This window comes from Microbacterium sp. WCS2018Hpa-23 (assembly GCF_031843845.1).
In the GTDB taxonomy this organism is placed as follows: domain Bacteria; phylum Actinomycetota; class Actinomycetes; order Actinomycetales; family Microbacteriaceae; genus Microbacterium.
This window is the reverse complement of record NZ_JAVTIZ010000010.1, coordinates 111,830-168,823: the sequence shown is the minus strand read 5'-3', so window position 1 is coordinate 168,823 and position 56,994 is coordinate 111,830. Positions and strand designations below refer to the sequence as shown.

Here is a 56,994-nt window from a genome sequence, read left to right as displayed (position 1 = left end):
GTCGACGAGCATCACGAGCAGGGCACCGGCCGCGAAGCCGCTCGCGCCGGCACGGAAGTCGTCACCCGTCGCACTCGCGAGCCCGAACCCTGCGACCGTCGCCAGTGCGCAGATCACCGAGATGCCCGCCCAGAGCAGCAGCACACGCGACCTCGCCATGCCGCCCTTCAGCAGGTCGGCAGCAGAGCCGATCGACTCGGGAAGGTTCGAGACGACGATCGCCACGACCAGGGCGATGCTCACCGGCTCACCGGAGGCGAGCCCGATGCCGAGCACCAGCTGCTCGGGGATGCCGTCGAGCAGCGCGCCGAGCGCGAGCGGCACACCTGCCCCCGAGCCCTGGTCCTTCGACTTCGCGGCCCGCGCGTCGAGGATCCGGTCGGCGATGAAGTACGCCAAGGCGCCACCCACGACGCCGACGATGAGCGGGATGGGGCCTGCGAGATCCAGCCCCTCCTCCCACAGCTCGAAGGCGATCGATGCCATCAGCGCTCCGGCGCCGAAGCCGAGCACGATGCCGAGCCAGCGGGGCGGCCAGGTGCGCAGCAGCGCGAGCGCCGCACCGATGATCAGAGGCGACGCCGCGACGATGCCCCACAGAATCGCTCCGCCCATGTGACGCCTCCTTCAGGGACACTCTGCCACCGCCCGGGCGGAAACTGCAGAGGCGCCGCGCCCGATCGGAGCGGTGAGGGGTTCAGTCGACCGGGACGCGATGGATGCCGAGGTCGGTGCGCCCGGGCAGCAGATCCGCCCGGAGCGCGCGGGTGCCGTGATACTCGCCGTCGCGGAGACGGCGATACGGGCTGCTCGGCGATTCGTCGCTGATCCCGGCGAGTCGTTCGACGAGCCGCGCGCTCTCCTGGTCGACACCCGCCGGCGCCAGGCCGTCTGCGTCATGGACGACGTGCAGGTCGAGCGGCTCTATGCCGGTGTACCAGAGGGTGCCGTGGGTGAGCGGGAACAGCAGCGAGTCCAGGTCTCCGCTCACGCCCCGTTCTCCGATCGACCGGTCGTCCTCGCCTGCCGTGACGATCACGAGGGCTCGCCGCCCGGAGAGCGGACCCTCGCCGTAGCGCAGGGGCAGACCGGTCTCGGGGTCGGAGGGACCGTACGCGAATCCGTTGGTGAGAACACGATCGAGCCACCCCTTGAGGATCGCCGGCGGCCCGTACCACCACAGCGGGAACTGGAGCACGACGAGGTCGGCGACCCCGAGCTTGCGCTGTTCCTCGGTCACATCCGACGGCAGCTGCCCCGCGGCATAGGCCTCGCCCATGAGGTCGACGACGCTGCCCTCCCTGCCGAGCGGCTCGCCCAGATCCCGGGCGGCGAGAACGGGGTCGAACCCCTGACCGTACAGATCGGTGATCTCCACGTCGTGGTCGCGCGACAGAGCCTCGACTCCGTCGTGGAACAGCCGGGCGTTGAACGAGTTCTCCTGGGGGTGGGCGTAGATCCAGTGGACGGTCGGGCGTGATGCGGACAACGGAGGGCCTTTCTTCAGCGGGGGTCGAGGATCGGAGGCTTCGGTGCGCGCCTCCAGAGCGGCAGCAGCGCCGCCGCGACGACCAGGCCGGTCGCGACGACGAGCGAGACGACGAAACCGCGGGACCCGACGATCGAGGCGATCGTGCCGAGCACGGCGATCCCGAGGCCGCCACCGAGAGCGAAGCCGACCTCCTGGATCGCCCCGACCTGGCCCGCGTCGTCTTCGGTCGTCACGTCGAAGAGCGTCGTCGCGGCGAGGGTGGCCGCGATGCCGAACCCGACACCGACCAGCACGAGCGGGATCGCGACGACGTCGACCCCGGTCGCCAGCCAGGCGAGTCCTGCGCCTTGGATCACGAGGGCGACCACGGTGAGCGTGGGCGAGGTGAGCCACCGGAGGAACACCGGGGCGAGAACACCGCCGAGCGCGATGGCGACCGCCTGCGGAAGGATCGCGATGCCGGCTTCGGCCGCGCTGAATCCCCGGGCATCCTGCAGGTGCAGACTCACCAGCAGCACGGATGCCGTCGATACACCGCTGCTCGCCACGATGCGCACGATGGCGGGGCTGAACCCCGGCACTCCGAAGAGCCGCATGTCGATGAGGGGTTCGCTCAGAGTCCGCTGACGGCGGATGAAGAACACCAGCGTCGCGACCGCGACGACGCCGGCGACGCCCGCGGCGAGGGGAGCTGCGAGCACCTCATGCAGGGCGAAGACGAGAGCCCCGAGGGCGACGATCGACGACAGGATGCTGAGGACGTCCCACGACGGGGGCCGCGAGCTGCGGGAATCGGGAACGAGCCAGAGCGCGAGCACTCCCGCGACGACCGCGAGTGGCACGCTGCCCAGCAGCAGCCAGCGCCACCCCGGACCTTCGGTGATGATGCCGCCGAGCACCGGACCCAGAGCGCTGCCGGCTCCGAAGGTCGCGGTCCACAGTCCGTAGGCCAGCACGCGCTGCCGTGCGTGATAGTGCGCACCGATCGTGGCGACGACGCCGGCCACGACGAACGCCTCGGCGACGCCGAGGAGTGCGCGCACGACGATCAGCAGCATCCCGTCCTGGGCGAATCCGCCGACGACGTTGAGCACGGCGAAGCCGGCGAGGCCGAGCAGCACGATTCGCTTGCGCCCGAACGCGTCGCCGACGCGGGCGGCGACGATCAGCGTCGCGGCCAGCGAGAGCGCATACACATCGACGAGCCAGAGCGCGCCGCTGTCGCTGAGGACCAGGTCGCCGCGGATCGCCGGCAGTGCGGTCGACATGCTGCTGATGGCGAGCGCGCCGATCAGGATGCCGAGGAGCAGGGGAATCATGGCGAGCCACGGATGCCGAGCCGGGCGGGTTCGCGCGGCTGCCACAGGGATGGGGAAGGTCACTGCCTCAGTCTCGCGCTGTGGGTACACTTCAGACAAGTACGGTCATTCATGGTACATAGTGACCGTTTGGATACTATGACGCAGCGGAAGGCAGACCGATGAGAGAGAAGACGGAGCGCATCGTCCGGGAGTGGGGAGACTCGTGCGACGCCGAGGTCTCGATCGCGGTGCTCGGTGGGGCCTGGAAGCCCAGCATCCTCAGCCTTCTCGGCGAACACGAAGTGCTGCGGTTCGGCGAACTCAGCAGGCTGCTCGACGAACCCACCGCCCGCGTGCTGACCCGCCAGCTGCGCGAGCTGGAGGACGACGGGCTGCTCATCCGCACGGTCTATCGTCAGGTCCCACCCAAGGTCGAGTACCGGCTGAGCGACCTCGGCAGCGGATCCATGCCCCTCGTCGAAGCGCTGACCGACTGGGGCGGTCGCTACGCTGCGCACCAGCGGCGCGAACTCGAGCGACTCGCTGCCGAGCCCGAGGGTCTCGACGAGCTCGAAGCCGCCGACGCACGCTGAGTCGCATCCCCGTCCGAAACAGCCGACACGCCGCCGATAGACTGGGAACCATGTCCAAGGTCCTCCAGTCACTTCCCGTCGGCGAGCGCGTCGGCATCGCCTTCTCCGGAGGACTCGACACCTCCGTCGCCGTCGCGTGGATGCGCGACAAGGGTGCCGTCCCCTACACGTACACCGGCGATCTCGGGCAGTACGACGAAGACGACATCGAGTCGATCCCCGGCCGCGCGCTCGAGTACGGCGCCGAGGCCTCGCGCCTGATCGACTGCAAGACCGCACTGGTCGAGGAAGGTCTCGTCGCCCTCTCGTGCGGCGCCTTCCACATCCGCTCGGGCGGCAAGACGTACTTCAACACCACTCCTCTCGGCCGCGCCGTCACGGGCACGCTGCTCGTGCGCGCCATGAAGGAAGACGGCGTCGACATCTGGGGCGACGGCTCGACCTACAAGGGCAACGACATCGAGCGGTTCTACCGCTACGGCCTGCTCGCCAACCCGCGCCTGCGCGTGTACAAGCCGTGGCTCGACGCCGACTTCGTCACCGAGCTCGGCGGCCGCAAGGAGATGAGCGAGTGGCTCCAGGCGCACGACTTCCCGTACCGCGACTCGGTGGAGAAGGCGTACTCCACTGACGCCAACATCTGGGGCGCGACGCACGAGGCTAAGACCCTCGAGCGCCTCGACGTCTCGCTCGAGACCGTCGACCCGATCATGGGCGTGAAGTTCTGGGACCCTTCGGTCGCGATCGAGACCGAAGACGTCACGGTCACGTTCGAGGCAGGGCGCCCCGTCGCCATCAACGGCGTCGAGTACACCGACCCGGTGGCCCTGGTGCAGGAGGCGAACACGATCGGCGGACGCCACGGCCTCGGCATGAGCGACCAGATCGAGAACCGCATCATCGAGGCCAAGTCGCGCGGCATCTACGAGGCCCCGGCCATGTCGCTGCTGTTCATCGCGTACGAGCGCCTGGTCAACGGCATCCTGAACGAAGACACCCTCGCCACGTACCACGAGCAGGGTCGCCGCCTCGGCCGCCTGATGTACGAAGGCCGCTGGCTCGAGCCGCAGTCGCTGATGCTGCGCGAGTCCATCCAGCGCTGGGTCGGCCTCACGATCTCGGGCTCGGTCACGATCCGCCTGCGTCGCGGCGACGACTGGACGATCCTCGACACCACGTCGCCGAACCTGTCGTACGGCCCCGAGAAGCTCTCGATGGAGCGCGTCGGCGACGCCGCCTTCGGGCCGGTCGACCGCATCGGACAGCTGACCATGCGCAACCTCGACATCGCCGACTCGCGCTCGCGCCTCGAGCAGTACGCGGGTCTCGGCCTCATCGGCGGCGCCACGGGTGAGCTCGTCGGCCGCGTCACCGCCGGCGAGTCCGGTGAGATCACGGGCGCCGTGGAGGGCTCGGTCTCCGAGGCCGACGAGAACCTCGCCGACGCCGTCGACACGGCCTCCGAGGGTGCGGCCTTCGACTCCGGGCTCGACTGACACATCGGTTTCAGCGAGGGGGCGGGTGCTGCGGCATCCGCCCCCCTCTCTCTGTGTCCGGCGGTCAGGGGATCGACACCTCGTGACGCGAAGCGACACTACCTGGCCGCGACGAACGTCTCGACGCGGCCCGAACGCACGTGGAAGACACCCCTAAGAAGCTCCCCGAAGAGTTTGACGACGTGTATGACACAGCGCCACATTCCGGGATTCTCAATGTTGGGCGGCAGTGAGGCCGACCTCGAAGCCTCCCGCCGGACTCCACCGGCTCGGGATCTCAGCGGATCAGTACAAAGCGCTCATGACGCCTCCGTCGGAGGGTGCCAGTCGGCGCAACTGCGAGGAGGCGAGCGCTACGCGGGCCCTCGACCTCAGGCGCCGAGATCGCAGGCGCCCCACGGGCTCAAGTGATGACGGAGGCGGTGGGATACCGTGAGAGCCAAACGACCGGTCAGCAGCCGAACAGCCATCGGCTATTGAGATGTTCATCGGATTAGGGGCTGAGATGCCATCCAACGACAGAACAGAGAACACACGGGCCACGCACCCAAGGCGTCCTGGCACTATCTCAGTCATCGCTCACATGCGGGCTCGCCCAGATTCGATGAGACGCTATAGGCGATGAACCTCGGTGAATTTGGTTGGAAGGACGGATATGCGTAACGAGCCGACTCGGATGTCCGCGGGAGGTTCGGCCGTGTGGGCAGTCTTCGGGCTCTTAGTCTTGGTGGCCGTCGTTGGCGTGGTTGCCGCATGGCTTCTTCCTCCAGTGCTGGTGCAAGAAGCCGCAGATGGGGGCAAGCTACCTACTGCTGTTCGTGTAGCGGAAGTGTCATCTGCCCGGCAGTCCATCCTGTTCGCGGCTGGCGGCTCGATCGCCCTCATCACTCTCGGCTTCACGTGGCGGCGCGACCAGACCGCGAGGCAGGTGGCTGAAGTCCAGCGCGACAGCCAGTTCACCGAGCGTTACACCAGCGCCGTTGATCAACTCGGCCGAGGCGACTCCCTCGCAGTAAGGCTGGGTGGCATCGGAGCGTTGGAACGACTAGCTCGCGAGTCGCCTATCGATCGCGCGTACATCACCCAGCTTCTCTCTCGGTGGATACGCGCTCAGACAGCCATCGATAACGGCTATGTGATCGACGATCGGCCGCATGAGCGACTCGACCTGCGGGCTGCCGTCGAAGCGTACATCTCGCTCGCACGGCATTCCCCTCGGGCTGCTGACGCGCTCCAAGGTGCGGACCTCCGGGGAGTGGACTTCCGCGGACTTGATCTTTCGGGAATCGATCTGAGCGACGCCGATCTCCGAAGCGCACAGTTCCTTGACGCGAATCTCACTGGTGCCAATCTGCAGCGCGCTCGAATGGACGACTCCACCTTCGGTGGGACCGCTGTACTCAACGAGGCGGACCTACGACGGGCCTCGCTGAGGAGGGCCGCGATGTCAGGCGCCAGCTTTCTCGGCGCGGATCTCGCGAATGCCGACTTCACCGATGCCGACCTGAGTGCAACCCTTCTCGGCGGAGCAACCTCTATCCGGGGGACGGTGTTCAGGCGCACAAAGCTCGGCGATGGATCACTTCCGCAACCAGACAAAACTACGGTCTTCGACGGTGCTTTCCTCGAGGGGACCATTTTCACGGGGGACCTCACCGACGTCGACTTATCCGCTGCTCGGATCGACCTGGCGGACTTTTCTCGGACGAAGAACACGCACCTAGCAAAGCTCCCTACCGAGCTGGGCCCTCTCTACGCTCGAAACTGGCCGCAAGAATGGCAACCGGAGGGCTACTGGCCTGACGCGTAGCCGCCACTCTAAGCGCTCGCGCTTCTCGACCTTCCTTTGCGCGAGCGTGTGCTCTAGCGGCGACAGAGAAATCGGACGAGCCTTCAAAGATCGTGCGCTCGATCTGCCACCACAATCGCGGCAGCCGCGTTGTCGTCCTTCAATTGGACGCTCAGCCGGGCGGCGATTTTAACGCCTCGCTCCTCAATGGTTGACCCGTAACCATCGGAGACTAGTGCGCTCATGTTTTTTGACGGGTGGGCAGTTGCCGGGGCTTCCCGCGTCTAGGTCCGAGGCGGATGCTCTTCAACCTGATCGACGTACAAGTACTGGCCTGCAGTTCCGTTCGACGTGGGACGAAGATAGACGATGCGCGGATTCGTGACGTAGACCCGATCGTAGAACTGTGCCCATTGCTCGTAGCCGATGACGGGTCCGGGCTCCTCGTTCCACCAGGCGCCCGCCAGAAGAATCTCCCTCACTTCAATCTCGCGGCTCGGGGGGAGGACCGTACTGCCAACCAGGTCAGCCTTTGACAGGTCAAGCCAGTCACTGAAATGCGCCTTCGAGAGGTCGGCCGCAAGCCTTGCGCCCTTGAATGAAGTGCGGCTGAGCTGCGCATTCTCGAAAGAAGTGCCCGCAACCGCAGATTGGTCAAACGCGGCATCCTCAAGGTGCGCGCCGTCGAAGCGCGATCCAGCAATATGCGCTTGAACGAACTTCGCCCTCTTCGCGCTTAGCTGCTCCGCTTGGACATTCCGTAGCGTCGCATCGACGAGGGTGGCGTCATCGAGAACGGCACCACGGAGGTTCGCATCGTCAAGGCGCGCATGTTCGAGGTCTCCACCGGTGAGATCACAGCCATGCAGGTCCGCGCCGACGAGGCGTGCACCCCGGAATGATGCATTGGGAATCTGAAGATCAAACAGCCTCGCGCCGGTAAGGTCGAGGTCCTCGAACCCCATCGTCGCCAGCATAATAAGTGCCGAGCGCTCGGGTTCGCTTCGATCGCCGCCAACCGCCGCGCAGGTTCTGACGAATGCGGCGATTACTTGAGCGACGACTGGTACCTCGCGGGGTGAATCCTGTGCCAGGCGCTGCAGCGCATAGATGCCCCCGTTTTGCACTGCGGGACTTTCGTGGCCGAGGTGGGTCATCGCGGTCGAGAACCGATCGGTGACGTTTTCATCGACGTCGAGCGAGCTCCGGGCGTGCTCGAAGGTGAGGCGGAGAACAGTCGCCACAACGCCGGCGACAGCAATGACTCCTCCGAGGGCCAGGAGGACTGATTGCCTCGCAGAAGTGAGCGCCATAGCTCGAACCGACATCGGCACCTTCGGGCCGAGATCCCTGCTAACGATCAGCTCCGGAACGAAGTACCAGATGATCGCACCCGCGAGGACAAACGCGACGCCACTGATGATCGCCACGCGGCGTATGCGCCTCCCCATGGTCGGAGATTACCATCGGCGCTTCGCATCCCACACCAGTGCTGGAACGCTTGAATCGCTAGCCGGTTCGGTGGAGAGAAGGCGATCACACTCGACTGACAGATCGACAATTAGCGGACTTGCCCGCGTACCAGTCGCGAAGCTCCTGATCGTCGAGCTTCGTGATCAGGTCAATGACCTGACCCCAGGGCAATTGGTCAACGGCTCGTTGACCAATTGGATCCGGCATCGTCCAGGCGGCGCGTGCTCCTGTGAGTCCGCCGAGTTATCTTGCACACATCTGTGCATATTAAGTACGATGGATGCATGACCACCCGTGCTCCCCGCCGCGACTCCGTCGAGAACCGCGCCGGCATCCTCGACGCGGCCCGCGCGACCCTCGCCACTGACCCCCGAGCCTCGATCGATGTCATCGCTCGCAACGCCGGCCTCTCGCGCCGCACCCTCTACGGCCACTTCGACGACCGCGAGGCGCTGATCCGCGAGCTGATCTCCGTCGGTGCGCAGCGCTTCAATGCGATCGCCGAATCCGTGACCGACAGCGACGCTCGCCTCGCCCTCGCCCGTCTCGCCGCCAGGCTCTGGCAGGAGGCCTCGCACGTGCAGGTCGCCGCCGCGCTCGCGCTCGACGAGGCGCATGTCGAGCACACCGCAGCGGCCCTCGCCCCGCTGCGCCGCACTGTGGCCGCCCTCACCGAGCGCGGCCAGAGCGACGGCAGCTTCCGCACCGACCTGACCGCCTCCACGCTCGCGAGGCTCATCGAAGAGGTGGCCCGCACGGTCGTGTCGCGCACGGATGCCGCGAGCAGCGCCGCAGACAACATCGCCGTCCGTACGCTCCTCAGCATCGCCGGGCTGTCATGGCGCGAAGCCGACGATCTGCTGAGCGCCCACCCCGACATCGTCTCCACACAAGAGGTCAGCGCATGAGAGTCACCCTGCACGAGGTGAGCAAGGGTCGCGGCGGTCAGGCTCTGCCGACGACGAGCCTCGAGTTCCACACCGGCGCCGTGCGCTTCGCTCTCGCCGAGACCGAGCAGCGCCCGAGCGTGCTCGGCCTGATCGCCAGCGGACGGATGAAGCCCGAGACCGGTCGCGTCACCGTCGACGGCACGACGAACAACCGGATGCTGCGCCGCACGGTCGCGCTCGTCGACGCCCCCGACGTCAGCGACCCGCACGCCGACATCACGCTCGCCGGTGTCGTCGGCGAAGAGCTCATGTTCGCCGGGGTCGGGGCGACGCCGCTGCACGCCCGCCGTTGGCTCACCCAGCTCGGCTTCGGCGAACTCGCCGGAGTGCCGATCGGCACCGTCGATCCGGCGGCCCGCGTGCGCATCATGTGCGAGCTCGCCGTGCTGCGCGAGGGCACCGAAGGGATCGTGCTCGTCTCCCCCGACCGCCATGGCGGCAGCCCCGACGGCTGGTGGCGCATCGCTTCGGAGTTCGCCGACCGCGGCTACGCCATGCTCGTGATCATCGGCGGATCCGCCGCGGTCGCCCTCGAGCGCATGAACGAGCTCGAGGCCATCAACGCCTCAGGCCCCGTGCAGCCTCTCGTGCTCGACGCGCCCGATCCCGATGCCGATGCCCCGGCATCTGACGCCGACTCCCCGGTATCCGAGCCGGAGAACCCGGATGAGCCGGTCGACGCACCGCGCGCCGACGCCGAACACGCCGACGATCCGTCCGATGCTCTGGGTTTTCCCGCGTCGGAGCCCCGGTCGTTGAGCGAGGACGGCGAAGCCGACCGAGACGAAACGCCAGGCACAGACACAGACACGCCAGGCACAGACACAGACAGACCAGACACAGACACGCCAGACACCGACGCACCCGCAGACACGACCGAGAACGGAGCCGAGCGATGAAGGTTCCCTCCATGATCGCCGCCGAGCTGCGGCGCCTCAGCGCGAGCAAGATGGGCATCATCGCCCTGATCGCGCTCGTGTGCGTGCCGATCCTCTACGGCGGTCTCTACCTCTGGGCGAACCAGGACCCGTATGCCAAGTTCCCCGACGTCCCGGTCGCCCTGGTGGTCGATGACGAAGGTGCGGCCACCCCCTCCACGGGAACGGATGCTCCGACCGGCGAGACCGTCAACTACGGCGAGGACGTCGCCGAGAACCTGATCGAGGGCAACGCCTTCGACTGGCAGCGCATGTCGGCCGATGAGGCGGCGGATGCTCTCCGCGAGGGCACCGTCGATTTCACCGTCACGATCCCCACCGACTTCTCCGAGGCGCTGACCTCCGCCTCGGGCGACGACCCGCATCAGGCGCGCATCGAGCTCGAGACCAACGACGCCAACAACTACCTGGCGTCGTCGATGGGCACGCAGGCTGTCGAGAAGATCCGCAGCTCCGTGGCCGAGATGGTCGGCAGCGAGGCGGCCGAGCGGCTGCTCACCGGGCTCAGCGACGTGCGCGACAACCTCGTCACCGCCGTCGACGGCGCGAACCAGCTCACCGACGGCGCGAACACCGCGGCGACCGGCAGCGCCACACTCGCCGACGGAACGTCGCAGCTCGCCGCCGGCACGTCCCAGCTCGCGGGCGGCACGTCGGAGCTGGCCGGCGGTGCGGCTCAGCTGGCCGATGGCGCGGCGACTCTGGCGTCGGGGGCTCAGCAGGTCAGTGACGGCAACCGGCAGCTGGCCGATGTCGCCGACCGCGCGGGGTCGGCTGTGCAGCAGGCGACGGATGCTCTACCCCAGGCACGCCAGGACATCGCGGCGGTGCTCACCGATCAGGGCCTGACGCAGGAGCAGATCGATCGGGTGCTCACGACCCTCGATCCGCTCGGGACACGACTGCAGGAGGGCAACTCGACCGTACAGAACGCGGTCGACAAGGTCGACCAGCTCGCCGCCGGAGCCGAGTCGGTGGCATCCGGCGCCTCGCAGCTCGCCAGCGGCACGCAGACGCTCGCCAGCGGCGCGCAGACCGTCGCCAGCGGGGCTCAGACCGTGGCCACAGGCGCGGCAGCGGCGAACGACGGCGCGACCCAGCTGCGCGACGGACTCAGCACCCTCGCTTCGGGCACGGCCGAGCTGCGCGACGGGCTGGCCGACGGGGTCGAGCAGATTCCCGTGTCGACCCCCGAACTGCGCACCCAGCAGGCCGACACCATCGCCGACCCGGTGAAGGTGTCGAGTGACAAGGTCGCATCCGCCGAGGACTACGGCGCAGGACTCGCCCCCTTCTTCGCGGCGCTCTCGGCCTGGATCGGCATCTACGCGCTGTTCCTCATCGTCAAGCCGATCTCACGTCGAGCGGTCACCGCCCTGCACTCCCCGATCCGCGTCACGCTCGCGGGCTGGCTGACCCCGGCCATGCTGGGCGCGGTGCAGATGCTCGGTCTCATGGGGATCCTCGCGATCACCCTCGGCTTCACGTTCGACAATCCCATCGGCACGCTCGGGGTGATGATCTTCGCGTCGGCGACGTTCGCCGCGATCATCCTGGCGCTCAACGTCTGGCTCGGTTCGGTCGGGCAGTTCCTGGGGCTCGTGCTCATGGTGCTGCAGCTCGTCACCGCGGGCGGAACCTTCCCGTGGCAGACCCTGCCCGCACCCCTCGCCGCTCTGCACCATGTGCTGCCGCTCGGCTACGTGGTCGACGCGATGAGGCAGCTCATGTACGGGGGCAACCTGGGTCGAGCCGGCTGGGACATGGTCGTGCTGGGCATCTGGCTGGTCGGCGCGCTGCTGCTGGCGGCCATCGGCGTGACGCGGATGACGCACCGACGCACACTGCGCGATTTGCAGCCCAGCCTCATCGGCTGAGCGCGGCCGCACGAGAACAGGCCCCGGAATCCGAGGGTTGTGGGTAGTATTCCCAGAGTGCGTCCTTGGGACGCGCTCTGGGACTCTCTGGGACTGAGTCCCACCCTGCCTTCCCGAAAGAGTTCTCGAAGATGACAACTGATTCGCTGGAGATCGTCGACCCTGCGCGCCCTTCACTGGGTGCGCGCATCGGCCGCATCACCTTCCTCGTCGTGGCCGCGATCATCGTGATCGCCGTCGCCGCCGCCTTCTTCGTCACCTGGACGATCCAACGCTCCTTCCCCCAGACCGACGGCGCCCTGCCTCTCGACGGCCTGGAGGCCGAGGTCACCGTGCAGCGCGACGATCGCGGCATCCCCACCATCACCGCCGACTCGACGCACGATCTCTTCTACGCCGAGGGCTTCGTGCATGCGCAGGACCGCTTCTTCGAGATGGACTTCCGCCGCCACGTCACGGCAGGTCGAGTCGCCGAGATGTTCGGGGAGTCGCAGGCGGGGACGGATGCGTTCCTGCGCACCCTCGGCTGGCGCACGGTCGCCGAGGCCGAGGTCGAAGCCATGGATGACGTGACCCTCGGCTACTACGAGGCCTACGCCGATGGGGTCAACGCCTACCTCTCATCGCGGTCCGGTGCCGAGCTGTCGCTCGAGTATGCCGTTCTGGGCATACAGAATCCCGAGTACGCGCCTGAGCCCTGGGAGCCCGCGGATTCCGTCGCCTGGCTGAAGGCGATGGCCTGGGACCTCCGCGGCAACGTCGAGGACGAGACCGAGCGGTCGCTGCTCGCGGCAGAGCTCGCCTCCGGTTCTGCGGATGCCGCAGAGACACAGGCCACGCTCGACGCGCTCTACCCCGCGTATCCGTTCGACGAGCACCCCGTGATCGTCCCCGAGATCTCCACCGTGCCGGCCCTCAGGACGGATGCGGAACCTGCCGCGTTCACCACCGAAGAGAGCGACGACGAGAACGACGGCGAGATGCAGCAGGCCACCACCACGATCGAGTGGCAGGAGGCGTCCGACGTGATCGAGGCGGCCAGCATCCTGGTCGGCGACGTCGGAGAGGGCATCGGCTCAAACTCGTGGGTGGTGTCGGGCGACCTCACCTCCACCGGCATGCCTCTGCTCGCGAACGACCCGCATCTCGGCGCCTCCCTGCCCTCGGTCTGGTACCAGGTGCAGCTGAAGTGCAGCGAGGTCACCGACGAGTGTCCGTTCGATGTCGGCGGCTTCTCGTTCTCGGGCCTCCCCGGCATCGTGATCGGCCACAACCAGCACGTCGCCTGGGGTTTCACGAATCTGACCACCGACGTCACCGACCTGTACATCGAGCGGATCGAGGGCGACCAGTACTGGCGCGACGGCACCCTCGTGCCGCTCGAGGAGAGCACCGAGACCATCAAGGTCGCCGGAGGCGATGACATCGAGCTGACCATCCGCTCGACCGTCCACGGACCGATCATCTCGGGACTGACCGACGACTTCACGGCCATCGGCGACGACCCCGAACCCGGTCTCGCGGCCGGCGGTGCGACGAGCCCGGCACCGGCCGGCGACGGCTCCGAGTACGCCGTCAGCCTGCGGTGGACGGCGCTCGACCCCGGCACCGCGGCGACGGCGATCTTCGCTCTGTCCACGGCGCAGGACTTCGAGGAGTTCCGTTACGCCGCTTCGCTGTTCGATGTGCCCGCCCAGAACCTCATCTATGCCGACACCGAGGGCAACATCGGGTACCAGACGCCCGGACGCCTGCCGATCCGGGGCGCAGGCGACGGGTGGATGCCGCAGCCCGGGTGGGACAGCAGCTACGACTGGACCGGGTTCATCCCCTTCGAGGAGCTGCCGGTGTCGTACAACCCCGCTTCGGGGTACATCGTGACCGCGAACAACGCGATCGTCACCGACGCCTACCCGTACTTCCTCTCGCGGGACTGGGACTACGGCTACCGGGCGGCACGCATCGCACATCTGATCGAACGACGGGCCGCAGCTGGGCCGCTCACCGCTGAGGACATGCGCGAGATCCAGATGGACAGCGAGATGTGGATCGGCAAGCGTCTGGCATCCGCGATGGGCGAGGTCGAGGTGAAGGGGGCGGGAACAGCGGATGCCGTCGACCTGCTGCGCTCGTGGGATGCCCAGAACGAGGCATCCTCCGCTGCCGCCGCCTACGCGAACGTCCTGTGGTCGAACCTCGTGCAGAACCTGTTCGCCGAACGCGACGAGCCGCTGCCGATCGACGGGCAGGGACGCCTGTTCACGGTGGTCGCCGCGCTGCTCGACGACCCCACCGATCCGCTCTGGACCAACCCGACCCTCGACGTCTCGAGCATGGACGAGATGCTCGCGCTCTCGGCCGAAGAGGCCTACGACGAGCTCTCCGCGCTGCAGGGCACCACGGTCAGCGCCTGGAGGTGGGGCGATCTGCACGCCATCACCCTGACGAGCGACACCCTCGGCTCCTCAGGCATCGCCCCGATCGAGATGCTCTTCAATCGCGGACCCTTCGCCGTGAGCGGCGGTGCATCGGTGGTCAACGCGACGGGGTGGGAGCTCGGCACGTCGTATGCGACGACCACGGTGCCCTCGATGCGGATGGTGATCGACCTGTCGGACTTCGACTCCTCGACGTGGATCCACCTCACCGGAGCCTCGGGACACGCATTCGATGCGCACTACATCGATCAGACTCCCGACTGGGCGGCCGGGGTGCAGAATCCGTGGGCGTTCTCCGACAAGGCCGTGGATGCGGCGGCCCGGCACACGCTCGTGCTGACGCCGGCGAAATAGGTGCGGCTCGACCGGGCTCTCAGGCAGGTGCAGACGTCGGCTCGGATGCGGCGGCACGGCGCGCGATCAACCAGATGCCTATCGCAGCGGAGAGGAAGATCCCCGCCAGGATCACCCAGCCCGCGAATCCGAACGTGATCGCCGTGGCGTTCACGACGACAGGCGATGCGAGGGCTCCGAGCGAGAAGCCCATGCCGAACACACCCTGATACGCGCCCGCCCGCACCGGATCGGCGAGTTCGAAGCTGAGCCCCCAGGCTCCGGCCTGTGACAGGATCTCGGCGAAGGTGTGCATGATCATGCCGATGACGAGGATGACGATCGCCGCCCACGTCGGGAGACCCGCGGCGAGCGCATAGATCAGGCAGGCGGAGACCATCAGCCAGCCGGCGATCATCGTCACCCTGCCTGCGATCCGGAGGTCGTGCGTGCCGCGGGATGCGCGCACCTGGAACAGCACGACCAGCGCCGTGTTGACGATCAGCAGCACCGCGAAGGTGGCGTCCGGGGCGGTCGTGTACTCGCTGATCCACAGCGGCACCCCGAGCTCCGCGACTCCGAACTGCATTCCGAAGATCGCCGATAGCGCACTCAGCAGCAGGTATCTGGGGTCGCGCCACGGCGAGCGGCGGTTCCAGTCTCTGCGCTCGGCAGATGCCGCCTCGGTGGCACGGGTGTCGATGGATCCGGTCTCGGTGAACTGAGCAGTCACTCGGCTGCGCGCGGGAGCGTCGACGGCCGACGTCAGCCGGAGCAGCGAGAGCGAGCCCAGCGCGCAGACGGCGCCCGCGCAGGCGATGACGACCCGGTAGGCCTCCGGAGTGCCCAATGCCAGGGCGATCGCACCGAAACCGGAGCCCGCCGCGATCGCGAGGTTCGTGACGGTCCGCAGCACGGCGCGGGCGTGCACCCTCTTCTCCGGCGCGAATCCTCGCGCGATGATCGCGGACCGGGCCGAGTATCCGAGAGAATCGAAGAAGCCCGAGAGGCTCGCGAGCAGAAGAGCCGACACGAAATCGCCGACGAACGCATATGCGGCGAGCAGTACACCGCCGGCCATCTCGAAGCCGAATGCGAGGCGTCGTGCGCTCCACCGGTCGGCGAGCCAGCCGCCGAGGAGCGACCCCACGACACCGCATCCGCTCGACACCGCGAGCACCACCGCCGCGAGCGCGGGTGAGAGGCCGATGATCTGCGTGAAGAAGAGCACGGTGACGGCGAGGAAGACACCACGGCCGATCCGCGAGACGGCGGTCGCCGCGACGAGGGCCCGCAGCACCGGGTCGCTCAGCCCGTCTGCGATGCGAGCGATGAGGCCCTTCGAAGAGCCTGCTGTCTCGCGCCCCGCCTCGATCTGATCGGGATCGGGATCGGGCGAAGACACCCTTCATCCTCGCACGGCTCCGACCAGCTCCCCATCAGACACCGGTATGCGATCCGCGAATCCCGGGTTAGTCCCACTGCCCTCACTCGGTTAGCGTTGACGGGTGGTCTCCAGCTATCTCGCCCCGAAGGGCACACCCGTCACGCTGCTCGAGTTCGAGCACGCCGGGGCGACCCTGATCGCGGAGACCTTCGGAGAAGGCGCACACACCTTCCTGCTGCTGCACGGCATCGGCATGGGCCGCAGCGTCTACCTCGACGTCGTGCAGCGACTGCGCGGCCGGGTCATCGCACTCGACCTCCCCGGGTTCGGCGAGGCCCCCGAGCCCGCCCGCACGTTCACAATGGAGCGTCACGCCGACCTCGTCGCCGCCTACCTGCGTCACGCCGGTGAAGGTCCGGTCGTCGTGATCGGCCATTCGATGGGCAGTCAGATCGCGGCGGAGCTCGCCGCACGGCATCCGTCGCTCGTCGAGGGCGTCGTGCTCGCCGGCCCCACGGTGAACAAGGCCGCGCGCAATGTCGCCGCGCAGGCGAGCTATCTGCTGACCGACCTGGTCGGCGAGCGCCCGCTGGTGATCTGGCGCGGTGCACGGGAGTACCTCCGGGGCGGCCCCCACCTGATCCGCAAGATCCGCGCGACCATCGTGCACCAGCCCGAGAAGGCGTTCGCGCGCATCGACCAGCCTGTGCTCGTGCTGCGCGGTGAGGACGATCCGCTGGCGCCGATGAGCTGGTGCCAGGAGATCATCGACGAGATCCCCGGCGCCGACCTGCAGGTGATCCCCGATCACGGTCACGGCACGCTGATCAGCGACTCCGAGCCCGCCGCGCGCCTGATCCAGGGCTTCGCCGACAACCTCTGACCCGCACCCTCTCCACCCCCGCGCGGCTGATGCCTCAGCGCACCGGCGGAGGTGTCGCCGGAAGAAGCAGCGCGTTGCGGCGCGCCCGCGTCAGCAGAAGGGCGAACGCGCCCAGGCCGCCCATGATCAGGGCCACGAAGACGCCGAACACGATCATGACCACCGTGATGGGGCTCTGCTCCATGACGGTTCCCAGCACTGCGACGATCGCACCGATCACGGCGAGCCCGGCCACACACCATCCGACGATCATCGACGTGAGATAGCCGCGAGGCCCGGCGTGCCCGGGTCGAGGACCGAACCTCGTGCCGATGTACCAGCTCCATCGGGAACCCGTCCACCAACGGCTGACCTGCCTCGTCATCGGATACCACCCGGCATCGGGCCCGTCGACCTCACCCGGCAGCGGCCGGACGACCGCGTCGACTACCGGGGCCGACTGCGGAACGGGAAGCCCGCGCACGCCGCGCGAGTACGCGGCGCCGGCGAACCAGATGACCGCCACCGACAGAAGCAGCGCGGGGAAGATGAAGTTGCCGGGATTCTGCGTCACCAGCGCCGCGAACAGTTGCAGCATCCCGAGCACGGCGAACAGGATGCCGAGGACCACTCCCATGGCCGGCGGCTCGACCGCCAACCAGTCGGGCCGCGGCTTGCCGGCGCGGACGCGATACGGCGTCCACATCACGCCGTCCCACCAGCGGACGTCCGTCGTGCCCGGCACCGGATACCAGCCCATCGACAGAGTCGCCGGTGCCGCCGCGCGCTCATGTGCGGTCCACTGCACACCGTCCCACCAGCGCTGAAGACCCGGTGTGCCGGCGTCGTACCACCCCTCCGGTGCTGACATGGTTCCCCCTCCGTGCCCCCTCAGCCCGCGCCGGGAGGAGTCTGCTTCGATTCGGCGAGCTCGTCGACGACCAGGCTTCGCTCGTCGGTCGTGCCGTTGCGATAGGCCTGACGTCCCACGATATGCGCGGACAACGGGGCCGTGGCGAACTGCATGAGCACGATCGGGGCGACGAGGGCGAGACCGACGAGGATCCCTCCGACCGTGCGCAGCGAGAGGGCGATCGCGAGACAGATCAGGATGAGCCCCAGCACCTGGGGCTTGGTGGCCGCGTGCAGTCGAGACGGCACGTCGCGGAAGCGCAGCAGTCCTACGGCGGCAGAGAGGCAGAGCAGCGCACCGAGCAGGATCAGCACGAGGACGGCGACGTCGATGACGCCGTCGGGGATGCTGAGGCCGAATACGTTCATGGCGTCGTGTTGTCCCTTCTGGCGACGAACCGGGCGACCGAGATCGACCCGAACACGCCCACCGCGGCGATGATCAGCAGCACGGGGATGTTGCGGGTGTGCCCGTTGATCGCCATCTCGGCGCCGAGCACGCACATCACTTCGGTGAGCAGCACATCGGAGGCGACGGCGCGGTCGAGGATCGACGGGCCGCGCACGATCCGGACGATCGTCAGGATTGCAGCGAGCCCGAAGACGACCATGATCGCCAGCAGCAGGATGTTCATCGCGCACCACCCTTCTTCGCTCCACCGGCAGATCCGACAGAACCGGCAGAACCGACACCGCCAGCACGCGCCGCGCGCTCGTCGGCCTTGAGGGCGCGGTACTGCTCAGGGGCGCCGAGCGCACGCACGACCCTGCGCTCCCAGCGGAGCACGCCCTCGCGCTGCTTCTCGACGTCGGCCAGGCTGCGCACGCCGATCACGTGCAGGTACAGCACCTGGCGGTCGCGATCGGCCTCGACGACGAGAGACCCGGGAACGAGCGACGACACGACCGACACGTGCGTCATCATGAGGTCGTCCGCGTACTTCAGCGGCACGGCGATGATCGCCGCACCCGGCTGACGCCGGAAGTCGAAGACCTGCACGGTCACCGCGAGCGCTCCTCGCAGCACGGCGAACAGGAACTGCACGACCAGAAGCGCGGCGTACCAGACGTTGATGCGCCCGGAGAGCTCGACCGTCGGCAGCCGGAAGACGCGCGTGACGAACACGGCGACGACGAGCCCGGACAGGAAGGCGAGCACCGTGAACTGCGCCCACAGCAGCATCCACAGCACGACGAGCCACGCGAGGAACGGAAGCTGCACGCGGATGTCACGCCAGAAATGACGGCCGGTCTCGGTGGGGCTCATCCCTCGACCTCGTCTTCCAGCTGGATGAGGCTCACCGGGTCGAGCAGAGCTTCACCGATGCGGTCGCACAGCGCGTAGAGGGGGCCCGCGAAGACGGTCAGCGCCAGAGTGACCCCGACCATGCCGGCTGTCGCGACGGTCATGATCCTCGGGATGCGGCGACGCTCCTGCTGCTCGTCCGCCGCCGGGGCGTTGCCCAGGTACGAGATGCGTCCCTCGGTCTCGGCGGAGTCCTCCTCCTCGCGCCAGAACGCGAGGTTCCAGGCGCGCATCAGCGCGTAGAGGGTGAGGAGCGAGGTGACGATCCCGCCGAAGATCAGCACGATCATCAGCGGGGTTCCGACGGATGCCGCGGCCTCGAACAGCGCGAACTTGCCGATGAACCCGGAGAACGGAGGCAGGCCGCCGAGGTTGATCGCCGGGATGAAGTAGAGCACGGCGATCACCGGCGCGACCTTGAGCAGTCCCTTCACCCTGAGGATCGACGTGCTGCCTGCGCGGCGCTCGATGAGGCCGACGGCGAGGAACAGGGTGGTCTGCACGATGATGTGGTGGACGATGTAGTACACCGTCGCGCCGATCGCGGCAGGCGTCGCTATCGCGAGACCGAAGATCATGTACCCGACGTGACTCACCAGCGTGAACGACAGGATTCGTTTGAGCTCCGCCTGAGCGACGGCACCGAGTACTCCCACGATCATGGTCGCGAGCGCGATGATCAGGAGCAGGGTGTCGATGCTGTTGTCGGCGAACAGCTGCGTCTCGGTGCGGATCAGCGCGTACACGCCGACCTTCGTCAGCAAGCCGGCGAAGACCGCGGTGACAGGAGCCGGGGCGGTCGGATACGAGTCGGGCAGCCAGAAGGACACCGGGAAGATGGCGGCCTTGATGCCGAACGCGACCACCAGCATGAGGTGCAGCACGAGCTGCGTCTCCTGCGGCAGCTCGGTCATCCGCTCGGCGATCTGCGCCATGTTCACAGTGCCGAGGGCCCCGTAGATCATCGCGATCGAAGCGAGGAACAGGATCGACGAGACCAGAGACACGACGATGTAGACGGCGCCGGTGCGGATGCGGGACTCGGTGCTGCCCAACGTGATCAGCACGTATGACGCGACGAGCAGGATCTCGAAGCCGACGTACAGGTTGAAGAGATCGCCCGCGATGAACGCGTTGAAGATTCCGGCGGCGAGGATCAGGTACGACGGGTTGAAGATCGAGATCGGTGTCTCGTCCGTGCCGTCTGCTGCACCCTGACCGATCGAGAAGAGCAGCACGGCGAGCAGCACGATGCTCGAGATGAGCACCAGGAGCGCGGCGAGTCGGTCGACGTAGAGGACGATGCCGAACGGCACGGGCCAGCCGCCGACCGAGACGGCGAGCGGGGCGCCGGCGTCGACGACCACCAGCAGCACCGCGGCGATCACCGAGACGATCGCCAGGGTCGCGACCGTGACGAAGGCCTGCAGGCGCGGATTGCGGCCGAAGATCAGCGTGACCGCGGCACCGAGCAGCGGCAGCGCGACGAGCAGGGGGACGAGGGCGCTCATCGGCGGTCCTCCCCGTCATCGGTGTGCTCCGGTGCGCTGTCATCGGAAGCTGTGTCTGCCGCGGTGTCTCGAGCGGCGTCCGCGGCATCGGTCTCATGGGCGTCGGCCGCGTGGGTGTCGGAGTCCGTCCGGAATGCCGACGAGTCCCTCGCGTCCGCCGCCCCGCCGTCGTCAGGCGGGGCCGATTCTCCGTCGAGGACGGATGCGCCCGCGCCGGCATCCACGTCCGGAACCGCATCCGCATCCGTGGGCGCTGTGCGAGCCGCCGTGGGCCGGTCGGTGGGCGCGTCATCGTGGATCGCGGGGTGGTCGCGCATGTGCAGCACCGTGATCGGCGAGGTCTGCACGCCGACGAAGTCGGTGGTGGCCTCGTCGTCGGCGGCGTCGGCCTCGTCGTCCATGAGATCCTCGTCGGCATCGGTGCGCTCGCGGAGCGCGATGTCGGCCTCGTCGTCTTCGACGGTGTCGGCCTGACCCAGCTGCCAAGAGCGGTAGATGAGGGCGAGCAGGAACGCCGAGACGGCGAACGTGATGACGATGGCCGTGAGCGTGAGCGCCTGCGGGAGCGGATCGCTGAGCTCGCCTTCGGTGCCGAAGAAGGGCGCGTTGCCCGGGACGCCCATCACGATGAGCAGCAGGATGTTCGTGGCGTTGCCGAGCAGGAGGAATCCGATCAGCACGCGGGTGAGGCTGCGCTCGAGCATCGCGTAGACACCGCACGCGAACAGCACGGCCATGATCACGATCAGGGTCAGGGAGACATCCATCAGATGGTCACCCCCCGCTCGCGGAACTCCTGTGCCTGACGGTCGACCTCGGCGCCGAGGCTGCGCAGCACATCCAGCACGAGCCCGATCACGACGAGGTAGACGCCGATGTCGAAGATTGTCGAGGTGACGAACTCCATGTGGCCGATGCCCGGGATCTCCCACTCCCAGAAGGTGCTGGTGAGCGGAGCCATGCCGAAGAACAGCGGAACGACGGCGGTTCCGACGGCGAGGATGAGGCCGGTGCCGAGAAGTCGACCGGCATCCGTCGGTGCAGCCGCTCCGAGCTCCCAGCGTCCGCCCGCGACGTATCGCATGACGAGCGCCATGCCGGCGACGAGTCCGCCGGCGAACCCGCCACCGGGGAGGTTGTGTCCGGAGAACAGCAGGAAGATCGACACCACGATGATCGTGTGGAAGAGGATGCGGACGATGACCTCGAGCAGGATCGACCTGTTCTCGGGCTTCATCTTCGGACCGCCGACGAGCCAGGCGCGCGGGCTGCTCTCGTTCTCGGAGGTCTGGAAGCGCACGCCCTCGGTCGTCTCGACGAGGGGGCGGCTGAGCGTGCGACGGCGACGGGCCTTGGGCAGCGTCTTCGTCGCCGAGAGCATGTCGGCCCGGTGCGTGACGAACACCAGCGATGCGACTCCGGTGGCGGCCAGCACGAGCACCGAGAGCTCGCCCATCGTGTCCCACCCGCGGAGGTCGACGAGCGCGACGTTGACGACGTTCTTGCCGTGGCCGATCTCGTACGCGAGCTTGGGGAACGCCTCGGAGATGGGGTCGGAGACACGCGACTGCGTCGCCACGATCGCGACCAGGGCCATAGTCAGGCCCACGCCGACGCCGAGGAGCGCCCGCGGGATGCGACCGACGGAGGCATTGTGCTCGCCCATCCGCGCTGGCAGTCGCCGGAGCACAAGGGCGAACGTGACCATGGTCACCGTCTCGACGAGGATCTGCGTGAGCGCCAGGTCGGGGGCGCCGCTCGTCGCGAACAGCACGACCATGCCGAGACCGGTGATCGAGACGAGCACGACACCGGTGTAGCGCTTCTGCGCGCGCACAGCCATGACGGCGGCTGCCGCCATCATCGGCGCGACGACCAGCTGGGCCGGTGTGTGCCACGCGGAGAGCTGGAATCGGTCGATGTCGCTGGCCAGGAGTGCGGTGATCTCGGCCGCCACGAACACGACGAAGATCGTGCCGACGTAGACGGGGAGAGATCCTCGCTGGGTCAGCGTCGTGCTGAGCACCGAGAGGCGGTCGATGCCGCGCATCACCAGGTAGTAGACGTCTGCAGCCGTGAAGCGTATGAGGCGTGCCTTGCGATCCCATCCGGTGCGCACCGTGAGCAGGAAGAGCCCCGCACCGAGAAGGATCGAGAGGATCGAGATGCCGAGCGCGGGCTCCAGCCCGTGCCAGAGCGCGAGGTGCCCGGGGCCCTCTGCGGCGACGCCTTCGGCGTCGAGTCCGGGGGTCGCCGTGAGTGCGTACCCCTGCAGAGCGGTGTCGAGTGCGGGGGCGCCGATTCCGGCGGCGATCGTGAGTCCGGCGAGGATGATCGGCGCCGAGAGGAAGCCGACGGGCGGGTCGGGCCAGGCGGTGTCCGGCAGGCGGTCGCCGACGGCATCCCGCTTCTTCCAGAAGGCTCCCCAGAGGAAGCGGATGCCATATGCCGCAGTGAGAATGGATCCGAGGCTGACGCCGATGATCGCGACGAGACCCCACGGAGAGCCGTGCATGGCATCGTCGAGGAGCGCGGTGAGGGTCGACTCCTTCGCCACGAATCCGAGGGTCGGTGCGATGCCCGCCATCGAGGCGACCGAGATGAATGCCGCGGTCGCCATGACGGGGGCTTGACGCCCGACGCCGCTCAGCTCGGTGATGTCTCGCGTCGACAGCTGACGGTCGATCACGCCGACGATCAGGAACAGCGCCGACTTGAACAGCGCGTGCGCGATCACGAGTGCGAGACCGGCCAGCGCGCTCGCCTGGGTGCCGTAGCCGATCACGACCGAGAAGAAGCCCAGCTGGCTGACGGTGCCGAACGCGAGGATGCGCTTGAGGTCGGTTTCGCGCAGCGCCTGGATGCCGCCGATCAGCATCGTCAGGATGCCCAGCGAGATGATGATCGGCCGCCACGGGCCGGTGAACGCGAAGATCGGTGCGAAGCGCGCGATCAGGTAGATCCCCGCCTTCACCATGGCCGCCGCGTGCAGGTACGCGCTCACCGGCGTCGGCGCAGCCATGGCTCCAGGCAGCCAGAAGTGGAACGGGAAGATCGCGGACTTGCTGATGGCTCCGATCAGGAGCATCACCACCGCGGCGTCGACGATGGGACCGGTGGGGGCGAGCTCGAGGATCTCGCGGATGCTGGAGGTGCCGGCATCGACCACGAGCAGCACGACCCCGACGAACATGACGAGTCCGCCGAGGGTGGTGACCAGGAGCGCCTGCAGGGCCGCACGTCGGCTGGCCGCGCGGCGCCGGTAGTGCCCGATCAGGAGGTACGAGAGGATGCTCGTCACCTCCCAGAACATGACGAGCATGACCAGGTCGTCGGTCAGGACGAGACCGTACATCGCGCCGGCGAATCCGAGCAGGACGGCCGCGAACTGGCCGATCCCCGCCGAGTCGTCGTGGAAGTACCAGCGGCAGTAGAGCAGTACGAGAGCACCGACGCCCGTGACGATCAGGGTGAGCACCCAGCCGAGCACGTCCATGTTCATCGACAGGTCGAGCCCGAGCTGTGGGATCCACTCGACCGACACGAACGGCGTGGGCCCGTCGAGCACCTGGGGTGTGAGGACGAGCGCGTGGACGAATGCCGCTGCGGGAATGAGAGCCGCGATCGCGAATGCCTGAGATCCCAGCCATCGCACCAGCACCGGCATCAGAATCGACCCGAGGAGGAACACGGCGAGGAGCGTCAGCATATACGCGGCTCCTCAAAGCTCGTCGGCCGGGGGGCGGCGCAGGCGGGCGGGTGTCGCTACCTAGTTTACCTTGCGATTCCGGCATTCCGGGTCGATGATGTCGCTTTCGAATCGCGCAAATGGCTGATTCCCCCCGGCATTTCGGGCAATTTGCGCGATTCGAAGTCCGGAATCAGATCATTCGGATGCGTTCATCGACTGCTGCGAGGCCCCACGGTGGGATCCTGGTCGATGTGGCGGATGCCGCGACCCCCGTCGCGATCTCCTTCCGCCCTCGGGACTGACGAGAGGCCTCTTCATGCGCATCGCCCTGCACTCCGAGATCCGCGACGGCGCGATCGACGACTATCGCACGAACCACGCGCGCATCCCGGATGCCCTCGCGGCGACGTTCGCTCGCATCGGCATCCACGACTGGACGATCTGGCGGTCGGGCCACCGCCTGTTCCACCTCGTCGACTGCGACGACTGGGATGCCGCGGTCGCGGCGCTGAAGGACGACCCGGCCGACCACGCCTGGCAGGCCGACATCGGCCGGTTCGTCGAGGTCTTCCGCGACGCCGACGGAGACGAGGGCACGGCTCCCCTCGAGCAGATCTGGGATCTGAGGACTCAGGCCTCGTCCTGACGGGGTCACCGACCCTTTCGAATCGCGCAAATGGTCGTAAATCGTGTCCGGATGCAGCCATTCACGCGATTCGAACGTGCGCGGGCCGTGGCAGAGTAGCTCCGTGACACGGGCATGGGCGCGAGAGCTGACCGGGTGGATTGCGGCCGCCGCCGTCTCGCTGATCACCGCAGCCACGGTGGCGGCGTCCGCCCGCGCCGAGCTGATGTTCCGCGACGGCGACTCGCTGATCGTCGCGATGGTCGCCCGGTCGCTGCTCTCCGGAGAGAAGCTCGACTGGGCCATGTCGAGCGTGCTCTTCCTCCCCGAATCCGCCGGCTTCGCGGCTCTCGACGCCGCTCTCCCCCTCGGCGTGAACGGCCTCTTCGCGGTGAGCGGGGCACTGAACCTGCTCGCCCTGTACGGGGCGATCCGCCTGGTCGCGGGCCGGTCCCGCCCGGGTTCCGCTCCGGTGGCCTGGTCGATCATCGCTCTCGCTGCTTTCGGCGCTCTGGCGATGACCGAGACATCCGCGTCGCGCGACGCGCTCGAACTCGCGTCACTGCAGCTGACCACCACCTACTACTCGGCGACGGTCGTCGCCGTGATCCTTGCGGTCGGCATCATGCGACGGATGCTCGATCGACGAGCACGCGGCGTCGGACTCGCTGTCGCCCTCGGCGTGGTCGCTCTGGTCTCGACCCTCTCCAACCCGCTCTTCGCCGTCTGGGCGACGGTGCCACTGACGCTCGTCCTCTCCGTCACCGCGCTGCTCGACGCGGGTCGGCGGACCCGCATCCTCACCTCGTCGGCCATCCTCGTCGGGGCGACCGGACTCGGCTTCCTCGCACGTATTCCGTTCGCGGCATGGATCGCGAACACGGGAGCCGGATACGCACAGCCGGAGCTCTGGCCGGAATCGATCACCTACTACGGCGGGCTGCTCGCAGACCGTCTCTCGACACCGCCCGGCATCCTCGCGTCGCTGATGACCCTGGCTCTCGTCACGCTCGCCGTGGTCCGCACCCTTCGCGCGCCCGACGTCGGCTCGCGGTTCGTCGCCGTCGTGGCGTGGATCGTGCCGTTGCTGGTCGTCGTCGGCGCCATCGCTCTCGGCACCCACGCGGCGCGCTACCTCCAGCCGATCGTCTTCGCACCGCTGCTCGCGCTCGTCGCCGCGCCCCGTGTGGTGACGTTCCCTGTGCGCCTGCGCCGAGGGGCGGCCGCGGCTGCCGGCGCGCTGCTGCTCGTCGGCGGTGGCCTGAGCATCCCTCGCCTCGCGGATGCCGCGCAGCAGACCGACCCCGACCTCGCCTGCGTCACCGAGTGGGTGGACGCCTCGGGACGCACCGGCGCAGGGCAGTTCTGGACAGTCCGTCTCCCGAAGCTGCACCTCGCCGATCCGTCACAGCTGGTGCAGGTCGATCATCAGCTCAACGGATACGCGTGGCTCGTGAATCGCACCGACTTCGAGGTCGGCGAGGTCTCGTTCCTGGTCGAAGACTCCCAGACCGTGCAGTGGGACCTCCCGGAGTCCGCCGTTTCTGACGAGATCGTCGACTGCGGCCGGTACTCGATCCTCGACTTCGGTGCCGCATCTCTGCCCCTCGGCCCTGCCCACAGCTGAAGGTCTGCGCACAGCTGAAGGTCAGCGCGCGGGGGGTGCCGTCGTCGTCCCCTCGCGGAACCGACAGGTGAGGTGCAGCGTCAGGCCGGGCTCGCCTCGGAGCATCCGGGCGACCTGCTCGCCCGCCGCGCGCCCCTTCTCGACCGCCGGCTGCACGCTCGTGGTGAGCACAAGATCGCCGAGGCCGTCGGCAGCGATGCCGTCGAAGCCCGCGACCGACAGGTCTTCGGGCACCCTCAGTCCGAGTTCCTCCGCCGCGCGGACGATCCCGACCGCGATGAGGTCGCTCTGGGCCAGGATGGCCGTCGGCCGCGACTCAGCATCCGCCAGCAGAATACGTCCGGCGAGAAGACCCTCGTCGATCAGGCTGCCGCCCGCCGAGATGGCCGGCGCATCAGGGAAGATCTCGCGCATGCCGGCGAGGCGGTCGATCGTGACGTCGACGGTGGCGGAGTCGATGCGCTCCTGCGTGACCGGCCCCCGGTCGCGCCCGGTGTCGAGGGGCAGAGTGACGAGGGCGACGTCGCGGTGCCCCAGGTCGCGCAGATGACGGGCGACATCGGCGGCCGCCGCGGCGTTGTCGAGGGTGATCCTCGGGATCCCCTCGCCCGCATCGCCCTCGATCACGACGACCGGCAGACCACGGCTGCGCACGATGCCGAGCGAGGCCTTGGTGCGGCCGGAGCATCCGATCAGCACGACCGCATCGACCGGCGCGTTCGAGAGCGACGATCCGTCGTCGCCTGGCTCGTCGCGCATGAGCAGGATGCCCGCACTCAGGTCGGCCATCCCGTCGGTGAGACCGTCCATCATCGCGGTGGTCACCGGGTCGAGGAACGCCGCCCGCAGGTGGCCCTCGAGCACCACGGCGACGATGCCGCTGCGTCCTCGGCGCAGTGAGGCGGCACGCGGGTCAGGTCCGGCGTAGCCGAGTTCGGCAGCGACCGCGAGCACCCGCTCACGAGTGCCGGGCGCGACGTTGGCCTTGCCACTGAAGACGACGGATGCGGTCGACGTCGCCACGCCCGCCGCGCGTGCGACGTCAGCGATCGTCGCGCGGCGCGTGGTCTCGTGACTCGTCATACTCCGAGGATAGCTCCCCCGGTTCCCTCCCATCGAATCGATTCGATATGCTGTCGATCATGGACACGGCTCTCTCCCGATCGCAGTACGTGCGCTGGCGCACGGCGATCTTCGCGATCTTCCTCGCCAGCGGTCTGTCGATCGCCACCTGGGCATCGCGTGTCCCCGACATCAAGCTCGCGCTCGAGGTCGACAAGGCACAGGTCGGCATGCTGCTGCTCGGCGCGGGAATCGCGTCGATCATCGGAATCTCGACCAGTCCCGCGATCATGGCGCGCACCGGCGCACGCCTCGGCATGATGGTGTCGATCTTCACGTTCGCGTCCGGCGTCGCGCTGATCGGCATCGGAGCCAATGCGCTCGGCTCGTATGCCGTCGTGCTCATCGGACTGGTGCTGTTCGGCCTAGGCAACGGATGCGTCGACGTCATGATGAATGTCGAGGCGACGGCGATCGAGCAGCACTCGGGCAAGACGATCCTCCCGCTCTTCCACGCGTTCTTCAGCTTCGGCACGGTCATCGGAGCCGGGCTCGGCGCCCTCGCCGCGCAGCTGCAGATCAACGTCTTCACGCACACCCTCGTGATCGCGATGCTGATCGCCGCGATCGGTGTCGTCAGCATCGCCAGCGTTCCCCGACGCCAGGAGGCGCTCGACCCGAGCGACGAGGACAGCGAGAAGCCGCACTGGCGCGAGCGGATGCACGTCGCCATGTCGGCTTGGCGCGAACCGCGCACGTATGCGATCGGCGTCGTGATGCTCGGCATGTCCTTCGCCGAGGGCGGCGCCAACGACTGGCTCGCCCTCGGAGTCGCCGAAGACCACGGTGGCGGAACCGCGCTCGGCGCGGCCGCCCTCGCCACCTTCTCGGTCGCGATGACGGTCGTGCGCGTCTTCGGTGGGCCACTGGTCGACCGATTCGGCCGTGTGGCGGTGCTGCGTATCCTGGCAGTCGCCGCGGCCTCCGGCATCCTGCTGTTCATCTTCGCGCCGAGCCTCCCGCTGGTGTTCGCGGGTGCGGCACTGTGGGGCATCGGCGCATCGCTCGGCTTCCCGCTCGGCATGTCCGCCGCCGCGGACGACCCCGCCAAGGCGGCCGCACGCGTGAGCGCCGCCGCGACGATCGGCTACATCTCGTTCCTGGGCGGCCCTCCGGTGCTCGGCTTCATCAGCGAGCACATCGGGCTGCTGAACACCCTGTTCATCCTGGTCGGCCTCGTCGTGCTCTCGGGTCTGTTCTCGGGCGCCGCCCGCCCGCTGCGCCAGGACGAGATGTCGACGCCGCCCGTCGCGGCGACGTCAGCCTCTTAGATCAGCGGGCTACGAGGAGGCGCGGCGACGGGCCTTCGAGGCGAGCGACGGCGATCTTCACCTCGCCGATCTCGGCCCGAACCTCCTTCAGCTCACCCTCCAGCCGATCGAATCGCGCGTCGACACGGTCGGACTGAACGTCCACTTTCGTGAACCGCGCATCCATGCGCTGTTCGGACATCTCGAACCGCGCGTCCATGCGCTGCTCGAACTTGTCGAACCGGGCATCCATCCGCTGCTCGGACATCTCGAACCGGGCATCCATCCGCTGCTCGAACTTCTCGAATCGCGTGTCCGTGCGCGTGATCATCCATCCGAAGCCTGCGGCAAGGCCCAGCAACGTGGTCGCGACGGTCACGATCATGGTCACCAGCTCTATCGACACCGTCATCTCCTCATCCTTGACCCGTCAGCCCAGAATGTCAGGATCCAGTCGCACGGAATCGCCGACCGGCATCGATCCGCCGCAGATGTGGAAACTCCGGCGCGGACGCTCATGTCAGCAGAAGGAGTCCGCCCGACGAAGTAGGCTCGACGGGTGCGTCTCGTCATCGCCCGCTGCTCCGTGGATTACACCGGGCGGCTCAATGCTCATCTCCCGCTCGCCACACGTCTGCTCGTGCACAAGGGCGACGGGAGTCTGCTCGTGCACTCGGACGGCGGCAGCTACAAGCCGCTGAACTGGATGAGCCCGCCGTGCTCCCTCGCCTCCGAGGAACCCGGTGAAGAGGAGTCGATCGCCGGCGTCACCGAGGTCTGGCGCGTCACACACAAGAAGACCGGCGATGCGCTGCGGGTGCAGATCTACGAGATCCTGCACGACACCACTCACGAGCTCGGCATCGACCCCGGTCTGCAGAAAGACGGCGTCGAAGCCGACCTGCAGCGGCTTCTCGCCGAGCAGGTCGAGCGCATCTCCGACGGCGCGACGCTGGTGCGGCGCGAGTACCCGACGGCGATCGGCCCGGTCGACCTCCTCGTACGGGATGCCGACGGCGCGGCCATCGCCGTCGAGATCAAGCGCCGTGGCGACATCGACGGCGTCGAGCAGCTCACCCGCTACCTCGAGCTGCTGGGTCGCGACCCGCATCTCGCCCCGGTGCAGGGCGTTTTCGCCGCGCAGGAGATCAAGCCTCAGGCACGCGTGCTCGCCGAGGATCGCGGCATCCGCTGCCTCGTGCTCGACTACGACGACATGAAGGGCATCGAGTCCGGCATCCCCCGCCTGTTCTGAGACCGCCTCTTCTGAGGCCGCCTGCACACATGTTCATCGTGGTCGGTCGACTTGTGCACTGCCCATAGGCTGGAAGGCATGGCTTCTTCCCCCTACTCCTGCGTGCTCTGGGACGTCGACGGCACGATCGCCGACGCGTCGGTCGGCATCCTCCGTCGCCTGAACGTCGCCCTCACGCACTTCGGTCACCCTGCCCCGACGCGCGAGCAGCTGGTGCACTGGATCGGCCCGCCGATGTTCCAGTCTTTCCAGGCGCAGGCCGGAATGACGCCCGAGCAGTCCGCCGAGGCCGTGGCGTTCTACCGGACACTCGGCAAGGCCGACGGCTACACGACCGACGTAGCCACCTACCCCGGCGTGCCCGAGATCATCCGAGACCTGCACACCGCCGGGGTGCCCCAGGCTACGGCGAGCTCGAAGCCCGAGATCCAGGTCGACGCGATCATCGACTTCTTCGAGCTGCGCCCTTATTTCCTCACGACCGTCGGCGCGACTCCCGACGAGTCGACCCTCGCATCGAAGACCGACATCGTGGCCGAGGCGCTACGCCGTCTCGCCGACCGCGGCGCGGACGTGTCGCGGCCGATACTCATCGGCGACCGCCACCACGACGTCGAGGGCGGCAACGCGAACGGCGTGCCCGTGATCTTCGTCGAGTGGGGCTTCAGCGACACGCACGAAGGCGACGAGGCCGCGTTCCGCGCCGCATCTGCCGACGAGCTGCGTGCACTGCTGCTCAGCTGACTGCCGGCCTGCGGGCGCACCCCCGGGAGGGGAACTTCCCTTGGGGAGGAGCCTCGGTCCGAAATACTCCTCCCGAGGAACAGTCCTCCTCCCGAGGAACAGTCCTCCGCCGAGTCTTGGCGTCACCACTGCGGGCCGGCCCCCAGAAAGCACAGAACTCCCTGCCGGAGGTCGCAACGAGTGCGGGCCCCCGGTCAGGGAGTTCTATGGACGTCCGCTCTCAGAGCGGACGGATGTTCTCAGCCTGCAGGCCCTTGGGGCCCTGCGCCACGTCGAACTCGACTCGCTGGTTCTCTTCAAGAGAGCGGTAGCCGGATGACTCGATGGCGGAGTAGTGCGCGAAAACGTCAGCGCCGCCGTCGTCGGGGGAGATGAAGCCGAAGCCCTTCTCCGAGTTGAACCACTTAACCGTGCCCTGGGTGCTCATGTACTGCCTGTTCTGCTGGAAAGAAGCCGACGCAGGATGCCCCGACGTGCTCCACGCTAGTGGAGCACGCGCTGAGCGGAAGTCCCGAGGTCAGCCCGTAACCCAAATGTTGCATGAGCGGTAATCGTCGGTCACACACGCGGCACTCGCCTCGACGACGAAAGGGGCCGAAAAATGGTGTGGCCCTCACCGCGGGGGGAGCGATGAGGGCCGAAGACGACCGGAGGGTGCGTCAGATTCCAGCCTAACCCCTCCGAACCTCATTTGTCCCCCATATGGGGGACAAATCGGAAAAAAGTCGAAAGACGGGCGATCAGCGGCCCTCTCGAGCAGCCCGTTGGGGACAGAACCACTCGAGAGGGCCCAATCGCGTGCACGGATCGCCCTTGCCTCTGGGGAAGGCAGCCCGTCGTCTGGGGTAGACGGAGACGATCAATCCCCTGTGCACGCACCTTCACACTAGGGGAGCCTGCTCCGGGACGCCATGGGGGTTGACCCCGGGCGATATCGGTGAAGGCCTCCCGGCCCGATCGCTCGCAGACTCCGCGGGTACCCTGGGGCGGTGACCATGCTGAACAAGGACATGACGCTGTGCGTCTCGCTCTCCGCGCGCCCGAGCAACAACGGAACCCGCTTCCACAACTTCCTCTACGAGGAGCTGGGGCTGAACTGGATCTACAAGGCGTTCGCACCGACCGACCTCGGGCAGGCGATCGCCGGCGTGCGTGGCCTCGGCATCCGCGGATGCGCGATCTCGATGCCCTACAAAGAGGACGTGATCGCACTCGTCGACCGCATGGACCCGTCGGCCACCGCGATCGACTCGGTCAACACCATCGTGAACGACGACGGCGTGCTCACGGCCTACAACACCGACTACAGCGCCATCGCCCAGCTGATCGAGCGGAACGCTCTCGACCCGTCGTCATCCGTGCTTCTGCGCGGTTCCGGCGGCATGGCGAAGGCGACGGCCGCCGCCTTCCGTGACGCCGGATTCTCGCGCGTCACGATCGCGGCGCGCAACGAGGAGCGCGGTCGCGGGCTCGCCGACCTCTACGGGTTCGACTGGACGGCGGATGCGGATGCCGTGACCGCCGACGTGATCGTCAACATCACCCCGATCGGCATGGCCGGCGGCGCCGACGAGCACACCGTGTCGTTCTCGACCGCGCAGATCGCCGCGGCATCCGTCGTGTTCGACGTCGTGGCTCTTCCTGCTGAGACCCCGCTGATCGCGGCCGGGCGCGCGGCCGACAAGACCGTCATCACCGGAGCCGAGGTCGCGACCCTGCAGGCGCTCGAGCAGTTCGTGCTCTACACCGGCCTCCGCCCGACCCCCGAGCAGGTCGCGGCCGCCGAGGAGTTCATGCGGGCGCAGTAGCCACCGCGCCCGCACGACCCGATCAGCTCAGCGGCCGATCGGCTCAACGGCCGATCGACTCAGCCGTTGAACGCCGCGGGGTGCGGTCCCGTGCGACCGTCGCGCTCGAGAGCATCGATCGTCGCAAGTTCCGCGGCGTCCAGCACGAAGTCGAACACGTCGAGGTTCTGCGCGATGCGCGCCGGGGTCACTGATTTCGGGATCACGACACGACCCTGCTGCAGATGCCAGCGCAGCACCACCTGTGCGGGAGTCTTGCCGTGGCGGTCGGCGATATCGACCACGGAGGCGTCACCGAGCACGGCACCCTGCGCGAGCGGGCTCCAGGCCTCCGTGACGATGCCGCGCTCGGTGTTCGCCGCGGCGACCGCGCGATTCTGCAACGCAGGATGCAGCTCGACCTGGTTGACGACGGGCACGATGCCCCCGTCGGACGAGATCCGCTCGAGGTGCTGCGGCTCGAAGTTAGACACCCCGATCGCGCGCACTCGCCCGTCGGCGTAGAGCTTCTCGAGGGCCCGCCACGTCTCGGCATACGTTCCGAGCGCGGGCGTGGGCCAGTGGATCAGATACAGGTCGAGGTGGTCGAGACCGAGACGCTCGAGCGACTCGTCGTATGCGCGGAGTGCGGCGTCGTAGCCGTGGTCGGCGATCCAGACCTTGGAGGTCACGAAGAGATCGCTGCGGTCGATGCCCGACTGGCTGAGCGCGCGGCCGACGCCCGCTTCGTTGCCGTAGATCGCCGCGGTGTCGATGCTGCGGTATCCGGCGTCGAGGGCTGCGGCGACGGCCGCCGTCGTCTCGGCATCCGGCACCTGGAAGACGCCGTAGCCGAGCTGCGGCATCTCGATGCCGTTGTTCAGGGTGACGGTGGGGATGGTGGGAGTGCTCACTGCTGTGTCCTTCTTGTTCTGTCTGCGGTTCGGGATGGAGCGTCAGGCAGCGACGGTCTGCAGAGTGCCGGTGGCGGCCGGCGCGGGCCGACGGGCGGCGACCATTGCGATCGCCATCACGACGAGGGCGGATGCCGTGATCGCCGCGCCGATCCAGATGGGAGAGGTGTAGCCGAGGCCTGCGGCGATGCCGAGCCCGCCGGCCCAGGCGCCGAGTGCGTTGCCGACGTTGAACGCACCGATGTTCGCTCCCGAGGCGAGGGTCGGCGCTCCGCCGGCGTAATGCATGATGCGGCTCTGCAACCCCGGCACCGTGCCGAAGCCGAAGGCGCCCATCAGCACGAGGATCGCGATCGTCACCGGCTGCGACCATGCGAAGAAGCCGAACAGGATCAGCACGACGGCCAGGGCGGCGATGAAGATCAGGAGGGTGCGGTCGATCGAGCGATCCGCCAGGCGTCCGCCGATCCAGTTGCCCGCAACGAGCCCGGCGCCGAAGAGCACGAGAAGCCACGGAACCGTGGTGTCGGCGAAGCCCGTGACGCCGGTCAATGTGTACGCGATGTAGGTGAAGGCGCCGAACATCCCGCCGAACGCGAGTGCGGTGACGATGAGCGAAAGCCAGACCTGGCCCGAACGGAAGGCGCGGAGCTCGCTCCGAAGGCTCACCTGCTGACCGGTGGCCTTCGGGGCAGTGACGAGCAGCGCGATCCCGGCGAACGCGACCACGCCTATGGCCGAGATCACCCAGAAGGTCGAACGCCAGCCGAACTGCTGGCCGAGGAACGTACCGAAAGGAACGCCGAACACGTTGGCGGCCGTGAGGCCGGTGAACATGATGGCGATCGCCCGCGCCTTCTTCTCGGGGGCGACGAGCTCGGCTGCGACGACTGCCCCGATGCCGAAGAACGCGCCGTGGCAGAGGGCGGCGATGATGCGGCCGATCATGGCGATCGTGTAGTCGGGGGCGAGCGCGGTCAGCGCGTTGCCCGCGATGAACAGCACCACGAGTCCGAGCAGCACGGGCTTGCGCGGCAGTCGCGTCGTGGCGGCGGTGAGGCCGAGCGCGCCGACGACGACGCTCAGCGCGTAGCCCGAGATGAGCCAGCCGGCCGTGGCCTCGGTGACCCCGAAGTCGGTGGCCACCTCGGGAAGGAGGCCCATGATCACGAACTCGGTGAGTCCGATCCCGAAGGCGCCGATGGCGAGCGCGATGAGTCCGAGTGGCATGGGTGCGCTCCGTGGTCCTCTGCTAAAGTAGTTGCAGACGCGGGATATTGCGTCCGAGGGATAATCATTGCACACGCAAGTATCCCGCGCAAGCAACTACTTCGGAGGTCACTGTGGGCATCTCAGACGACGCTGTCGAGATCCGGGCGCGCGGCTGGCGCACCCTCGCCGCTCTGCACGGCATCATCGAGGCAGACCTCGAAAAGGCGCTCGGCGCATCGGTGGGACTCTCAGTCGTCGAGTACACCGTGCTCGACGCGCTCAGCAGGCAGGACGGCTGGCACATGCGGATGCAGCAGCTCGCCCGCGCGACGGCCCTGAGCCCGAGTGCGACGACACGGCTCGTGACCCGGCTCGAAGACCGCGGGCTGCTCACCCGCATCCTCTGCGCCGACGACCGTCGAGGCATCTACACCGAGCTCACGCCGGCCGGTCTTGCGCTGTACGAGCAGGCGCACCCGATCCATGACGACACCCTCGAACGCGCGCTCAGCGATGCGGTGACCCAGCCCGAGCTCGCGCCGGTCGTGCACGCACTGCAGGGTTCGACGGTCGACGCCTAGTCGCCGACGAGCGCGCTCACGAAGCGCTGCGCGCGACGGTCACCTGGATGCTCTTCATCAGCGGCTGATCGCTCTGCACGCTGAAGTCCTTGCGCCCGATCAGCACGTTCATCTCGGGCATATAGCCGGCCGCGCTGCCGCGAGGAAGGTCGTACGGCACGGCGCGGAACGCCCTGAGCATCCGCGTCGAGCCGTCTTTCGAGGTCGACACGATGTCGACCAGATCGCCCTCGACGAGCCCGCGGTCGCGCATGTCGTCCTCGTGCAGGAACACGAGCTCTCGCAGGTTCTTCACGCCGCGGTAACGATCGTCGTTCGAGTAGATCGTCGTGTTCCATTGGTCGTGCGAGCGCACGGTCTGCAGCACCAGGGTCTCGGCGGATTCGGGAATGACGTCGGGCAGCGGCGCGTGCGAGAACTCCGCACGGCCCGACGGCGTCTGGAACACCCGTTCCCTGGCCGGCTGCGGGATGCGGAATCCGTGCCTGTCGCTCACGAGCTCGTTGAACCCCTCGAAGCCCGGCAGCACCTCGGCCATCACGTCACGGATGCGGGCGTAGTCGCCGACGTACCAGTCCCACGGGGTGGCGGTGTGCGGGAGGGTCGCCTTCGCCAGTCCCGCGATGATCGCGGGCTCCGACTTGAGGTACGCGGATGCCGGTTGCTTGCGCCCCACCGAGAGGTGCACCATGCTCATCGCATCCTCGACCGTGACACCCTGCGGGCCCTGCGTCTGCTGGTCGCGCTCGGTGCGACCGAGGCAGGGCAGGATCAGAGCCTTCTCGCCGTGCACGAGGTGGCTGCGGTTGAGCTTCGTGCTCACCTGCACGGTGAGACGGCACTTCTCGAGCCCCTGCGCCGTGAACGGGGTGTCGGGAGCCGCGAGAACGAAGTTGCCGCCCATGCCGACGAACACCTTGACCCGTTCGTCATGCATCGCCTCGATGGTGCGGACGGTGTCGAGACCGGGATGCCGCGGCGGATCGATGCGGCAGACCTCGGCAAGGCGATCGAGCCAGGCATCCGTCGGCCGGTGGTCGATGCCGCACGTGCGGTTGCCCTGCACATTGCTGTGGCCGCGGATCGGTGAGGGTCCCGCACCCTGGCGGCCGATGTTGCCACGAAGAAGCAGCAGGTTGACGATCTCGCGCACGGTGTCGACGCCGTGCTCGTGCTGGCTGATGCCGAGACACCAGCTGATGATCGTGCGCTCCGCCGTGAGGTACACGGCCGCGGCTGCGCGGATCTGCTCCTCCGTCAGCCCCGACTGCGTGACCAGGTCTGCCCACGGAGTCGCCTCGACCAGCGCGCGGTACTCCGCCGCGCCCTGGGTCAGGGCGCCGAGGAACTCGGTGTCGAGAACCGACGGGTCATCCGCAGCGGCCTCGAAGACCACCTTCGACATGCCGCGGATCAGAGCGAGGTCGCCACCGGGGCGCACCTGCAGGTTCATCGTGCTCGTGCCCGTCGCCTTGAAGCGCGCCATGTCGACGAAGTCGTGCGGCACGATCGTGCGGGTGGCGCCCGCTTCGACGAGCGGATTGACGTGCACCACCTGGGCGCCGCGCTTCACGGCATCCGCCAGCGCCGTGAGCATGCGCGGAGCATTGGATGCCGCGTTCACGCCGAGCACGAAGAGGGCGTCGCAGTCGTCCCAGTCGTGCATGTCGACTGTGCCCTTGCCCGTGGCGATCGACGCCTTGAGTGCCCTGCCCGAGGCCTCGTGACACATGTTCGAGCAGTCGGGAAGGTTGTTCGTGCCGTACTCCCGCACCATCAGCTGGTACAGGAACGTGGCCTCGTTGCTGAGTCGACCCGACGTGTAGAAGGCAGCCTCGTCAGGACTGTCGAGACTCTGCAGCTCGTCGCCGACCAGCGCGAACGCGTCGTCCCACGAGATCGGAACGTAGTGATCGGTGGCCGCGTCGTAGGTCATCGGCTCAGTCAGGCGCCCCTGATCCTCGAGATCGAAATCCGGCCAGGTGGCGAGCTCGGTGACCGTGTGCTCGGCGAAGAAACGACGGTCGACGCGCTTGCGCGTCATCTCCCACGTCACATGCTTGATGCCGTTCTCGCAGATGTCGAGCTTCAGGTTGCCGAGATCATCGGGCCACGCACAGCCGGGGCAGTCGTAGCCCGAGACGGGGTGGTTCATCTGCAGCATCGCGAGCGGACCGGCGATCGGCTCGCGCTGATCCAGCACCACTCTCCCCACTGACACCGCCGCACCCCACCCGGCTGCCGGGTGACCGTAGGGCTTGCGCGACCACGCCCGATCCGTGCGGGGACCGTACCCGCCCTGGCGCGGCTCGACCGGCATCAGCCCGAAGGCGGTGCCCGAGGTTCCTTGGCTATCGAGCATGGCTGGCTCCCTCCGCGGCGGGCTCGGACGTGCCGACCCCCTGGCCGTCGACACGCACCCGATGCGCGTGCGCGTAGATGTTCATGGATCGCCCTCGGACGAAACCGACGAGCGTCACCCCCGACTCTTCAGCGAGCTCAGCGGCAAGCGAAGAGGGAGCAGAGACGGCACTCAGCAGCGGGATGCCGGCCATGGCGGCCTTCTGCACCAGCTCGAAGCTCGCCCGCCCCGAGACCTGCAGGACCTGTCGGCGCAGCGGCAGTCGATCGTTCAGCAGCGCCCAGCCCACCACCTTGTCGACGGCGTTATGGCGGCCGACGTCTTCGCGCAGCACGAGCAGCTCGCCCGTGTCGGCGTCGAACAGTGCAGCAGCATGCAGACCGCCGGTCTTGTCGAACGCCGCCTGCTCGGCGCGCAGCCGATCGGGGAAGGCAGCGATCTGCTCCGGTTCGATTCGGATGTCGTCTTCGGCGATCGGATGCTGCGACACGGTGCGCACGGCATCGATGCTCGCCTTGCCGCACACCCCGCAGGAGCTGGTCGTGTAGAAGCGCCGAGCAGCGTCGGGGTCAGGGAGCGCGACGCCGTGCGCGAGGCTGATGTCGAGCACGTTGTAGGTGTTCTCCTGGCCGCCGGTGCCCGGGCCGCCGCAGTGGATCGCGGAGTGGAAGTCGGATGTCTGCGCGATGATCCCCTCGGACACGAGGAACCCGGCCGCCAGCTCGACGTCGTGCCCCGGGGTGCGCATCGTCACGGCGAGCGGCGCACCCGCGACTCGGATCTCGAGCGGCTCCTCGACGGCGAGCGTGTCGGCGCGACGACTCGCACCCTCGCCGAGGGTGAGTTTCAGAATCGGTCGCCGCGTCGTGATCCGCCCCACACGAGCGAGCGTACCTCGCAGGTCGCCGGATCGGACCGATCCGTGATCGTGGGCGCGATACCTGGGTAGCCTAGGCGCATGAGCGCGCCCCGCAACGCACGACGGACACCCGCCGCCCTCGCCATGGCGGCGATCGTCGCCCTGGCATTGACCGCCTGCACCGGCGGTGGCGGCGAGAACGGCACCACGAGCGACGGTGGGCAGGGCTTCCCCGACGACGGCTGCACGCACATCGCGGTCGCGACCTCGTCGGAGAAGGTCAACATGCTCGACGAGCTGGCGAAGGCGTTCAAGGACTCGCCCGAGCACGAAGGGCTCGAGACCTGCGCCACCGTGCGACCGACCAACGTCTCCTCGGGCAACGCGACGCGCTTCCTCACCTCGGGCGACGACTGGCCGAGCGACGATCAGTCACTGTGGCCGACGCTCTGGTCTCCCGCATCCACCGTCTGGACCGATCGCGTCGCCGCAGCCGCGTCGCCCGGACTCGTGGGCGAGCCGAAGTCGTTCACCCGCACGCCCGTCGTGTTCGGCATGCCCGAGCCGATGGCCACAGCGCTCGGCTGGCCGAACACGCCGATCAGCATCACGGACCTCGAGAACCTCTGCCAGGACCCCGCCGGCTGGGGCAGCGTAGGCAAGGACATCTGGGGTGCGTTCAAGATCTCGAAGACGAACCCGAACACCTCCACCACGGGCCTCTCGACGATCCTCATGCAGTCGTACGAGGCGACCGGCAAGGCCGAAGGCCTCACCTCGGCAGATGTCGAAGCCTCGGCCGACTTCTCCCGCGTGTTCGAGGAGTGCGTCATCCACTACGGCGACACCACGGGAAACGTCCTGTCGACGCTCTATGACGAGACCCAGAACGGCTCGAACGGCTCGGCCTACGTCTCGGCCGTCGCCCTGGAAGAGACTTCGCTGCTCAACTACAACCAGGGAAACCCCGACTCGCACACCGTGCAGCCGGGTGAGACCCTGACCCCGCCGAAGACCAAGCTGGTCGCGGTCTATCCCGCAGGCGGATCCATGTGGTCGGACAACCCGATCACCGTGCTGGGTGCCGACTGGGTCACCGCCGAGCAGCGCACAGCCGGCGAGGCCTTCGCCGAGTTCGTGCAGACCACCGCGGCGCAGAAGATCCTCCCCGACTACGGATTCCGCCCGCTCGACGAGTCGGTGCCGCTGGGCGACCTGTTCACCGCGAAGTTCGGCGTCGACCCCGCGCAGCCCGCAGTCACCCTGCCGAAGCCCGAGGTCGACGTGATCTCGACGGCGATCGACCAGTGGACGCAGGTGCGCAAGCCCTCGTCAGTGCTCGAACTGATCGACATCTCTGGATCCATGGACGATCCGATCGGCGACGGACGTTCACGCCTCGACGGGGCGATCGAGGGCGCGCAGTCGACGCTGAACCACTTCCGCCCGACCGATGAGATCGGCGTGTGGGCGTTCACCACCGGCATCTCCTCGGATGAGGGCGAGGGCATCCAGGTTCTGCGTGATGTCAGTGCCCTCGGTTCCGATGGCGAGAAGCTCGACTCCTCGCTCGACGACCTCCGGTACGCGCAGCGCAACGGCACGCCGCTCTACGACTCGATCCTGCTCGCCTATGAGGCGATGAGCGAGCGCGCAGAGCCTGGACGCATCAACGCGATCGTCGTGCTGTCGGACGGCGAGGACACCGACTCGAGCATCTCGCTCGACTCGCTCATCGCGAAGATCGGCAAGAGCACGAAGGAGGGCGGTGACGACGCTCCCGTGCGTATATTCCCGATCGCGTATGGAGAGGGTGCCGACACGTCCGCGCTGCAGCGGATCGCGGATGTGACCGGAGGACAGCTGTTCGACGCCTCCGACGCCGAGCGGATCGACCTCGTGTTCGCCTCCGTGATCAACAACTTCTGAGGGTCGCGATGCCGTTTCTCTCCGCGTCGAACAATCCCTGGATCGATGATGCCGTCGAAGGCATATCCGGGCAGAACATCTACGTCGACCCAGACGTGTCAGGTGGCCAGGCCATAGCCGACGCGCTCTCCGGCGTCGTCCCGGGCGACGGCTCGATCGCGGTGGTCGTGCTGCCCGCGGATGCTGCGCGTGACACCCCGTACAACACCTACATCCTCGAGCAGCTCAAGGCGGGCGCGAGCCAGAAGACCGTGATCGTCGCGATCGGCGACGACCTGCAGGCCGCATCGGTGACGATCGGCGATGACGCGCTGCGCATCGCGAACGAGAGCGAGTCATCTGGCGGGAGCCTGCAAGATCAGCTCGTCGAGACGGTGCAGGAGATCTCGGCCGAGACCCCGACGTCGCCGGGCGGCGATGCTGCAGTAGGCGGAGCGGTGATCCCGCTCGTGATCGGCGGGGTCGTGCTCGTCGCGGCTGCCGTGACTGCTTTCGGCCTGATCGCCCGTCGCCGACGTCGCACGTCCCCGGCCTCGACGGACCCGGTGCCCGCCGGCATCCGTCTTCGAGTGAACCGTCTGCGCGAACTCCGAGCCGACTACGCCGCGGTTCCGGGCAGCCCTCTCGCTGCCGAGACCGCCGCAGGCATCGACGCCCTCGCCTCGCACGTCGAACAGCTGTTCATCCGCCTCGACGCCAAAGCGGGCGAGGATCAGAGCGTGCTCGCCGAAACCGAGTACTCCGACAAGCTCGCCCGCCTGGTCGCCGCCCTCGATCGCGACTACCTGCTCGACCTGCTGACCAGGCCCGACCTGTGGGACGCCCCCGACGAGCGCATCGCCGAGGTGCGTGAGGCACTGTCGTCGGTGACCACCCAGATCGTCGACAACATCAAGCAGGTCAATGCCCGCAAGGGACTGCTGTTCCAGGTATCCCTCGACTCGCTCATCGGTCGCAGCGAGCTGCGCGACTGGGAGCGTCAGTTCAAGCAGAGCTCCGGCGACTGAGCGCCGCTCAGCGCCTCACAACAGCGGCGGCGTCGACGACCCGACCGTCGACGAGGTGCAGCACCCCGTGCATGCGCGGGAGGTGCACGAGGTCATGGGTCACGAGCAACGTCGACGTGTTCCGCTCGTCGGTGAGCCGGAGGATGAGGTCGATGATCGCGGCACCGCGCTCCTGGTCCAGGGCACTGGTGGGCTCGTCGACCAGGAGCACGCTCGGGTCGTTCATCAGTGCACGAGCGATGTTGACGCGCTGACGCTGCCCGCCGGAGAGCTGATGCGGCCTCTTGTGACCGTGTTCGGCGAGGCCGACCGCGGCGAGCAGCTCATCCGCATGAACGGCAGCACTGGCGCGACGGCGCCGGCTGTGCGGGGCCCCGAGCTCGTTCATGACGCTCAGCTGCTCGCGGGCGGTCAACGAGGGGATGAGGTTGGGCTGCTGGAAGACGATCCCGATCCGGTCCCGCCGCAGACGCGTCGCCTCGGCCGGGCTGAGAGCCGTGACGTCGCTGCCGTCGATGAGGATCTCGCCGGAATCCGGGCGCAGAAGGGTGCCGGCGACGGCCAGCAGACTCGATTTGCCCGAGCCGCTGGGCCCGGTGATTCCGGTGACGGTTCCGGGGTGGGCGGTGAGGGAGACGCCGTCCACGGCGGTCACCCGCGAGTCACCGTCGGGGAAGGTCAGGGTGACGTCGTTCAGGCGGATCATCGGTTGCTCCCGAGGGCGGTGAGGGGGTCGGCGGAGGTGACGGAGCGCAGGGCGAAGGCGGCGCCTGCGAGGCCGAGGGCGATCATGATGGCGCCGGGAAGGATCGTCGTGACGGGGCTCAGCAGGAACGGAAGGGCGGTGCCGGCGAGCAGGCCGAGCACGGCGACGAGGCCCAGACCGATGCCGATGCCCACCAGCAGCACGATCAGCGCCTGACCCAGTGCGTCGCGGATCAGCGATCGCGTGCTCGCGCCGAGTGCCTTGAGGACGGCGACGTCGCCCTTGCGCTGCATGGTCCACACGGTGAAGAAGGCCCCGATGACGAGTCCCGAGATGCCGAACAGCATGGCCACCATGAGCAGGAGCGATCCGATCTCGGAGCGGAAGGCGCTCAGCGCCGTCAGCGCTCCGAGGGTCGTTTCGGAGATCGTGTCGTGCGCTGTGTCCGCGGCGTCCCAGTCGGGGGCACCCGTGACAGCGAGGACCGTGGCGTAGGCGTCGGGGTTTCCGGTGGATGCCGAGTACGCCTGCCAATCCTGCAGAGTCATCTGCACGACCGGCGTGTGGCTGTACCAGGCATCCCCCTCAATCGTCTCGACGTCGTAGGAGACGCCGGCGATCTCGATCTGCTCTCCGACCTTCACACCGAGCGCATCCGCGGCGGGCACCGACAGGCTCACCCGACCGTCGCCGGAGGGCGCTCCGGCGTCGAATCCCGGCTCGACACCGAACACCGCGATCGCGGCACGGGTGTCGTGGGTCTCGGCGCGGGTCTGGCTGATGCCGAGGGGCCGCGCGTCGGTCACACCCGCTGTCGCCGCCCAGTCGTCCGCCTGCTGCTCGGTGATGGCGGAGTCCGCGAAGCTGGCCGCATCGTCGCCGCCCGAAGGGGAGGAGAACACGATCCGGTCAGCGGGCAGCGCGAGCACGCCCGAGACGTTCTGGATGGCGAGGCCTCCCGTGAGTCCGCTGAGGAAACCGACGAGAAGGGTGATGAGGGCGACGACGGAGCCGATGAGGATGAATCGCCCACTGGCGAAGCGAAGATCGCGTAACGCGACGAACATGGTGTGGCCTTTCCTGTCGCCGATGCGGCGACCATTCCACTTTCGCCGTCGACGTCGACGTGGTCATCGGCCACCGGGACGGGCTTTCGCACCCAGGATGAGGACGCCTCGATCGTCCTTTCGGACGATGCGGCGGCTCGGTGCGGCGGCGTAGAGTTCGATCCATGGCGCATACCGCTCTGACCCCGGTGTTCGTGGGTCTGCGGACGGGCCTTCACGTTCTCTTCTTCGCCCTGACGGGGGTCGTCATCGCCCGTGCGGTGCTCGACCCGTCGGAGTCGAGCGTCTCCGCGATCGTCCTCGCCGTGATCGTCGCCGCGACCTACGCGTCCGGACTGCTGCTCACGCGACTCTCCGCCGGACGGCGGCTGATCTCACTGATCTGGCTGGCCCTGCTCTCGGCAGAGTGGCTGGGCCTGCTCTGGGTGAGCGCCGATGCCGCCTACCTCGTCTTCCCCCTGTTCTTCCTGTTTCTCCATCTGCTCGGGCGTTGGGCAGGATCCGCCGCGATCCTCGTGGCGACGATCATCGCGGTCTATGCACTCGGCATCCACGGCGGGTGGAGCGTCGGCGGCGTCGTCGGTCCGTTCGTCGGCGCCGGCGTCGCCCTCCTGATCGGCCTCGGCTACCAGGCTCTGGCTCGAGAGGCGCAGCAGCGCGAAGCGTTGGTCGCCGAGCTGCTCGCGACGCGCGGAGAGCTCGCCGCGCGGGAGCATGAATCAGGCGTCCTCGCAGAGCGCGCCCGACTCGCCCGGGAGATCCACGACACGCTCGCGCAAGGACTCTCCAGCATCCAGATGCTGCTGCATGCCGCGGAACGGGCCGATGCCACCCGCCCGGGGATCGAGCACATCCGACTCGCACGCGAGACGGCTGCCGCAAACCTCGTCGAGGCGCGGCGGTTCATCCGCGAGCTGACGCCTCCCCAGCTCGACGACCAGACCCTCGGCGGGGCGCTGCGTCGACTGGCCCGCACGCAGTGGGCGACGGAGGGACTCGACGTGCAGGTGCGGGTATCCGACACGATCGTCCTGCCCATGCACCTGCAGACGGCACTGCTGCGCATCACGCAGGGTGCGATCGCCAACGTCATCCAGCACGCTCACGCGACCACGGCGACGGTCACCATCAGCGTCGAGAGCGACCAGCTCCACTTCACCGTCGAAGACGACGGGACCGGATTCGATGCGAAGATCACTGAGCCGGCGGCCGCCGCCGAGAAGTCGGATTCCTTCGGTCTGCGCGCCACCGCTGAGCGGGTGCAGCAGTTGGGCGGGAGGCTCGAGATCGATGCGGCATCCGGCCGGGGAACGACACTCACCGTGGACCTCCCTCTGACGGAGTTCGCATGATCCGCCTCGTCATCGCCGACGACCACCCCATCGTCCGCGCCGGCCTCATCGCCCTGTTCAGTCTCGAAGCGGATCTCGAGGTGGTCGCCGAGGCATCGACCCCCGATGAGGCCGTGGCCTGCGCCGAGCGCGAGAACCCGGACGTGGTGCTGATGGACCTGCAGTTCGGTTCCCACTCCCCGGCCACGGGAGTGGACGCGACTCGACGCATCCGCGCGCTCGAGGCTCCGCCTTACGTGCTCGTGCTCACGAACTACGACTCGGATGCCGACATCCTCGGCGCCGTCGAGGCCGGTGCGAGCGGCTACCTGCTGAAGGACGCCCCGCCGCACGAGCTGACCGCCGCCGTGCGCGCGGCGGCGGCCGGAGAGAGCGCGCTCGCGCCCGTGATCGCCTCCCGACTGCTCGATCGCATGCGCGCGCCGCGGGTCAGCCTCAGCAGCCGCGAGATCGAGGTGCTCGAGCTCGTCGCCTCAGGGCGATCGAACAGCGAGGTGGCAGACCAGCTCTTCGTCAGCGAGACGACCGTGAAATCGCATCTCGCGCACATCTTCTCGAAGCTCGACGTCAGCTCACGCACCGCCGCGGTCTCGGCGGCACGCCAGAAGGGCATCCTCCGCTGAGATCTGGGGTGTCGCGGCGGCCTCCCTCTGCGGGCGGCACTGCATCACCGGTAAGCGCGGTGGGCGCCCGCATGCTCTTTCGCGCGGATGCATGGGGCGTTCGCCATCGGCATCCAGGCGCCGCACCGAGGCGATCGTCTCGAGGTGAAGACACGGTCGGGGGTCGCACTCGTGGCGACCCGCGCCATGGCGGCCGCGAGCGCCGCGTGCGTATCGAGCTCTCCCGACTCCCAGGCTGCGGTCATCGCCGCCGTGAGCTCACTCTGAGTGAGACGTCTGGCGATGTCTTCCTCGAGGATGCCGGCGGCCACTGCCGCTTTCACCAATCCCATCGGCGCAGGCTCTTCGAAGTAGTCCCACTCCTCGAGGCCCAGACGCTCTTTCGTCTCCTCGAGCAGCTTCAGCGCATCCCAGATCTGCGTCTGCTCGGCGTCGGTCAGCTTCCCCGAGTGGATCAGATCGTGTGCCTCGGCATAGACGTCGTCGTCTCGTCGCAATCCGATGGTGATGATCTCGATCGCGCCGACATCGGCATGCATCTTGGCTCGGAAGATGACTCGGTAGGCACGCTGACACGCCTCCACGGTGTTGAATCCGACGAGTTTCGTCCTCCCGTGGTTCGACAGACGGTGCTTCCCCCCAGGAGAGGCGAAGAGCCCGGCGATCGTGTCAAAGACCGTCTCCCGTTCTGATACGTTCACGTTCGCAATGAGCCAGTCGATGCTCTCTTGGGTGAACGTCACCTCTGCCTGGTCGTCGGGGAAACGCTCACCCGGCTGCAAGCAGTCGCTCCCTCGCATCATCGATCGTGAGCATCGTCGAGCGATCCGCCACCAGATCGGCTGCAATGCTCAGAACCTTGAGCTCGGCATCGCGCAGAAGGCGGCGCTGCTCGTCGTACTCGGCCGCAGACACCACGACCGCGACCGGCTTGCCGTGGCTGGTCAACTTCACCGGCCGCTCCTGCGCCTCGGAAGTGAGGAAGCCGACACCTCGTCTGGCGGCGACTGTCGAAGACATCGTGAGAGGCTGGGTGGTCATGACACAACTTTACGCCCAAATATGTAGAAGTGTGTAGAAGTATTCCAGAATGTGCTGACGGACGATCCACCTGAAGCAACCAAGGTTGACAAACCTTTCTAGAGCAACTTAGGTTGACAGCATGGAGTCCTCCCAGATCGCCGCGGTGGCAGCGGACACCAGCGACCCGAGAACCGGCCTGCGGGCAGTCGCCTCGTTGCGCGTGCTCGCAGACACCCTGGAGCTTCGCCAGGTCGAGGCTGCCCTGCGTTCAGGCATGAAGTGGCAGGAGATCGCCGACGCTCTCGGCGTGACCCGGCAGGCCGTCCACAAGAAGCACTCGAAGCGAGTGGACCCCACGATCCCGATCTCGAGGAGGAACTCATGAGCAAGTTCGTTCGCGTCGCTCAGACGAGCCAGTCGCTGTCTCTCGCCGCCATGGAAGAAGCCTCCCGACTCGGGCTTCGCACCGCCGACATCGAGCACCTGTTCCTCGCCCTCGTGATCAACGATCAAGCCGCAGGCCGGGCACTGCGCGACATCGGCATCGACCTCGACGCCGCTCGTCGCGCTGTCGAAGAGCAGCACGCGGCTCAACTGGCATCCCTCGGCATCGAGGCGTCGTTTCCCGAGGCAGGGCGCATCGTGTTCCATGAGACCGACGGGTACGCGTGGACCAAGCGCGCTTCTGACCTCATCGCTCGCTCGGCCGAAAAAGACAAGGCTGGCGACGCCGCCGCGGTGCTCCGAGAACTCGTCGACGAGCCGAGCGGCATGATCGCCGACATACTCGGACGCCTGGGCGCCACCCCTGCTGCGCTGCTCGATCAGCTCGACGCGGTCGACGCGTCCAGGCGGGCGATCGCGCCGATCGCGCCCGCGGCCAGCGGACGGATCACGGGGTCGACAGAGACGTTCGTCCCTGCACCGATCGAACAGGTATGGGACTACCTCGCCGAGCCGATGAACGTTCCCCAGTGGCAGATGAGCGTCGGCTCGATCGAGCATGCGCAACAGGATGCGGCCGTCGGTGCCGTGTGGTCGGGTCTCGCACGTGAACGACGTCCGGATGGGAAGCCGGTGAAGGTCAAGCCGAAGTTCCGTCGCCGCAGTATCGAGCTCGTCACGGCACACCGACCGGACACGATCGCGTGGATCTTCACGTACCCCGATGCTCCTCGAAGCACTCCGGTTCTCACGGACTTCGCCTTGACGCACACCAACGGCGGCACTCAGGTGTCGATCACCTCGTCGTGGTCTCGCCGCTCCGGATGGCGGAGGGTGGTGGGACTGCCACTGCGTCCGATCCAGAGGTTCATCGTGTGGATCACGCTGTTCCAGATCGGCAGCGCGATCAGCCGAGCGTTCCGCTGATCGTGGCGGCGTGACCTAAGCCTGAGGCTCCGCTGCGACTCTCCGCGTCTTGCGCGCGCGGTGGTCCTCTCTGGCGGCGCTGATCACGCCGGCGATCGCGAGGGCGACGAGAAGGGTCTGGATCGTCACCAGCACCGGCGTCAGCGGTCCCAGATCATCGCGGGATGACATCGCCTCGGCGGCGCTCGCCTCCCCGGACGCGAGGTAGAGAGTGAAGTCGGTGAGCGCATGGATCGCCATGCCCACCCAGAGGCGGCCGGTGACCCGTCGCACCCAGTAATAGAGGCTGCCGGTCATGCTCAGGAAAGCGACCTGGAACGTGATCGCCGCCGGAGGCAGGCCCGCCCAGACGCTGCCGACGGTGTGCGCGGCACCGAAGAGCAGCGAGGTGGCGAGCAGGGTGACGAGTTCGCCGTGCCGTTCGCGCAGCGAGACGAACAGGATGCCGCGAATCACGAGTTCCTCGCCGAGGCCGACCATGATCGTCCCGACGAGCACGATCATGACCGTGCCGAGCCCACGCTCCATCCATGGGATACCGGGCAGCTGCACGAGCGGCAGCGCGCGACCAGCAGCACGGGGATCGCAATGAGCCAGAGACGACGAGGCTGCATGCGCAGCGTCGACGTGTTGCTCCACACGTCACGCCACCAGCCGGACCACCAGGTGAACCACAGCGCGAGACCGATGGCGATCGGCAGCGGAATGAGATGGCTGAGGGCGAACTCCGCCATGACATCGCCTTCGGGAGCGAATGAGCCGGTGATGTTTCCCAGCACAGCAGCGAACAGGATGTAGATGACGAGGGCGAGCACGCCCACCCAGAAGCGTCTCGGCACCCGGTCGCCGACTCGCTGGCGGGTGTCATCCTGGGGTTGCGACATGCGCCGGTCACCTTTCCTCAGCCGTGCATCAGCATGCCGATATTCCGGCAGTATCCGGTTTCAGACTAGCGACCGCCGAGCATCGCCCCACGCTGGTCGTCAGGCGGCGGGAGCAGCGGTCGACGCGCGCACGATCAGTTGCGACCCCAGCGTCACGACATCGTCGATGGCGGTGCCGTTCATCGCCTGCAGCAGCAGGTCGACGGCGAGCGCGCCACTGCGCTCGATAGGCATCCGCACCGTCGTGAGCGCGGGGGTGACCGCACCCGCGAGGTCGATGTCGTCGATGCCGACGATGCTGATGTCGGCGGGGCAGCGCTTGCCGAGTTCGAGCAGTCCGGCCTCGAGTCCGAGGGCGACGAGGTCGTTGTACGCGATCACGGCCGTGGCACCGCTCGCCGCGGCAGGGGCCGCGGCGGCTCGCCCGCCCTGGATGGAGGCGGCGTGGTGGCTGAGCCCGGTGAGGCGGATGCCGTGGCGCTCGCACGCCCGGGCGACCGTATCGGCGCGGCGCACGTCAGCCCACGAACCACGAGGACCGGCGGCGTACGCGATGTGCGTGTGACCGAGAGCGGCGAGGTGCTCGATCGCCTGCGCGGGCCCGTGCTCCGGGTCCATCAGCACGCACGATGCGCCGTCGATCTGCCGGTTGACCACGACATAGGGGGTGTCTCCGACGAGCTCGAGAACATCGGCATCGGGCAGACGGGGGCTGCACAGCAGCATCCCGTCGAGCTTGCGGGCCTGTTCGATCTGCTCGCGTTCGCGGCGCAGGTCTTCATCGGCGTCGAAGAGCACGATGCGGTGACGGCCATGCCACGCCTGCCCCTGGATCGCCTTGAGCAGGGTGGCATAGACGGGGTTCGAGACATCGGGAACGACGACACCGAACGTGCGGGTGGCGGTGGCGGACTGCGACGTGGCGTAGCCGAGCTCTCCGGCTGCCTCGAGCACACGGCCGAGGGTGTTCGGGGCGAGGCGATCCGGCTCTCCGAAGGCGCGGGACGCGGTCGCGATGGACACGCCTGCACGCCGTGCCACATCTGTCAGCGTCGCTGCCATGTCGATCTCCCGCCCTCGCAGGCAATCCTACGATCCTCACCCCCGATGTAAAACGGCTTGACAAGTTTGTACAAACCCTGCACACTGATTTTCATGACGATCAACGCCGATCACCCTCAGCGGTGCGCGGCCCCGAGCGAAGGAGCCACCGCGTGAGCATCCCAGCACCGGCCCTGAGCCGCACGACCTCTGCGACAGCATCCCCCCTGGTCGCCCCGACAGCCGCAGGCATCCTGCACCTCGGACTCGGCAGCTTCCACCGCGCACACCAGGCCGTCTACACCGCAGCCGCCCTGCAATCCTCCGGCGGCGACTGGGGCATCATCGGCGTCGCCTCGCGTTCGCGCTCCATCGTCGACGCGATGCACGCCCAGGACATGCTGTACTCGGTCGCGACCATCGCCCCCGGCACCACGTCGCTGACCATCCCCGGCGTGCACACCGACGCCTTCGTCGGCGCCGAGCAGCCCGAACGCGTCGTGTCGCAGATCGTCGACCCCGGCATCCGCATCGTGACCCTCACCGTCACCGAGAACGGCTACAGCTACTCCCCCGCCACCCAGCGCCTCGATCTCGACGACGACACCGTGCGCGCCGACCTCCGCGGCGGCGCCGCGCGCTCGACGATCGGCCAGCTGGCGCGAGGCCTGCAGGCCCGTGCCGCGGCCGGCGGAGCGCCGATCTCGATCCTCAGCTGCGACAACCTCTCGGCCAACGGCGCTCACACCGAGAAACTCGTCCGCGAGTTCCTGCACGAGCTGCCCGGTTCCGAGGGCGCAGACACGCTCGCGTTCCTCGATCGCGCCGTGTCGTTCCCCTCGAGCATGGTCGACCGCATCGTGCCGTCGACGACCGCCGAGCTGCGCACCCGCGTCAGCACCCTGCTCGGCGCCCGCGACGACATCCCCGTGCCCGCCGAGCCGTTCACGATGTGGGCGATCGAAGACCGCTTCGCCGGAGGTCGCCCCGCATGGGAGGCCGGCGGCGCCGTGTTCACCGACGAGGTCGGGCGATACGAGCAGATGAAGGTGCGACTGCTCAACGGCACGCACTCGCTCATCGCCTACCTCGGTGCGCTCAGCGGCGTCGGCACGATCCCCGAGGCGATCGGACTCGACAGCATCGAGAGCGCGGCGCGCGCCGTGCTGCGCGACGAGTACGAGCCCTCGATCGAGGTGCCGTCCGGCGTCGACATCCGCGCCTACGAGAGCGAGCTGTTCGACCGCTGGGCCAACAGCGCTCTGGGGCACCGCACCAGCCAGGTCGGCACCGACGGATCGGTCAAGCTGCGACAGCGCATCCCCGAGCCCGCCCTTCTCGTGCTGCGCGACGGCGGGATGCCGCACCTGATCGCCCTGACCGTCGCCGGCTACCTCTCGTGCATCGCTCCGCTGCCCGGATTCGACCCCGGCCTGCACGCCGCCGCGATGACCGACGGCGCCCGCGAACGACTGGCCGGGTACGCGGCGAGCGCCCGCAACGGACGCGAGCTCGCACAGCGCGTGATCGGCGAGCTGCACCTGTTCGGTGACGGACTCGGATCGCAGGATGGGTTCATCGCACGCGTCGGCGAGCTCGTCGACATCATCCAGCGACGCGGCGTCGATGCCGCGATCGCCGATGCCGTCTCGGCATCCCAGACAAGCACATCATCATTCATCAGCGCAGAGGAGCTGCAGCCATGAAGGCTCTCGCCATCCACGGCAAAGAAGACATCCGCTGGGAGGACCGCGAGGTTCCGACCCCCGGCGACGGCGAGGTGCGCCTCCGGGTCAACTACGTCGGCATCTGCGGATCCGACCTGCACTACTACTTCCACGGCGCCAACGGCGAGTACACGATCCAGGAGCCGCTGACCCCGGGTCACGAGCTCTCGGGTGTCGTCGACCTCGACCCCTCGGGTCGTCTGGCCCCTGGCACGCCCGTCACCGTGCACCCCGCGCGCTACGGCCCCGAGGTCCCCGGCCTCGAGAACCGTCCACACCTGCGCCCCGGCGGCGACTACTTCGGCAGCGCCGCGGCGAACCCGCACCGTCAGGGCGGAGCATCCGAGATGCTGATCGTCGAAGAGCAGATGATCCGCGTGCTCCCTGCCTCGCTGCCACTCGAGCGCGCAGCCCTCGCCGAGCCGCTCGCCGTCGCGATCCACGCCGTGAACCTCGCCGGTGACATCAGCGGCAAGCGCGTCCTCGTGATAGGCGCCGGACCCATCGGCCTGCTGGTCGTGGCCGCTGCCCTGCACGCCGGCGCCGCTGTCGTGGGTGCCAGCGATGTGCGCGAAGAGCCCCTCGACCGGGCGACGTCCCTCGGCGCGACCGAGGCGTCGCTCGTCGGCCGCGACACGATCGAGAACGAGTCGTACGACGTCGTCTTCGAGTGCTCCGGCGTCGGGGTCGCGCTCTCCTCAGCTGTCCGCGCCGCTCGCCGCGCCGGCACGATCGTGCAGGTCGGCATGCTCCCGAACGCCGACATCGGAGTGAACCTCGCTCCGATGCTCGCCAAGGAGCTCACGATCCGCGGCGCCTTCCGATTCTCCACCGAGATCGACGACGCGGTCGCCCTGCTGGCCGAGTCCGACGCCCTCGACTCCGTCATCTCTCACGTCCTCCCGGCATCCGACGCCGTCCAGGCCTTCGAGCTCGCTCGCGACTCGTCCGCTTCGGCCAAGGTCCTGCTCTCCCTCTAGCAACACCCCCACCCGGCGGCCCCGCCGCACCGCAACACCCCACCCTGTTCCTGGTCCGAAGGAGTACCTCCCATGTCAGAACCGCAGACGACGGCCACGGCCGCCGATCCCGCCGAGAAGAGGTCGGTCAAAGACCTCGTGCGCGCGGCCATATCCGGATGGCTCGGCACGGCGCTGGAGTTCATGGACTACCAGCTCTACTCGCTGGCAGCCGCGCTCGTCTTCGCCGATCTGTTCTTCTCCTCCGAGAACCCGGCGGTCGCCGTGGTCGCCGCGATGGCCACCTACGGCGTCGGCTACGTCGCCCGCCCGGTCGGCGCATTCTTCTTCGCGCGTCTCGGTGACAAGACCGGCCGCACGAAGGTGCTGTTCTACACGATCCTCCTGATGGGTCTCGCGACCACCCTGATCGGCTTCCTGCCGACGTACAACCAGGTGGGCGTGCTCGCGCCGATCCTGCTCGTGCTGCTGCGCATCGCGCAGGGCTTCGGTGCGGGAGCGGAGATCTCGGGCGCCGGCGTCATGCTCGCCGAGTACGCACCGGCCAAGCGCCGTGGCATCATCGCCTCGCTCGTCGCGCTCGGCACCAACTGCGGAACCCTGCTCGCCTCGGGCATCTGGGCGATCCTGCTCGTCGCCTACAGCGAGCAGGAGGTCATCGACTGGGCATGGCGCATCCCGTTCATCGGCAGCGCGATCATCATGCTCTTCGCGATCTGGGTGCGCTTCAACCTCAAGGAGACCCCGGTCTTCGAAGAGCGCGACGACGTCGTCGACGGCAAGGCCCTCTCGCGTGAGGAGACGATCCAGCTCGCCACCGAGACCAACGACATCCGCACGCTCGAGGCGATGAACCGCAAGCCCTGGAAGGCGTTCTCGATCGCGCTCCTGCTGCGCTTCGGCCAGGCCGGCAACTCGGGCATGATCCAGACGTACCTGATCAGCTACATCACCGTCGTGCTGCTGCTCGACCGCTCGATCGGCGTCAACGCCGTGATCGTCTCGTCGCTCGTCGCCTTCATCACCGTGCCGCTGTCGGGCTGGCTCGGCGACCGGTTCGGCCGCAAGCGCATGTACATGATCTGGTCGATCGTCGCGCTGATCATCATCGTCCCGACGATGCTCATGATCAGCAGCGGTGTCACGGTGCAGGTCTTCATCGGCTACGTCGTGCTGCACAACCTCGCGGTGATGAGCTTCGCATCGCTCGAGAACCTCACGCTCCCCGAGCTGTTCGGTTCGCGCAACCGCTACACGTTCACGGCCATGGCACGCGAGATCGCCGCCATCGTCGCGACCGGCGCGGGCCCCGTCATCGCCGCCGCATGGGTGTCCGCCGTCACCGGCTCGTTCATCCCGATCATCATCATGCTGTTCATCTTCACGCTGAGCGCGCTGATCGCCTCGATCTGGATGCCGGAGGTCGCCGGCCGCGACCTGACGGACCCCCGCGACGCGATCTGATCGCCCCGCACATCACGACCAGGGGTGCGGACGCCCGAACGTCCGCACCCCACACCTCGCCCCGCATCACGCACCTCGTCCCCGCATTTCCAGGAGAGAACGACATGACCATCGAGATCGTCGACGTCAACATCACCAGCCCAGGACGCAACTTCGTCACGCTCAAGATCACGACCTCCGACGGAATCGTCGGCCTGGGCGACGCCACACTCAACGGACGCGAGCTCGCCGTCGCCTCGTACCTCTCCGACCACGTCGCCTCGATGCTCGTCGGACGCGACGAGGACCGCATCGAAGACACCTGGCAGTACCTCTACCGCGGCCCGTACTGGCGCCGCGGCCCCGTGACGATGGCCGCGATCGCCGCAGTCGACATGGCGCTGTGGGACATCAAGGCCAAGAAGGCCGGGATGCCGTTGTACCAGCTGCTCGGCGGCGCCAGCCGTGAGGGAGTCCGCGTCTATGCCCATGCCTCGGGCACCGATTACGCAGCGCTCAAGAACGCCATCACCGGCTACGAGGAGCTCGGCTACACCGCCGTGCGCGTACAGACCGGTGTGCCCGGCCTCGGCCAGATCTACGGCGTCTCGAACGCCGGCCCCGGCGTGCGCTACGACTACGAGCCCGCCAAGCGCTCGGGCGACCGCCCCAGCGAAGAGACCTGGGACACCCGCAACTACCTCAACCACATGCCCGGGATCTTCTCGCAGATCCGCGAGGACTTCGGCACCGACCTGCGCATCCTGCACGACGGACACCACCGGATGTCGCCGATCGAGGCCGCGCGCTTCGCGAAGGACATCGAGCCCTACGACCTGTTCTGGCTCGAGGACTGCACCCCCGGTGAGGACCAGACCGCGCTGCGCCTCGTGCGCCAGCACTCGACCACGCCGCTCGCGATCGGCGAGGTCTTCAACTCGGTGTTCGACTACCAGACCCTCATCACCGAGCGCCTGATCGACTACGTGCGCTCGGCCGTCACCCATACAGGTGGCATCACGGCCATGAAGAAGCTGCTCGACTTCGCAGCGATCTACGGCATCAAGTCCGGCATCCACGGTCCGACCGACATCTCCCCCGTCGGCATGGCTGCGGCGCTGCACCTCGACCTCGCGATCCACAACTTCGGCATCCAGGAGTACATGCCGCACAACGCGCAGACGCTCGAGGTGTTCCAGACCTCGTTCACGTTCGACAAGGGCTTCCTGCACCCCGGCGACAAGCCCGGACTCGGTGTCGATCTCGATGAGGATGCCGCGGCCGGCCACCAGTACACCAAGGCTTATCTGCCGGTGAACCGTCTGCTCGACGGGACCGTCCATGACTGGTGAGGCCATGACTGGTGAGCCGTGCCGGGTCGCCCTGCCGCAGCGCACCATCGACTCGCGTCTGATCGTCGTCGCACGCGCGAAGCGTGCCGAAGACTACGACGCCGTGCTCGACGTGCTCGTCGACGCCGGCATCCGCAGCGTCGAGCTGACGCTCACGACCCCGGGCACGTTCGCGCACTTCCCGCACCTGCTCGCGCGGTTCGGTGACACGATCGACCTCGGCATCGGGACCGTCACGAACACCCACGACCTGGCACGGGCGATCGAGGTGGGCGCGGCCTACATCGTGACCCCGATCACCTCGACCGACTTCGTCGCGCAGGCGACGGATGCCGGTGTGCCGATCGTTCCGGGCGGACTCACGCCCACCGAGCTGTTCGCCTCGTGGTCTGCGGGTGCCTCTGCGGTGAAGGTGTTCCCGGCAGGACAGGTGGGTCCCGCCTACCTCAAGGATCTGCGCGGGCCCTTCCCCGACCTGGTCGCGGTGCCCTCAGGCGGCGTCGACCTCGCCGGAGCGGAAGTCTGGCTGCGTGCCGGTGCCGTGGCGGTGAGCGTGGGCGGCCCGCTGCTCGGCGACGCCTTCGCCGGCGGAGACCTCGCCGCCTTGCGCGAGCGGGCTGCGGCATTCGTCGAGGTCTGCGCGCGGGAATCCTCGTGACCGTGCCCTCGGTCGTCACGCTCGGTGAGACCATGGCGCTCGTGCGCACGACCGAGATCGGATCCCTGCGGCACGCGAACTCGCTGGCGTTCGGCATCGGCGGCGCCGAGAGCAACGTCGCGATCGGGCTCGCCCGCCTCGGAGTCTCGACCTCCTGGCTCGGACGCGTCGGAGCCGACTCCCTCGGCGAGCGCGTGGAACGCGAGATCCGCGGTGACGGCGTCGATGTGCGGGCGGTCGTCGACCCCGATGCCGCGACCGGCATGATGGTGAAGGAGCGGCCCTCTGCCGCATCCACCGCCGTGCACTACTACCGGGCCGCGTCTGCGGGCTCCCGCCTGCATCCGGACGATCTACCCGACGGATGGGTCGAGCGCGCAGCGCTGCTGCACATCACGGGCATCACGCCCCTGCTGTCGGATACCGCTCGGGCGGCTCTTCACGCGGCGATCGACCGCGCGCGGGCGGGCGGTGCGATCGTCAGCTTCGACATCAACTACCGCTCGGCGTTGGCATCGCCCGAGGCAGCCTGGCCTGTGCTCCGCCAGCTCGCGGAGCGTTCCGACATCGTCTTCGGCGGCGAGGAGGAGTTCGCGATCCTCTACCCCGGCTCGTCGGCTGCGGATGCCGCCGCCTCCCTGCGCGATGCCGGATGCGCGACGACCGTGCTGAAGCTCGGTCCGGACGGTGCCACCGTGTTCGTCGAGGATGCCGAGGTCACAGGCCCCGGGTTCACGATCACCCCGGTCGACACCGTCGGCGCGGGCGACGCCTTCGTCGCCGGATACCTGAGCGGACTGCTCGACGGACTCGACCTCGACGCGATCCTGCGCCGCGCGAACGCGTGCGGCGCGATGGCGTGCCTCGTACCGGGCGACTGGGAGGCGGCGCCCACGCTGCGCGACCTCGAGCGCTTCCTCGATGGCGATTCCGATCCGGTGCGGCGCTGAATCGGCGTTGACGCCGCCCGAAAACGCGTAGCCTCGAAGGATGTCCAAAGCCGTCATCTCTCCGTCCACGGCTTCCGGCCTACCCGACTCAGAGCCCGCACGCGGATCGCTGTTCTCGCACGCCGCGGTGAACTCCCGACCGGTCGCTCTCGTCTACCGGCTCATCACGCTGGCGGTCGTCCTCACCGGTGTCA

At 67.9% G+C, this 56,994-nt stretch carries 53 protein-coding genes and 1 pseudogene (2 of these 54 only partly in view); 28 read left to right on the top strand and 26 right to left on the bottom strand.

Going from position 1 to position 56,994, the window contains the following annotated elements; translation table 11 throughout:
- The 3 genes from RQG77_RS16815 to RQG77_RS16805 all read right to left on the bottom strand — a co-directional run.
- Positions 1-615: the 5' portion of a hypothetical protein gene (locus RQG77_RS16815; protein ID WP_311245756.1), read on the bottom strand. The gene continues 99 nt to the left of window position 1, outside the view; 615 of the gene's 714 nt are visible here — the first part of the coding sequence; the start codon lies at positions 613-615; its stop codon lies beyond the left edge, outside the window.
- Positions 616-697: 82 nt separating this feature from the next.
- Positions 698-1,489 (bottom strand): NAD(P)H-dependent oxidoreductase, encoded by a 792-nt coding sequence (locus RQG77_RS16810; protein ID WP_311245755.1) that lies wholly within the window; start codon positions 1,487-1,489, stop codon positions 698-700.
- A 14-nt stretch (positions 1,490-1,503) separates the two neighbouring features.
- A complete protein-coding gene (locus tag RQG77_RS16805) occupies positions 1,504-2,874 on the bottom strand; it encodes an MFS transporter (RefSeq protein ID WP_311245754.1) in 1,371 nt (456 codons plus the stop codon).
- A 98-nt stretch (positions 2,875-2,972) separates the two neighbouring features.
- On the opposite strand from RQG77_RS16805, the gene RQG77_RS16800 reads away from it, so the two are divergent.
- The 3 genes from RQG77_RS16800 to RQG77_RS16790 all read left to right on the top strand — a co-directional run bounded on the left by RQG77_RS16800 (position 2,973) and on the right by RQG77_RS16790 (position 6,692).
- Complete coding sequence (locus tag RQG77_RS16800) at positions 2,973-3,386, top strand: helix-turn-helix domain-containing protein (RefSeq protein WP_311245753.1); 414 nt, start codon at positions 2,973-2,975, stop codon at positions 3,384-3,386.
- Positions 3,387-3,436: 50 nt separating this feature from the next.
- Positions 3,437-4,882 (top strand): argininosuccinate synthase, encoded by a 1,446-nt coding sequence (argG, locus tag RQG77_RS16795; protein ID WP_311245752.1) that lies wholly within the window; start codon positions 3,437-3,439, stop codon positions 4,880-4,882.
- A gap of 697 nt (positions 4,883-5,579) precedes the next feature.
- Positions 5,580-6,692 carry a pentapeptide repeat-containing protein gene (locus RQG77_RS16790; RefSeq protein WP_311245751.1) on the top strand — a complete coding sequence of 371 codons (1,113 nt, stop codon included), beginning with the start codon at positions 5,580-5,582 and terminating at the stop codon, positions 6,690-6,692.
- Between the two features lie 263 nt (positions 6,693-6,955).
- Here RQG77_RS16790 and RQG77_RS16785 read toward each other — a convergent pair whose 3' ends face one another.
- Positions 6,956-8,101: a pentapeptide repeat-containing protein gene (locus RQG77_RS16785; RefSeq protein WP_311245750.1), complete on the bottom strand. Its 1,146-nt coding sequence runs from the start codon at positions 8,099-8,101 to the stop codon at positions 6,956-6,958.
- 327 nt (positions 8,102-8,428) lie between these two features.
- On the opposite strand from RQG77_RS16785, the gene RQG77_RS16780 reads away from it, so the two are divergent.
- The 4 genes from RQG77_RS16780 (at position 8,429) to RQG77_RS16765 (ending at position 14,701) form a co-directional block, all read left to right on the top strand.
- Complete coding sequence (locus RQG77_RS16780; protein WP_311245749.1) at positions 8,429-9,052, top strand: TetR/AcrR family transcriptional regulator; 624 nt, start codon at positions 8,429-8,431, stop codon at positions 9,050-9,052.
- Positions 9,049-9,993 carry a hypothetical protein gene (locus RQG77_RS16775; RefSeq protein ID WP_311245748.1) on the top strand — a complete coding sequence of 315 codons (945 nt, stop codon included), beginning with the start codon at positions 9,049-9,051 and terminating at the stop codon, positions 9,991-9,993. Before RQG77_RS16780 ends, RQG77_RS16775 begins: the two co-directional genes overlap by 4 nt.
- Positions 9,990-11,909: a YhgE/Pip domain-containing protein gene (locus RQG77_RS16770; RefSeq protein ID WP_311245747.1), complete on the top strand. Its 1,920-nt coding sequence runs from the start codon at positions 9,990-9,992 to the stop codon at positions 11,907-11,909. Before RQG77_RS16775 ends, RQG77_RS16770 begins: the two co-directional genes overlap by 4 nt.
- A 131-nt stretch (positions 11,910-12,040) precedes the next feature.
- Positions 12,041-14,701, top strand: coding sequence for a penicillin acylase family protein (locus RQG77_RS16765; protein WP_311245746.1), 2,661 nt, complete (start codon positions 12,041-12,043; stop codon positions 14,699-14,701).
- Positions 14,702-14,720: 19 nt separating this feature from the next.
- On the opposite strand, the gene RQG77_RS16760 is transcribed toward RQG77_RS16765, so the two are convergent.
- A complete protein-coding gene (locus tag RQG77_RS16760) occupies positions 14,721-16,085 on the bottom strand; it encodes an MFS transporter (protein ID WP_311245745.1) in 1,365 nt (454 codons plus the stop codon).
- A 103-nt stretch (positions 16,086-16,188) separates the two neighbouring features.
- Between RQG77_RS16760 and RQG77_RS16755 the strand changes: the two genes are divergently transcribed.
- Positions 16,189-16,950, top strand: a complete 762-nt coding sequence (locus RQG77_RS16755; RefSeq protein ID WP_056511299.1) for an alpha/beta fold hydrolase — start codon at positions 16,189-16,191, stop codon at positions 16,948-16,950.
- A 34-nt stretch (positions 16,951-16,984) separates the two neighbouring features.
- Here RQG77_RS16755 and RQG77_RS16750 read toward each other — a convergent pair whose 3' ends face one another.
- The 7 genes and pseudogenes from RQG77_RS16750 to RQG77_RS16720 all read right to left on the bottom strand — a co-directional run bounded on the left by RQG77_RS16750 (position 16,985) and on the right by RQG77_RS16720 (position 24,367).
- The gene (locus tag RQG77_RS16750; protein WP_311245744.1) at positions 16,985-17,800 is read right to left on the bottom strand and encodes a DUF2510 domain-containing protein; all 816 of its coding nucleotides are present in this window, start codon (positions 17,798-17,800) and stop codon (positions 16,985-16,987) included.
- A gap of 20 nt (positions 17,801-17,820) precedes the next feature.
- Positions 17,821-18,210, bottom strand: coding sequence for a monovalent cation/H(+) antiporter subunit G (gene mnhG / locus RQG77_RS16745; protein WP_056511310.1), 390 nt, complete (start codon positions 18,208-18,210; stop codon positions 17,821-17,823).
- A complete protein-coding gene (locus RQG77_RS16740) occupies positions 18,207-18,476 on the bottom strand; it encodes a monovalent cation/H+ antiporter complex subunit F (RefSeq protein WP_311245743.1) in 270 nt (89 codons plus the stop codon). Before RQG77_RS16740 ends, mnhG begins: the two co-directional genes overlap by 4 nt.
- On the bottom strand, positions 18,473-19,108 hold the full coding sequence (locus tag RQG77_RS16735; protein WP_311245742.1) for a Na+/H+ antiporter subunit E: 636 nt from the start codon (positions 19,106-19,108) through the stop codon (positions 18,473-18,475). The genes RQG77_RS16740 and RQG77_RS16735 overlap by 4 nt, the downstream gene beginning before the upstream one ends.
- Entirely contained in the window at positions 19,105-20,658 is a 1,554-nt protein-coding gene (locus RQG77_RS16730) for a Na+/H+ antiporter subunit D (protein WP_311245741.1), read from the bottom strand. The genes RQG77_RS16735 and RQG77_RS16730 overlap by 4 nt, the downstream gene beginning before the upstream one ends.
- Before the next feature lie 257 nt (positions 20,659-20,915).
- Positions 20,916-21,425 (bottom strand): annotated as a pseudogene (locus tag RQG77_RS16725) (Na(+)/H(+) antiporter subunit C); the annotation flags it as partial.
- Positions 21,425-24,367 (bottom strand): Na+/H+ antiporter subunit A, encoded by a 2,943-nt coding sequence (locus RQG77_RS16720; RefSeq protein WP_311245740.1) that lies wholly within the window; start codon positions 24,365-24,367, stop codon positions 21,425-21,427. The gene RQG77_RS16720 and the pseudogene RQG77_RS16725, both read right to left, overlap by 1 nt.
- Before the next feature lie 298 nt (positions 24,368-24,665).
- Between RQG77_RS16720 and RQG77_RS16715 the strand changes: the two genes are divergently transcribed.
- Together RQG77_RS16715 and RQG77_RS16710 are read left to right on the top strand one after the other, a co-directional pair.
- On the top strand, positions 24,666-24,995 hold the full coding sequence (locus RQG77_RS16715; protein WP_056511344.1) for an L-rhamnose mutarotase: 330 nt from the start codon (positions 24,666-24,668) through the stop codon (positions 24,993-24,995).
- 103 nt (positions 24,996-25,098) lie between these two features.
- Positions 25,099-26,601 (top strand): hypothetical protein, encoded by a 1,503-nt coding sequence (locus tag RQG77_RS16710; RefSeq protein ID WP_311245739.1) that lies wholly within the window; start codon positions 25,099-25,101, stop codon positions 26,599-26,601.
- A gap of 21 nt (positions 26,602-26,622) precedes the next feature.
- Here the strand turns inward: RQG77_RS16710 and RQG77_RS16705 are convergent, their stop codons facing one another.
- Complete coding sequence (locus RQG77_RS16705) at positions 26,623-27,684, bottom strand: LacI family DNA-binding transcriptional regulator (protein ID WP_311245738.1); 1,062 nt, start codon at positions 27,682-27,684, stop codon at positions 26,623-26,625.
- Between the two features lie 59 nt (positions 27,685-27,743).
- Between RQG77_RS16705 and RQG77_RS16700 the strand changes: the two genes are divergently transcribed.
- Positions 27,744-28,994, top strand: coding sequence for an MFS transporter (locus tag RQG77_RS16700; protein ID WP_311245737.1), 1,251 nt, complete (start codon positions 27,744-27,746; stop codon positions 28,992-28,994).
- A gap of 1 nt (position 28,995) precedes the next feature.
- Here the strand turns inward: RQG77_RS16700 and RQG77_RS16695 are convergent, their stop codons facing one another.
- Positions 28,996-29,385 carry a response regulator gene (locus RQG77_RS16695; RefSeq protein ID WP_311245736.1) on the bottom strand — a complete coding sequence of 130 codons (390 nt, stop codon included), beginning with the start codon at positions 29,383-29,385 and terminating at the stop codon, positions 28,996-28,998.
- A gap of 147 nt (positions 29,386-29,532) precedes the next feature.
- Between RQG77_RS16695 and nucS the strand changes: the two genes are divergently transcribed.
- Positions 29,533-30,228, top strand: coding sequence for an endonuclease NucS (gene nucS, locus RQG77_RS16690; RefSeq protein ID WP_056310825.1), 696 nt, complete (start codon positions 29,533-29,535; stop codon positions 30,226-30,228).
- 78 nt (positions 30,229-30,306) lie between these two features.
- Positions 30,307-30,972 carry an HAD hydrolase-like protein gene (locus RQG77_RS16685; RefSeq protein ID WP_311245735.1) on the top strand — a complete coding sequence of 222 codons (666 nt, stop codon included), beginning with the start codon at positions 30,307-30,309 and terminating at the stop codon, positions 30,970-30,972.
- A gap of 220 nt (positions 30,973-31,192) precedes the next feature.
- Here RQG77_RS16685 and RQG77_RS16680 read toward each other — a convergent pair whose 3' ends face one another.
- Positions 31,193-31,399 carry a cold-shock protein gene (locus RQG77_RS16680; protein ID WP_042540947.1) on the bottom strand — a complete coding sequence of 69 codons (207 nt, stop codon included), beginning with the start codon at positions 31,397-31,399 and terminating at the stop codon, positions 31,193-31,195.
- Between the two features lie 562 nt (positions 31,400-31,961).
- On the opposite strand from RQG77_RS16680, the gene RQG77_RS16675 reads away from it, so the two are divergent.
- Positions 31,962-32,780 carry a shikimate 5-dehydrogenase gene (locus RQG77_RS16675; RefSeq protein WP_311245734.1) on the top strand — a complete coding sequence of 273 codons (819 nt, stop codon included), beginning with the start codon at positions 31,962-31,964 and terminating at the stop codon, positions 32,778-32,780.
- Positions 32,781-32,839: 59 nt separating this feature from the next.
- Here the strand turns inward: RQG77_RS16675 and RQG77_RS16670 are convergent, their stop codons facing one another.
- Together RQG77_RS16670 and RQG77_RS16665 are read right to left on the bottom strand one after the other, a co-directional pair.
- Positions 32,840-33,625: an aldo/keto reductase gene (locus RQG77_RS16670; protein ID WP_311245771.1), complete on the bottom strand. Its 786-nt coding sequence runs from the start codon at positions 33,623-33,625 to the stop codon at positions 32,840-32,842.
- Positions 33,626-33,715: 90 nt separating this feature from the next.
- On the bottom strand, positions 33,716-34,903 hold the full coding sequence (locus tag RQG77_RS16665; protein ID WP_311245733.1) for an MFS transporter: 1,188 nt from the start codon (positions 34,901-34,903) through the stop codon (positions 33,716-33,718).
- Between the two features lie 113 nt (positions 34,904-35,016).
- Between RQG77_RS16665 and RQG77_RS16660 the strand changes: the two genes are divergently transcribed.
- Positions 35,017-35,466: a MarR family winged helix-turn-helix transcriptional regulator gene (locus RQG77_RS16660; RefSeq protein WP_056310831.1), complete on the top strand. Its 450-nt coding sequence runs from the start codon at positions 35,017-35,019 to the stop codon at positions 35,464-35,466.
- Between the two features lie 16 nt (positions 35,467-35,482).
- Here the strand turns inward: RQG77_RS16660 and RQG77_RS16655 are convergent, their stop codons facing one another.
- Both RQG77_RS16655 and fdhD read right to left on the bottom strand, forming a co-directional pair.
- Positions 35,483-37,828 carry an FdhF/YdeP family oxidoreductase gene (locus RQG77_RS16655; RefSeq protein ID WP_311245732.1) on the bottom strand — a complete coding sequence of 782 codons (2,346 nt, stop codon included), beginning with the start codon at positions 37,826-37,828 and terminating at the stop codon, positions 35,483-35,485.
- Positions 37,818-38,708, bottom strand: a complete 891-nt coding sequence (gene fdhD / locus RQG77_RS16650) for a formate dehydrogenase accessory sulfurtransferase FdhD (RefSeq protein WP_311245731.1) — start codon at positions 38,706-38,708, stop codon at positions 37,818-37,820. The genes RQG77_RS16655 and fdhD overlap by 11 nt, the downstream gene beginning before the upstream one ends.
- Before the next feature lie 78 nt (positions 38,709-38,786).
- Between fdhD and RQG77_RS16645 the strand changes: the two genes are divergently transcribed.
- Both RQG77_RS16645 and RQG77_RS16640 read left to right on the top strand, forming a co-directional pair.
- On the top strand, positions 38,787-40,616 hold the full coding sequence (locus RQG77_RS16645; protein WP_311245730.1) for a substrate-binding and VWA domain-containing protein: 1,830 nt from the start codon (positions 38,787-38,789) through the stop codon (positions 40,614-40,616).
- A gap of 8 nt (positions 40,617-40,624) precedes the next feature.
- Positions 40,625-41,623: a hypothetical protein gene (locus RQG77_RS16640; protein WP_311245729.1), complete on the top strand. Its 999-nt coding sequence runs from the start codon at positions 40,625-40,627 to the stop codon at positions 41,621-41,623.
- Positions 41,624-41,630: 7 nt separating this feature from the next.
- On the opposite strand, the gene RQG77_RS16635 is transcribed toward RQG77_RS16640, so the two are convergent.
- Together RQG77_RS16635 and RQG77_RS16630 are read right to left on the bottom strand one after the other, a co-directional pair.
- Positions 41,631-42,329, bottom strand: a complete 699-nt coding sequence (locus RQG77_RS16635; protein WP_311245728.1) for an ABC transporter ATP-binding protein — start codon at positions 42,327-42,329, stop codon at positions 41,631-41,633.
- The gene (locus RQG77_RS16630; protein WP_311245727.1) at positions 42,326-43,396 is read right to left on the bottom strand and encodes an ABC transporter permease; all 1,071 of its coding nucleotides are present in this window, start codon (positions 43,394-43,396) and stop codon (positions 42,326-42,328) included. The genes RQG77_RS16635 and RQG77_RS16630 overlap by 4 nt, the downstream gene beginning before the upstream one ends.
- Before the next feature lie 164 nt (positions 43,397-43,560).
- Between RQG77_RS16630 and RQG77_RS16625 the strand changes: the two genes are divergently transcribed.
- A complete protein-coding gene (locus RQG77_RS16625) occupies positions 43,561-44,748 on the top strand; it encodes a sensor histidine kinase (protein ID WP_311245726.1) in 1,188 nt (395 codons plus the stop codon).
- A complete protein-coding gene (locus RQG77_RS16620; protein WP_311245725.1) occupies positions 44,745-45,371 on the top strand; it encodes a response regulator transcription factor in 627 nt (208 codons plus the stop codon). Before RQG77_RS16625 ends, RQG77_RS16620 begins: the two co-directional genes overlap by 4 nt.
- A gap of 44 nt (positions 45,372-45,415) precedes the next feature.
- Here the strand turns inward: RQG77_RS16620 and RQG77_RS16615 are convergent, their stop codons facing one another.
- Positions 45,416-46,114, bottom strand: coding sequence for a hypothetical protein (locus tag RQG77_RS16615; RefSeq protein WP_311245724.1), 699 nt, complete (start codon positions 46,112-46,114; stop codon positions 45,416-45,418).
- A gap of 25 nt (positions 46,115-46,139) precedes the next feature.
- Complete coding sequence (locus RQG77_RS16610; protein WP_311245723.1) at positions 46,140-46,412, bottom strand: type II toxin-antitoxin system prevent-host-death family antitoxin; 273 nt, start codon at positions 46,410-46,412, stop codon at positions 46,140-46,142.
- Positions 46,413-46,533: 121 nt separating this feature from the next.
- Here RQG77_RS16610 and RQG77_RS16605 point away from each other — a divergent pair, with 121 nt between their 5' ends.
- On the top strand, positions 46,534-46,779 hold the full coding sequence (locus RQG77_RS16605) for a hypothetical protein (protein WP_056275758.1): 246 nt from the start codon (positions 46,534-46,536) through the stop codon (positions 46,777-46,779).
- The gene (locus RQG77_RS16600) at positions 46,776-47,765 is read left to right on the top strand and encodes a Clp protease N-terminal domain-containing protein (protein ID WP_311245722.1); all 990 of its coding nucleotides are present in this window, start codon (positions 46,776-46,778) and stop codon (positions 47,763-47,765) included. Before RQG77_RS16605 ends, RQG77_RS16600 begins: the two co-directional genes overlap by 4 nt.
- A gap of 15 nt (positions 47,766-47,780) precedes the next feature.
- Here RQG77_RS16600 and RQG77_RS16595 read toward each other — a convergent pair whose 3' ends face one another.
- The 3 genes from RQG77_RS16595 to RQG77_RS16585 form a co-directional block, all read right to left on the bottom strand.
- Complete coding sequence (locus RQG77_RS16595; RefSeq protein ID WP_311245721.1) at positions 47,781-48,293, bottom strand: CPBP family intramembrane glutamic endopeptidase; 513 nt, start codon at positions 48,291-48,293, stop codon at positions 47,781-47,783.
- Complete coding sequence (locus RQG77_RS16590; RefSeq protein ID WP_311245720.1) at positions 48,266-48,649, bottom strand: hypothetical protein; 384 nt, start codon at positions 48,647-48,649, stop codon at positions 48,266-48,268. Before RQG77_RS16590 ends, RQG77_RS16595 begins: the two co-directional genes overlap by 28 nt.
- Positions 48,650-48,748: 99 nt before the next feature.
- Complete coding sequence (locus RQG77_RS16585) at positions 48,749-49,711, bottom strand: LacI family DNA-binding transcriptional regulator (RefSeq protein WP_120494749.1); 963 nt, start codon at positions 49,709-49,711, stop codon at positions 48,749-48,751.
- A 152-nt stretch (positions 49,712-49,863) separates the two neighbouring features.
- Between RQG77_RS16585 and RQG77_RS16580 the strand changes: the two genes are divergently transcribed.
- The 7 genes from RQG77_RS16580 to RQG77_RS16550 form a co-directional block, all read left to right on the top strand.
- Complete coding sequence (locus tag RQG77_RS16580; protein ID WP_311245719.1) at positions 49,864-51,396, top strand: mannitol dehydrogenase family protein; 1,533 nt, start codon at positions 49,864-49,866, stop codon at positions 51,394-51,396.
- The gene (locus tag RQG77_RS16575) at positions 51,393-52,397 is read left to right on the top strand and encodes an L-idonate 5-dehydrogenase (protein WP_311245718.1); all 1,005 of its coding nucleotides are present in this window, start codon (positions 51,393-51,395) and stop codon (positions 52,395-52,397) included. Before RQG77_RS16580 ends, RQG77_RS16575 begins: the two co-directional genes overlap by 4 nt.
- Positions 52,398-52,469: 72 nt before the next feature.
- Positions 52,470-53,861 carry an MFS transporter gene (locus RQG77_RS16570; protein WP_311245717.1) on the top strand — a complete coding sequence of 464 codons (1,392 nt, stop codon included), beginning with the start codon at positions 52,470-52,472 and terminating at the stop codon, positions 53,859-53,861.
- 104 nt (positions 53,862-53,965) lie between these two features.
- Positions 53,966-55,192: a D-mannonate dehydratase ManD gene (gene manD, locus RQG77_RS16565; RefSeq protein ID WP_311245716.1), complete on the top strand. Its 1,227-nt coding sequence runs from the start codon at positions 53,966-53,968 to the stop codon at positions 55,190-55,192.
- A 4-nt stretch (positions 55,193-55,196) separates the two neighbouring features.
- Positions 55,197-55,850 (top strand): bifunctional 4-hydroxy-2-oxoglutarate aldolase/2-dehydro-3-deoxy-phosphogluconate aldolase, encoded by a 654-nt coding sequence (locus tag RQG77_RS16560; protein ID WP_311245715.1) that lies wholly within the window; start codon positions 55,197-55,199, stop codon positions 55,848-55,850.
- A gap of 2 nt (positions 55,851-55,852) precedes the next feature.
- Positions 55,853-56,800, top strand: a complete 948-nt coding sequence (locus RQG77_RS16555; protein ID WP_311245714.1) for a sugar kinase — start codon at positions 55,853-55,855, stop codon at positions 56,798-56,800.
- 40 nt (positions 56,801-56,840) lie between these two features.
- Positions 56,841-56,994, top strand: the beginning of a protein-coding gene (locus RQG77_RS16550) for a Pr6Pr family membrane protein (protein WP_311245713.1). Its footprint extends 608 nt past the window's final position; the window shows 154 of its 762 coding nt (coding positions 1-154); it begins with the start codon at positions 56,841-56,843; the stop codon falls past the right edge of the window.

Excerpts from the sequence above, each read along its gene's own strand:
- RQG77_RS16655 (WP_311245732.1), bottom strand. The coding sequence starts at position 37,828 with ATGCTCGATAGCCAAGGAACCTCGGGCACCGCCTTCGGGCTGATGCCG.
- RQG77_RS16750 (WP_311245744.1), bottom strand. The coding sequence starts at position 17,800 with ATGTCAGCACCGGAGGGGTGGTACGACGCCGGCACACCGGGTCTTCAG.
- RQG77_RS16775 (WP_311245748.1), top strand. The coding sequence starts at position 9,049 with ATGAGAGTCACCCTGCACGAGGTGAGCAAGGGTCGCGGCGGTCAGGCT.
- RQG77_RS16590 (WP_311245720.1), bottom strand. The coding sequence starts at position 48,649 with ATGTCGCAACCCCAGGATGACACCCGCCAGCGAGTCGGCGACCGGGTG.
- mnhG (WP_056511310.1), bottom strand. The coding sequence starts at position 18,210 with ATGAACGTATTCGGCCTCAGCATCCCCGACGGCGTCATCGACGTCGCC.
- RQG77_RS16685 (WP_311245735.1), top strand. The coding sequence starts at position 30,307 with ATGGCTTCTTCCCCCTACTCCTGCGTGCTCTGGGACGTCGACGGCACG.
- RQG77_RS16640 (WP_311245729.1), top strand. The coding sequence starts at position 40,625 with ATGCCGTTTCTCTCCGCGTCGAACAATCCCTGGATCGATGATGCCGTC.
- manD (WP_311245716.1), top strand. The coding sequence starts at position 53,966 with ATGACCATCGAGATCGTCGACGTCAACATCACCAGCCCAGGACGCAAC.
- RQG77_RS16765 (WP_311245746.1), top strand. The coding sequence starts at position 12,041 with ATGACAACTGATTCGCTGGAGATCGTCGACCCTGCGCGCCCTTCACTG.
- RQG77_RS16595 (WP_311245721.1), bottom strand. The coding sequence starts at position 48,293 with ATGGAGCGTGGGCTCGGCACGGTCATGATCGTGCTCGTCGGGACGATC.
- RQG77_RS16610 (WP_311245723.1), bottom strand. The coding sequence starts at position 46,412 with ATGACCACCCAGCCTCTCACGATGTCTTCGACAGTCGCCGCCAGACGA.
- RQG77_RS16560 (WP_311245715.1), top strand. The coding sequence starts at position 55,197 with ATGACTGGTGAGCCGTGCCGGGTCGCCCTGCCGCAGCGCACCATCGAC.
- RQG77_RS16680 (WP_042540947.1), bottom strand. The coding sequence starts at position 31,399 with ATGAGCACCCAGGGCACGGTTAAGTGGTTCAACTCGGAGAAGGGCTTC.
- argG (WP_311245752.1), top strand. The coding sequence starts at position 3,437 with ATGTCCAAGGTCCTCCAGTCACTTCCCGTCGGCGAGCGCGTCGGCATC.
- RQG77_RS16570 (WP_311245717.1), top strand. The coding sequence starts at position 52,470 with ATGTCAGAACCGCAGACGACGGCCACGGCCGCCGATCCCGCCGAGAAG.
- RQG77_RS16715 (WP_056511344.1), top strand. The coding sequence starts at position 24,666 with ATGCGCATCGCCCTGCACTCCGAGATCCGCGACGGCGCGATCGACGAC.
- RQG77_RS16700 (WP_311245737.1), top strand. The coding sequence starts at position 27,744 with ATGGACACGGCTCTCTCCCGATCGCAGTACGTGCGCTGGCGCACGGCG.
- RQG77_RS16635 (WP_311245728.1), bottom strand. The coding sequence starts at position 42,329 with ATGATCCGCCTGAACGACGTCACCCTGACCTTCCCCGACGGTGACTCG.
- RQG77_RS16705 (WP_311245738.1), bottom strand. The coding sequence starts at position 27,684 with ATGACGAGTCACGAGACCACGCGCCGCGCGACGATCGCTGACGTCGCA.
- RQG77_RS16770 (WP_311245747.1), top strand. The coding sequence starts at position 9,990 with ATGAAGGTTCCCTCCATGATCGCCGCCGAGCTGCGGCGCCTCAGCGCG.
- RQG77_RS16605 (WP_056275758.1), top strand. The coding sequence starts at position 46,534 with ATGGAGTCCTCCCAGATCGCCGCGGTGGCAGCGGACACCAGCGACCCG.
- RQG77_RS16575 (WP_311245718.1), top strand. The coding sequence starts at position 51,393 with ATGAAGGCTCTCGCCATCCACGGCAAAGAAGACATCCGCTGGGAGGAC.
- RQG77_RS16670 (WP_311245771.1), bottom strand. The coding sequence starts at position 33,625 with ATGCCGCAGCTCGGCTACGGCGTCTTCCAGGTGCCGGATGCCGAGACG.
- RQG77_RS16645 (WP_311245730.1), top strand. The coding sequence starts at position 38,787 with ATGAGCGCGCCCCGCAACGCACGACGGACACCCGCCGCCCTCGCCATG.
- RQG77_RS16800 (WP_311245753.1), top strand. The coding sequence starts at position 2,973 with ATGAGAGAGAAGACGGAGCGCATCGTCCGGGAGTGGGGAGACTCGTGC.
- RQG77_RS16780 (WP_311245749.1), top strand. The coding sequence starts at position 8,429 with ATGACCACCCGTGCTCCCCGCCGCGACTCCGTCGAGAACCGCGCCGGC.
- RQG77_RS16665 (WP_311245733.1), bottom strand. The coding sequence starts at position 34,903 with ATGCCACTCGGACTCATCGCGCTCGCCATCGGCGCCTTCGGGATCGGA.
- RQG77_RS16740 (WP_311245743.1), bottom strand. The coding sequence starts at position 18,476 with ATGAACATCCTGCTGCTGGCGATCATGGTCGTCTTCGGGCTCGCTGCA.
- RQG77_RS16720 (WP_311245740.1), bottom strand. The coding sequence starts at position 24,367 with ATGCTGACGCTCCTCGCCGTGTTCCTCCTCGGGTCGATTCTGATGCCG.
- RQG77_RS16695 (WP_311245736.1), bottom strand. The coding sequence starts at position 29,385 with ATGACGGTGTCGATAGAGCTGGTGACCATGATCGTGACCGTCGCGACC.
- RQG77_RS16730 (WP_311245741.1), bottom strand. The coding sequence starts at position 20,658 with ATGAGCGCCCTCGTCCCCCTGCTCGTCGCGCTGCCGCTGCTCGGTGCC.
- RQG77_RS16625 (WP_311245726.1), top strand. The coding sequence starts at position 43,561 with ATGGCGCATACCGCTCTGACCCCGGTGTTCGTGGGTCTGCGGACGGGC.
- RQG77_RS16630 (WP_311245727.1), bottom strand. The coding sequence starts at position 43,396 with ATGTTCGTCGCGTTACGCGATCTTCGCTTCGCCAGTGGGCGATTCATC.
- RQG77_RS16620 (WP_311245725.1), top strand. The coding sequence starts at position 44,745 with ATGATCCGCCTCGTCATCGCCGACGACCACCCCATCGTCCGCGCCGGC.
- RQG77_RS16735 (WP_311245742.1), bottom strand. The coding sequence starts at position 19,108 with ATGAGCCCCACCGAGACCGGCCGTCATTTCTGGCGTGACATCCGCGTG.
- RQG77_RS16600 (WP_311245722.1), top strand. The coding sequence starts at position 46,776 with ATGAGCAAGTTCGTTCGCGTCGCTCAGACGAGCCAGTCGCTGTCTCTC.
- RQG77_RS16585 (WP_120494749.1), bottom strand. The coding sequence starts at position 49,711 with ATGGCAGCGACGCTGACAGATGTGGCACGGCGTGCAGGCGTGTCCATC.